Annotated in this window: 51 protein-coding genes (1 of these 51 running past the window's edge); 18 read left to right on the top strand and 33 right to left on the bottom strand. The window is 68.3% G+C overall.

The features are described from left to right. Positions 1 to 1,785 carry the 5' portion of a M13 family metallopeptidase gene (locus B3K53_RS12305; protein WP_292084672.1) on the bottom strand. It extends 354 nt beyond the left edge of the window, so only the first 1,785 of its 2,139 coding nucleotides appear in the window; it begins with the start codon at positions 1,783 to 1,785; its stop codon lies off the left edge, out of view. Between the two features lie 153 nt (positions 1,786 to 1,938). Between B3K53_RS12305 and B3K53_RS12300 the strand changes: the two genes are divergently transcribed. Then, positions 1,939 to 3,801, top strand: coding sequence for a cation:proton antiporter (locus B3K53_RS12300; RefSeq protein WP_292084671.1), 1,863 nt, complete (start codon positions 1,939 to 1,941; stop codon positions 3,799 to 3,801). Positions 3,802 to 4,037: 236 nt separating this feature from the next. After that, positions 4,038 to 4,697, top strand: coding sequence for a TetR/AcrR family transcriptional regulator (locus B3K53_RS12295; protein ID WP_292084670.1), 660 nt, complete (start codon positions 4,038 to 4,040; stop codon positions 4,695 to 4,697). A gap of 113 nt (positions 4,698 to 4,810) precedes the next feature. Here B3K53_RS12295 and B3K53_RS12290 read toward each other — a convergent pair whose 3' ends face one another. Then, a complete protein-coding gene (locus tag B3K53_RS12290) occupies positions 4,811 to 5,926 on the bottom strand; it encodes an aromatic ring-hydroxylating oxygenase subunit alpha (protein ID WP_292084669.1) in 1,116 nt (371 codons plus the stop codon). A 99-nt stretch (positions 5,927 to 6,025) separates the two neighbouring features. Here B3K53_RS12290 and B3K53_RS12285 point away from each other — a divergent pair, with 99 nt between their 5' ends. Next, positions 6,026 to 6,979, top strand: a complete 954-nt coding sequence (locus B3K53_RS12285; RefSeq protein ID WP_292084668.1) for an alpha/beta fold hydrolase — start codon at positions 6,026 to 6,028, stop codon at positions 6,977 to 6,979. 145 nt (positions 6,980 to 7,124) lie between these two features. Beyond that, positions 7,125 to 9,203 (top strand): transglycosylase domain-containing protein, encoded by a 2,079-nt coding sequence (locus B3K53_RS12280; protein WP_292084666.1) that lies wholly within the window; start codon positions 7,125 to 7,127, stop codon positions 9,201 to 9,203. A gap of 163 nt (positions 9,204 to 9,366) precedes the next feature. Here the strand turns inward: B3K53_RS12280 and B3K53_RS12275 are convergent, their stop codons facing one another. The 3 genes from B3K53_RS12275 to B3K53_RS12265 all read right to left on the bottom strand — a co-directional run bounded on the left by B3K53_RS12275 (position 9,367) and on the right by B3K53_RS12265 (position 12,043). Further along, positions 9,367 to 10,080 carry a M48 family metallopeptidase gene (locus tag B3K53_RS12275; protein WP_292084665.1) on the bottom strand — a complete coding sequence of 238 codons (714 nt, stop codon included), beginning with the start codon at positions 10,078 to 10,080 and terminating at the stop codon, positions 9,367 to 9,369. After that, complete coding sequence (locus B3K53_RS12270) at positions 10,046 to 11,326, bottom strand: polyhydroxyalkanoate depolymerase (protein ID WP_292084664.1); 1,281 nt, start codon at positions 11,324 to 11,326, stop codon at positions 10,046 to 10,048. The genes B3K53_RS12275 and B3K53_RS12270 overlap by 35 nt, the downstream gene beginning before the upstream one ends. Positions 11,327 to 11,422: 96 nt before the next feature. Then, entirely contained in the window at positions 11,423 to 12,043 is a 621-nt protein-coding gene (locus tag B3K53_RS12265; RefSeq protein WP_292084663.1) for an SCO family protein, read from the bottom strand. A gap of 56 nt (positions 12,044 to 12,099) precedes the next feature. Here B3K53_RS12265 and B3K53_RS12260 point away from each other — a divergent pair, with 56 nt between their 5' ends. Next, on the top strand, positions 12,100 to 13,617 hold the full coding sequence (locus tag B3K53_RS12260; RefSeq protein ID WP_292084661.1) for an ActS/PrrB/RegB family redox-sensitive histidine kinase: 1,518 nt from the start codon (positions 12,100 to 12,102) through the stop codon (positions 13,615 to 13,617). A gap of 80 nt (positions 13,618 to 13,697) precedes the next feature. After that, positions 13,698 to 14,252, top strand: coding sequence for an ActR/PrrA/RegA family redox response regulator transcription factor (locus B3K53_RS12255; protein ID WP_292084660.1), 555 nt, complete (start codon positions 13,698 to 13,700; stop codon positions 14,250 to 14,252). Positions 14,253 to 14,281: 29 nt separating this feature from the next. On the opposite strand, the gene mmcB is transcribed toward B3K53_RS12255, so the two are convergent. The 4 genes from mmcB to thpR form a co-directional block, all read right to left on the bottom strand. After that, complete coding sequence (gene mmcB, locus B3K53_RS12250; RefSeq protein ID WP_292084659.1) at positions 14,282 to 14,728, bottom strand: DNA repair putative endonuclease MmcB; 447 nt, start codon at positions 14,726 to 14,728, stop codon at positions 14,282 to 14,284. Positions 14,729 to 14,772: 44 nt separating this feature from the next. Then, the gene (locus tag B3K53_RS12245) at positions 14,773 to 15,303 is read right to left on the bottom strand and encodes a lipocalin family protein (protein ID WP_292084658.1); all 531 of its coding nucleotides are present in this window, start codon (positions 15,301 to 15,303) and stop codon (positions 14,773 to 14,775) included. Between the two features lie 66 nt (positions 15,304 to 15,369). Then, positions 15,370 to 15,933: a GNAT family N-acetyltransferase gene (locus tag B3K53_RS12240; protein WP_292084657.1), complete on the bottom strand. Its 564-nt coding sequence runs from the start codon at positions 15,931 to 15,933 to the stop codon at positions 15,370 to 15,372. Beyond that, a complete protein-coding gene (gene thpR, locus B3K53_RS12235; RefSeq protein ID WP_292084656.1) occupies positions 15,930 to 16,469 on the bottom strand; it encodes an RNA 2',3'-cyclic phosphodiesterase in 540 nt (179 codons plus the stop codon). The genes B3K53_RS12240 and thpR overlap by 4 nt, the downstream gene beginning before the upstream one ends. A gap of 125 nt (positions 16,470 to 16,594) precedes the next feature. On the opposite strand from thpR, the gene B3K53_RS12230 reads away from it, so the two are divergent. Further along, positions 16,595 to 17,344, top strand: coding sequence for a Bax inhibitor-1/YccA family protein (locus B3K53_RS12230; protein WP_292084655.1), 750 nt, complete (start codon positions 16,595 to 16,597; stop codon positions 17,342 to 17,344). 220 nt (positions 17,345 to 17,564) lie between these two features. On the opposite strand, the gene B3K53_RS12225 is transcribed toward B3K53_RS12230, so the two are convergent. Then, positions 17,565 to 17,903, bottom strand: coding sequence for a DUF2794 domain-containing protein (locus tag B3K53_RS12225; RefSeq protein WP_292084654.1), 339 nt, complete (start codon positions 17,901 to 17,903; stop codon positions 17,565 to 17,567). A gap of 133 nt (positions 17,904 to 18,036) precedes the next feature. Between B3K53_RS12225 and B3K53_RS12220 the strand changes: the two genes are divergently transcribed. The 3 genes from B3K53_RS12220 (at position 18,037) to B3K53_RS12210 (ending at position 20,363) form a co-directional block, all read left to right on the top strand. Continuing rightward, the gene (locus tag B3K53_RS12220) at positions 18,037 to 18,834 is read left to right on the top strand and encodes an enoyl-ACP reductase FabI (protein WP_292084732.1); all 798 of its coding nucleotides are present in this window, start codon (positions 18,037 to 18,039) and stop codon (positions 18,832 to 18,834) included. Positions 18,835 to 18,927: 93 nt separating this feature from the next. Beyond that, complete coding sequence (locus B3K53_RS12215) at positions 18,928 to 20,100, top strand: benzoate/H(+) symporter BenE family transporter (protein WP_292084652.1); 1,173 nt, start codon at positions 18,928 to 18,930, stop codon at positions 20,098 to 20,100. An 89-nt stretch (positions 20,101 to 20,189) separates the two neighbouring features. Beyond that, positions 20,190 to 20,363: a YegP family protein gene (locus tag B3K53_RS12210; RefSeq protein WP_114817138.1), complete on the top strand. Its 174-nt coding sequence runs from the start codon at positions 20,190 to 20,192 to the stop codon at positions 20,361 to 20,363. 40 nt (positions 20,364 to 20,403) lie between these two features. Here B3K53_RS12210 and B3K53_RS12205 read toward each other — a convergent pair whose 3' ends face one another. The 4 genes from B3K53_RS12205 to ffh all read right to left on the bottom strand — a co-directional run bounded on the left by B3K53_RS12205 (position 20,404) and on the right by ffh (position 23,958). Continuing rightward, positions 20,404 to 21,108 (bottom strand): glutathione binding-like protein, encoded by a 705-nt coding sequence (locus B3K53_RS12205; RefSeq protein ID WP_292084651.1) that lies wholly within the window; start codon positions 21,106 to 21,108, stop codon positions 20,404 to 20,406. 81 nt (positions 21,109 to 21,189) lie between these two features. Further along, positions 21,190 to 21,714 (bottom strand): ribosome maturation factor RimM, encoded by a 525-nt coding sequence (gene rimM, locus B3K53_RS12200; RefSeq protein WP_292084650.1) that lies wholly within the window; start codon positions 21,712 to 21,714, stop codon positions 21,190 to 21,192. A gap of 138 nt (positions 21,715 to 21,852) precedes the next feature. Then, positions 21,853 to 22,386 carry a 30S ribosomal protein S16 gene (rpsP, locus tag B3K53_RS12195; RefSeq protein ID WP_292084649.1) on the bottom strand — a complete coding sequence of 178 codons (534 nt, stop codon included), beginning with the start codon at positions 22,384 to 22,386 and terminating at the stop codon, positions 21,853 to 21,855. Between the two features lie 27 nt (positions 22,387 to 22,413). Further along, positions 22,414 to 23,958: a signal recognition particle protein gene (ffh, locus tag B3K53_RS12190; RefSeq protein ID WP_292084648.1), complete on the bottom strand. Its 1,545-nt coding sequence runs from the start codon at positions 23,956 to 23,958 to the stop codon at positions 22,414 to 22,416. 376 nt (positions 23,959 to 24,334) lie between these two features. Between ffh and ppc the strand changes: the two genes are divergently transcribed. Further along, entirely contained in the window at positions 24,335 to 27,031 is a 2,697-nt protein-coding gene (gene ppc / locus B3K53_RS12185) for a phosphoenolpyruvate carboxylase (protein WP_292084646.1), read from the top strand. Here the strand turns inward: ppc and corA are convergent, their stop codons facing one another. Next, positions 27,032 to 27,997, bottom strand: a complete 966-nt coding sequence (gene corA / locus B3K53_RS12180; RefSeq protein WP_292084645.1) for a magnesium/cobalt transporter CorA — start codon at positions 27,995 to 27,997, stop codon at positions 27,032 to 27,034. It lies immediately after the preceding gene. A 158-nt stretch (positions 27,998 to 28,155) separates the two neighbouring features. After that, complete coding sequence (locus B3K53_RS12175) at positions 28,156 to 30,255, bottom strand: M3 family metallopeptidase (RefSeq protein WP_292084644.1); 2,100 nt, start codon at positions 30,253 to 30,255, stop codon at positions 28,156 to 28,158. 204 nt (positions 30,256 to 30,459) lie between these two features. Between B3K53_RS12175 and B3K53_RS12170 the strand changes: the two genes are divergently transcribed. After that, entirely contained in the window at positions 30,460 to 31,323 is an 864-nt protein-coding gene (locus tag B3K53_RS12170) for a glutamate racemase (protein WP_292084643.1), read from the top strand. Here the strand turns inward: B3K53_RS12170 and B3K53_RS12165 are convergent, their stop codons facing one another. Then, the gene (locus B3K53_RS12165) at positions 31,324 to 31,824 is read right to left on the bottom strand and encodes an S-type pyocin family protein (RefSeq protein ID WP_292084642.1); all 501 of its coding nucleotides are present in this window, start codon (positions 31,822 to 31,824) and stop codon (positions 31,324 to 31,326) included. A gap of 134 nt (positions 31,825 to 31,958) precedes the next feature. Between B3K53_RS12165 and coaBC the strand changes: the two genes are divergently transcribed. Both coaBC and dut read left to right on the top strand, forming a co-directional pair. Further along, complete coding sequence (coaBC, locus tag B3K53_RS12160) at positions 31,959 to 33,182, top strand: bifunctional phosphopantothenoylcysteine decarboxylase/phosphopantothenate--cysteine ligase CoaBC (protein WP_292084641.1); 1,224 nt, start codon at positions 31,959 to 31,961, stop codon at positions 33,180 to 33,182. An 11-nt stretch (positions 33,183 to 33,193) separates the two neighbouring features. Next, positions 33,194 to 33,643 carry a dUTP diphosphatase gene (dut, locus tag B3K53_RS12155; protein ID WP_292084640.1) on the top strand — a complete coding sequence of 150 codons (450 nt, stop codon included), beginning with the start codon at positions 33,194 to 33,196 and terminating at the stop codon, positions 33,641 to 33,643. 8 nt (positions 33,644 to 33,651) lie between these two features. Here dut and B3K53_RS12150 read toward each other — a convergent pair whose 3' ends face one another. From B3K53_RS12150 to dnaK, 4 genes are all read right to left on the bottom strand, one after another. After that, the gene (locus tag B3K53_RS12150; RefSeq protein WP_292084638.1) at positions 33,652 to 34,575 is read right to left on the bottom strand and encodes a DMT family transporter; all 924 of its coding nucleotides are present in this window, start codon (positions 34,573 to 34,575) and stop codon (positions 33,652 to 33,654) included. A gap of 7 nt (positions 34,576 to 34,582) precedes the next feature. Next, entirely contained in the window at positions 34,583 to 35,332 is a 750-nt protein-coding gene (gene dapB / locus B3K53_RS12145) for a 4-hydroxy-tetrahydrodipicolinate reductase (RefSeq protein WP_292084635.1), read from the bottom strand. Further along, positions 35,329 to 36,534, bottom strand: coding sequence for a molecular chaperone DnaJ (dnaJ, locus tag B3K53_RS12140; protein ID WP_292084633.1), 1,206 nt, complete (start codon positions 36,532 to 36,534; stop codon positions 35,329 to 35,331). The genes dapB and dnaJ overlap by 4 nt, the downstream gene beginning before the upstream one ends. A 185-nt stretch (positions 36,535 to 36,719) precedes the next feature. Beyond that, positions 36,720 to 38,630 (bottom strand): molecular chaperone DnaK, encoded by a 1,911-nt coding sequence (gene dnaK / locus B3K53_RS12135; protein WP_292084631.1) that lies wholly within the window; start codon positions 38,628 to 38,630, stop codon positions 36,720 to 36,722. A gap of 464 nt (positions 38,631 to 39,094) precedes the next feature. Between dnaK and B3K53_RS12130 the strand changes: the two genes are divergently transcribed. Further along, positions 39,095 to 39,712, top strand: coding sequence for an alpha-ketoglutarate-dependent dioxygenase AlkB family protein (locus B3K53_RS12130; protein WP_292084629.1), 618 nt, complete (start codon positions 39,095 to 39,097; stop codon positions 39,710 to 39,712). Positions 39,713 to 39,786: 74 nt separating this feature from the next. After that, entirely contained in the window at positions 39,787 to 40,692 is a 906-nt protein-coding gene (locus B3K53_RS12125; RefSeq protein WP_292084628.1) for a dienelactone hydrolase family protein, read from the top strand. 207 nt (positions 40,693 to 40,899) lie between these two features. On the opposite strand, the gene grpE is transcribed toward B3K53_RS12125, so the two are convergent. Both grpE and hrcA read right to left on the bottom strand, forming a co-directional pair. Continuing rightward, positions 40,900 to 41,496, bottom strand: a complete 597-nt coding sequence (gene grpE, locus B3K53_RS12120) for a nucleotide exchange factor GrpE (protein ID WP_409515802.1) — start codon at positions 41,494 to 41,496, stop codon at positions 40,900 to 40,902. A 41-nt stretch (positions 41,497 to 41,537) separates the two neighbouring features. After that, positions 41,538 to 42,641: a heat-inducible transcriptional repressor HrcA gene (gene hrcA / locus B3K53_RS12115; RefSeq protein ID WP_409515803.1), complete on the bottom strand. Its 1,104-nt coding sequence runs from the start codon at positions 42,639 to 42,641 to the stop codon at positions 41,538 to 41,540. A gap of 50 nt (positions 42,642 to 42,691) precedes the next feature. On the opposite strand from hrcA, the gene rph reads away from it, so the two are divergent. Both rph and B3K53_RS12105 read left to right on the top strand, forming a co-directional pair. Continuing rightward, positions 42,692 to 43,408 carry a ribonuclease PH gene (gene rph, locus B3K53_RS12110; RefSeq protein WP_292084625.1) on the top strand — a complete coding sequence of 239 codons (717 nt, stop codon included), beginning with the start codon at positions 42,692 to 42,694 and terminating at the stop codon, positions 43,406 to 43,408. A 68-nt stretch (positions 43,409 to 43,476) separates the two neighbouring features. Beyond that, a complete protein-coding gene (locus B3K53_RS12105; RefSeq protein ID WP_292084624.1) occupies positions 43,477 to 43,920 on the top strand; it encodes a hypothetical protein in 444 nt (147 codons plus the stop codon). 252 nt (positions 43,921 to 44,172) lie between these two features. Here B3K53_RS12105 and pnp read toward each other — a convergent pair whose 3' ends face one another. The 10 genes from pnp to rimP form a co-directional block, all read right to left on the bottom strand. Then, positions 44,173 to 46,401, bottom strand: coding sequence for a polyribonucleotide nucleotidyltransferase (gene pnp, locus B3K53_RS12100; protein ID WP_292084623.1), 2,229 nt, complete (start codon positions 46,399 to 46,401; stop codon positions 44,173 to 44,175). A gap of 298 nt (positions 46,402 to 46,699) precedes the next feature. After that, complete coding sequence (gene rpsO / locus B3K53_RS12095; protein ID WP_292084621.1) at positions 46,700 to 46,969, bottom strand: 30S ribosomal protein S15; 270 nt, start codon at positions 46,967 to 46,969, stop codon at positions 46,700 to 46,702. 47 nt (positions 46,970 to 47,016) lie between these two features. Continuing rightward, positions 47,017 to 47,949, bottom strand: a complete 933-nt coding sequence (gene truB / locus B3K53_RS12090) for a tRNA pseudouridine(55) synthase TruB (protein WP_292084620.1) — start codon at positions 47,947 to 47,949, stop codon at positions 47,017 to 47,019. Between the two features lie 3 nt (positions 47,950 to 47,952). Then, positions 47,953 to 48,405 carry a 30S ribosome-binding factor RbfA gene (gene rbfA, locus B3K53_RS12085; RefSeq protein WP_292084618.1) on the bottom strand — a complete coding sequence of 151 codons (453 nt, stop codon included), beginning with the start codon at positions 48,403 to 48,405 and terminating at the stop codon, positions 47,953 to 47,955. 62 nt (positions 48,406 to 48,467) lie between these two features. Further along, positions 48,468 to 49,178 carry a DUF2459 domain-containing protein gene (locus tag B3K53_RS12080; RefSeq protein WP_292084617.1) on the bottom strand — a complete coding sequence of 237 codons (711 nt, stop codon included), beginning with the start codon at positions 49,176 to 49,178 and terminating at the stop codon, positions 48,468 to 48,470. 7 nt (positions 49,179 to 49,185) lie between these two features. Further along, positions 49,186 to 49,710: a hypothetical protein gene (locus tag B3K53_RS12075; protein ID WP_292084615.1), complete on the bottom strand. Its 525-nt coding sequence runs from the start codon at positions 49,708 to 49,710 to the stop codon at positions 49,186 to 49,188. A gap of 145 nt (positions 49,711 to 49,855) precedes the next feature. Then, positions 49,856 to 52,867 carry a translation initiation factor IF-2 gene (gene infB / locus B3K53_RS12070; RefSeq protein WP_292084613.1) on the bottom strand — a complete coding sequence of 1,004 codons (3,012 nt, stop codon included), beginning with the start codon at positions 52,865 to 52,867 and terminating at the stop codon, positions 49,856 to 49,858. A 79-nt stretch (positions 52,868 to 52,946) separates the two neighbouring features. Further along, complete coding sequence (locus tag B3K53_RS12065; protein ID WP_292084611.1) at positions 52,947 to 53,651, bottom strand: RNA-binding protein; 705 nt, start codon at positions 53,649 to 53,651, stop codon at positions 52,947 to 52,949. An 18-nt stretch (positions 53,652 to 53,669) separates the two neighbouring features. Beyond that, positions 53,670 to 55,394 (bottom strand): transcription termination factor NusA, encoded by a 1,725-nt coding sequence (nusA, locus tag B3K53_RS12060; protein WP_292084609.1) that lies wholly within the window; start codon positions 55,392 to 55,394, stop codon positions 53,670 to 53,672. Continuing rightward, complete coding sequence (gene rimP, locus B3K53_RS12055; RefSeq protein WP_292084608.1) at positions 55,394 to 55,990, bottom strand: ribosome maturation factor RimP; 597 nt, start codon at positions 55,988 to 55,990, stop codon at positions 55,394 to 55,396. Before rimP ends, nusA begins: the two co-directional genes overlap by 1 nt. Between the last annotated feature and the right edge of the window lie 238 nt (positions 55,991 to 56,228).

Genomic DNA, 56,228 nt, shown 5'->3' with positions numbered 1-56,228 from the left:
CTCGAACTGGTCGTACTGGGCCCCCAGACGGGTGGTCAGGGCCTGGAAGTTGGCCTTGTCCTCATCGGTCCACCAGTTGCGCAGCACGCCGTCGCCGTCGGACTTGGAGCCCTGGTCGTCGAAGCCATGGCCGATCTCGTGGCCGATGACGCCGCCGATGCCGCCGTAGTTGACCGCCGGGTCCGCGCTCGGATCGAAGAAGGGCGGCTGCAGGATGGCGGCCGGGAAGACGATCTCGTTATTGGCCGAGTTGTAGTAGGCGTTGACCGTCTGGGGCGTCATGCCCCACTCGGCCTTGTCGACCGGCTGATTCAGACGGTTCAGCTGATAGTTCCACTGGAACTGGCCCAGACGCTGGGTGTTGCCGAACAGGTCGTCGGCGCGGACTTCCAGGGCCGAATAGTCGCGCCACTTGTCCGGATAACCGATCTTGACGGTGAACTTGCGCAGCTTCTCCTGGGCCGCCGCCTTGGTCTCCGTCCCCATCCAGGTCAGGTTGTCGATGCGGTGCGACAGGGCGGTGCGCAGGTTGGCGACCAGCTCTTCCATCTTGGCCTTGGATTCGGCCGGGAAGTATTCGGCGACATACAGGCGACCCGCCGCCTCGCCCAGCGAACCTTCCGCGAAGCTGATGGCGCGCTTTTCACGCGAACGCTGCTCGGGCTGGCCGGACAGGTCGCGCGAACGGAACTCCCACTGGGCGTCCGAGAAACGCTTGGACAGGCTGCCGGCGGCGTCGTCCGTGGTGTGGAAGGCCTGCCAGGCCTGCAGGGTGTCGATCGGCGTCGCGGCGAAGATGGCGGCGATCTTGGGCATGGCCGTGTTCTGGCGCACGATCAGACGATTGACCGAGCCCAGGCCGGCGGCGTTGAAATAGCCGGTCCAGTCAAAGCCGGGCGCCTCGGCGGCCAGGGTCTGGATGGTGTATTCGTTATAGGTCTTGTCGCGGTTGCGGTTCTCGATCGGGGTCCAGTGGGCCTCGGCGATCTTGGTCTCCAGCGCCACGATGGCGGCGGCGTGACCGGCCGGATCGGCCCAGCCCACATTGGTCAGCATCCGCTCGATATAGGCCTGATACTTCTCTTTCTTGTCCGCGAAGCGGGCGTCCAGATAGTAGTCGCGGTTCGGCAGGCCGATGCCCGACTGGCCCGTCGTGACGGCGTAGCGGGTGGGGTTCTTCTGGTCGATGGTGATGCCGGTGCCGAAGAAGGACGAGCCGACGCGGCCCTGGGTCTGACCCATGTAGGCGGCGATCTTCTCATGGGTGTCCGCGGCGCGGATGGCGGCCAGGTAGGGCTGCAGCGGCTGGGCGTCCAGCTGCTCGATGCGCGCCTCGTCGATGTAGCTGCGATAGGCGTCGGCGATCTTGGCCTCGTCCGAGCCCGGCGTCAGGTCGGTGCGCGCGACCAGACCCTGGATCAGGGCCTTCATGCGGTTGTCCGACAGTTCCCGCAGCAGGGGGAAGGAGCCGTAGGAGGTGCGATCCGACGGGATCTGCAGCTTGTCGAAGGCCGTGCCGTTGGCGTAGCGGAAGAAGCTGTCGCCCGGCGAGACCGAGGTGTCGCGGCCCGACAGGTCAAAGCCCCAGGTTCCGTACTTGGGGGCGTCCGTGCCGACCCAGCCGGCCGGCGCAGCGCCGCCTTCGGGCGCCGAGGCGCCGTGGAACAGTTCCACGACCGTGCAGCTCTCGTCCACGCAGGCGTGGTCGTGACCGTCTTGCGCCGCCGCCATGCCGGCGGGCAGGAACAGGGCGCCGACAGCGGCCCCGATCAGCAGTTTCTTCATAAGCAAATCCCTCGACTAACCCATGCTCAGGTTCGGCGCGGACCCTAATCCCGCCTTGAGCGCCCCGGCGTCTTAAAAAAAGTTCATGAAAGACGCGAGCGGTATCGCCAGAACGTGATCGCCTGCATCACAGTGCGACCTTACGGAGGATCCATGGGCCAGGCGCACGGCGGCGAGTATCGGGACCTTGTGGTCTTTCTGGCGGCCGCGGGCGTGGTCGTGCCCCTGTTCAACCGCCTCAAGATCAGTCCGGTTCTGGGCTTTCTGGCCGCGGGCGTCCTGCTGGGCCCCGACGGCCTGGGCCGGTTCGCCCAGACGCACGGCTGGCTCGGCTGGCTGACCATCGGCGATCAGGCCCAGATCCGCCAACTGTCGGAGCTGGGCGTCGCCTTCCTCCTGTTCATGATCGGACTGGAGCTGTCGTGGGAACGGCTCAAGGCCATGCGTCGCATGGTTTTCGGACTCGGCATGCTGCAGATCGCCGTCTGCGCCGTCGCCATCGCCGTCGTATTCATGGTCCTGGGCCAGCCCTTGGCGGGGGCAGCGGTTCTGGGCATGGGCCTGGCCCTTTCCTCGACCGCCGTGGTCATGCCGGTTCTGGCGGCGCAGGGCCGCATCAACAGCGAGACCGGCCGCGCTTCCTTCGCCGTGCTTCTGGCCCAGGACGTGGCGGTGGCGCCCATCCTGATCACCGTCACCGTTCTGGCCACCTTGGCCCAAAGCGCCGCATCCGGCGGCGCCGTAGAGCCCGCCGCCCTGGGACGCGCCCTCTTCACCCTGCTGCCGGCCGCCGGCGGCCTGTTCCTGATGGTCTTGCTAGGCCGGCTGGTGCTGCGCCCCATGTTCCGCTCGGTGGCCCGGGCCCAGCATCGCGGCGAGGGCCGTGAACTGTTCGTCGCCGCCTGCCTTCTGGTCGTTGTCGTCGCCGGGTTGGGGGCCCAGGCGGTCGGCCTGTCGATGAGCCTGGGCGCCCTCGTGGCCGGGGTGCTCCTGGCCGAGACCGAGTTCCGCCGCGAGGTCGAGGTGGCCATAGATCCATTCAAGGGCTTGCTGCTCGGCGTCTTCTTCATCGGCGTCGGCATCGGCCTGGATCTGGACGCCGTGGCCGCCGACCCCTGGACGGTGCTGGGTCTGGCCGGCGGCCTGATCCTGTTGAAGGCCTTGATCATCTTCATTCTGGCGCGCGCTTGGGGCCTGGCGGCGCGTTCGGCTATCGAGACCGCCCTGGTTCTCGGCCCGGCGGGCGAATTCGCCTTCGTCGTCCTGTCGACCGGCCTGGTCGAGGGCCTGGCGGACCCCGACCTGACCCGCAAGGCCATGCTGGCGGCCACCCTCAGCATGTTCGCCGTCCCGCCCCTGGCCGTCCTGGCGCGGGTGTTGACCCAAGGCGCCGCCCTTCCGCTTGAGACCGACGCTGAGGGCTTGTCGCCGAACGGCGCCGTCCTGGCGCCCGACGGCGCCGTCCTGGTGGTCGGCTTCGGTCGGGTGGGCCGACTGGTGGGCGAACTTCTGGCCGAACACGACCAGAGGTTCATCGCCCTCGACGCCGACCCCGCCTCGGTTCGCTCCGGCCGCGCCGAGGGCTTCGAAGTCTATTTCGGCGACGCCGCCCGGCCCGAGATGCTCAACGCCTGCGGCCTGGAATCCGCCCGCGCCCTGATCGTCACCATGGATAGCCCGACCAAGGTCGATGAGGTGGTCAAGGCCGCCCGCGCCCTGCGCCCCGACCTGATCCTCATCGCGCGCGCACGCGACGACCGACACGCCGCCCGTCTTTACGCCCTGGGCGTCACCGACGCCGTGCCGGAAACCACCGAGGCCAGCCTGCAACTGGCCGAAAACACCCTGGTCGACCTCGGCGTGCCCATGGGGCTTGTGCTGGCGTCGATCCATGAACGCCGCGACGGCTTCCGCAGAACCTTCCAGGCGGCCGCGCCCGATGATCGCGGCGCCCGCCCCGCCCGGGCTTTCAGAAGCGTGCGATCCGCTCTCTCGCCACCGACCGGGAATACGTGACTACGTAAAAACCCTTATGTAGATTGACCTTAAGGCCAAGCTTCAGCAAGATTTGAGCGCGGTTCGTGACCCATTTTGGTCAATGTTCGGTGATGAAAGTTCGCCTCCCCCCACGGGACGCCTGTCGTCGTCTTGCCGTGGTCCACGCCGAGGCGGCGTCGGATCTGGTTCGATGCTGCTAACGTCCTTCACGACCGGCGGGCTCTAAGCCCCTCCCGAGCCAGAGTATTTTACTGATGCGTGAGACCACCCTGTCCGCCCCCGAGGCTGCCGAAACCGAAGCCCCGGTCCGGATGAACCGCCGCCAGGCCGCCAAGATCCGCACCCGTCAGAAGGTGCTGGACGCCGCGCGCGCCCTCTTCGCCGAGCGCGGCTACGACGCCGCCACCATTCGCGACATCGCCAAGGGCGCCGGAATGTCGACCGGCGCCGTCTTCGCCAACTTCCAGGACAAGGCCGAACTGTTCGAGTGCGTCTTCGCCGAGGAAATGGCCGGGCTGCTGCAGGACATCCAGACCGCCGCCGGTCATGAAGGCCGCGTCGCGGAGCGTCTGGCCGAGGGCCTGACCGCCGGTTACCATCGCTCGCTGGAGCACCTGCCGCTGATGCAGGCCATGATCGCCCGCTCGTGGTTCCAGCCCGAGGCCGCCGACGCCCGTTCGCGCACCTTCGTCAAGCCCATCATCGAGGCCGTCATCGCCGTGCTGCAAGGCGGCATCCGCGAGGGCGAACTGCGTCAGGACCTGGATCAGCTGGTCATGGCCCGCATGATCTGGGACGTCTTCATCGCCAACTTCCGCTACGCCGCCTACGACAACTGGGGCATCGAGGAGCTGACGCCGCACATCCGCAAGCAACTGGACCTCATCCTGTCCAGCCAGTTGTCGCGCCAGTAATCGGCGGGGCGACGCGCCCCTGACCGCCGAACAAAAAGGCCTCTCCCCATCGCGGGAGAGGCCTTTTTCTTGGCTTCAGACCCGGCGCCGACTGACCGTGGCCAGCCCTCCGCTCAGCTCTTCCAGCGCAGGACAATTTCCTTGATCGGATTGACGAAGGCGCGGCCCTCGGCGCGGCTCTTGGTCCACTCGCGCTTCAGCTGCTGATACCACTTGGCCTGCTTGTCGGCGTCGTCGATCCAGATCAGGGCGGGATCGTACTTCAGCCCCTCGTTCTGCAGGTTCACCATGCCGCCGTCCTGCTTCAGGAAGGCGACCACGCCCATCCGCAGGAAGGGCTTGGCGATGGCGAACACCCAGTGGTCGGACCAGAAGATCTGGGTGATGCGGGTCTTGTTTTCCGTCACCGGCGTCAGGCAGGTCAGGGCCAGCACCTGCTTGGCGCCGACCTGGATATGCTCCCAGCGATAGCCCGGCAGGCGGAAGGTGATCTCGGTCGCCGGCGCCCCGCCCAGAATCTTGTACAGGCGGCTGTTCGACGACGGGGCGTGGCGCACCATGGCCCAGCCATAGTCGCGCGGCGCGAAGGTCTTGGCCTTCTCGTGCATCGAGTGTTCGGAGCGCCACCACCACTGCTGATGCACGAAGGGGCCGTGCGCGGGGTCCATCAGGCCGATGACCGCGTGGTCGATATGGCTGTCGAAGTCCATGGCCTCGACCAGCTTGGCCTCGACCTCGGCGCCGGGGAAGAGCGGCGGCTCGTGGTCCGGCTCGGACGGATTGCGCGCGTCCGAAGCCATCCAGACGAAGACCAGGCCCTGGCTCTCGCGCACCGGATAGGACCGCACCCGGATGCGGTTGGCCTCGAAGGCCTGATCCTCGACCAGGGAGGGAATGGCCGCGCAGACGCCGTCGGGGCGGAAGCGCCAGCCGTGATAGGGGCATTCGATCGTCTCGCCCTCGCCCGGCTTTTCCACCAGACGCCCGGCCGACAGGGGCGCCGCCCGGTGGGGGCAGATGTCGCGCATGGCGTAGACCTCGCCCGCGCGGGTCCGGCCGACCAGAACCGGTTCGTCCATCACCTCATAGCGCTTCAGACTGGCGACCGGCACGTCGCGCGCCAGGGCCACGAAATACCAGGCGTCGCGCACGAAGCCCTTGCCGAAGGCGGTCGGCGGCGCCTTGGCCTCGGGAGCGGTCGCGGGAGAAGAAGCAGCGTCAGCGGTCATGGCCGCTTTCTAGCAGCAGGGACCGCCGCCCGTCCAAAGCCCATTCCCTTCTGCAACCGATGAATTAATCTGGGTCAAAATCTTCGGGGAGAAGACGCCATGATCCGCACCGCCTCCATTCTTGCTTCCGGCGCCGCCGCCCTGCTGCTGGTCGCCGCCCAGCCCGCCCTGGCCCAGGACGGCCACACAAACCATGCCGAGGGCCACGCCGCTCACGGCCACGCCCACGCCGCCTTCGCCTCGGACCGCCTGCACGTCCGCGTCGACGGCCCCGAAGGCGCCCCTGACCTGATCCTCATCCCCGGCCTGTCGTCCTCGCCCGAGATCTGGCAGGGCGTGGTCGATCATCTGGGGGACCGCTACCGCGTCCACCGCATCCATGTTCAGGGCTTCGCCGGCGCCCCGGCCAAGGGCAATGCGACCGGGCCTGTCGCCGCCCCCGTGGCCGAGGAAATCGCCCGCTACATTCGCGAACAGGGTCTGCAAAAGCCCGCCGTCGTCGGCCACTCCATGGGCGGGACCATGGGCATGATGCTGGCCGCACGGCACCCCGACCTCGTCGGCAAGCTGATGGTGGTGGACATGATCCCCTTCATGGGCGCCATGTTCGGCCCGCCCGGAACCACGGCCCAGAGCGTCGTCCCCGTCGCCGATCAGGTCTTCACCGCCCAGTCGACCGCGCCCCGCGACCAGTACCTGACCCAGGCCAAGGCCGCCGTCACCGGCATGATCAAGACCGAGGCCGCCCGCTCCGGCCCGTTGCAGGACACCGAAAACAGCGATCAGCAGGTCTCGGCCGCCGCATTCCGCGAACTGATCGTCACCGATCTGCGCCCGGAACTGGGCAAGATCACCGCCCCGACCGAAGTCCTCTACGTGAAGTTCAACGACCCGCGCATGACCGACGCCATCACCGACGCCATCTATCAGATGTCGTTTTCGACCCTGCCGGGCGCGAAACTGAAGCGCATCGATGACAGCGCCCACTTCATCATGCTGGACCAGCCGACGGCCTTCTACGGCGACCTCGACGCCTTTCTTTCGGCGAAATAGGTCCTCACGCTCCTGTGATTAGAAAAGACGGCGTTTTCTGCGACGGCGCGACCCGGCGTCTTGCTTGGGCGAATATCTGAGTTTGGACGCTGTCGCGTCCCTGCCGATTTCGCTCTAGGGTCACGCCGCTGCAAGAGGGACTTTCATGGCGCGTAAAGACGGCGGACCGGACCGCAACGAGCAGGCTGGCGGCAAGAAGCCGCGTCGGTCCTTCCTCGGCAACCTCTTCTACTGGGGCGCGGTGCTGGCCGTCTGGGGCCTGATCTTCGCGGTCGTCTTCTTCGCCATCTTCGCGCGCGACCTGCCCGACACCTCGACGCTTTATGACGTCGAGCGCCAGCCCTCGATCACCTATCTGGACCGCTCCGGCGCCCTGATCGCGGTGCGCGGCACCCAGATGGCCCCGCCGGTCGATCTGGACTCCCTGCCCGACTATGTCCCCGCCGCCTTCGTGGCCATCGAGGACCGCCGCTTCTACCACCACCCCGGTTTCGACCCCATCGGCATGAGCCGCGCCATGGCGCTGAACCTCAAGGCCGGACGCGTGGTCCAGGGCGGCTCGACCATCACCCAGCAGCTGGCCAAGAATCTGTTCCTGACGCCCGATCAGAACATGAAGCGCAAGGTCCAGGAGCTGATGCTGGCCGTCTGGCTGGAGATGAAGTTCACCAAGAAAGAGATTCTCGCCCTCTATCTGAACCGCGTCTATTTCGGCGCCGGCGCCTATGGCATCGAGGCCGCCTCGCAGCGCTATTTCGACAAGAGCGCGGACAAGCTGACAGTCGGCGAATCCGCCCTGCTGGCCGGCCTGCTGAAGGCCCCGTCGCGCTATTCGCCCGTCTCCGAGAGCGAACGCGCCGCCACCCGAGCCAACGTCGTGCTGAACGAAATGGTCGACGTCGGCGCCATCACCCCGGCCCAGCGCGAAGCCGCCGTGGCCGAGCCGGTCCGCGTCTCGCGCACCCTGGCCAGCCAGCACGCCCAGTATTTCATCGACTGGCTGGACAAGCAGATCCGCGGCCTGGTCGGCGAACCCACCGAGGACATGGTGGTCGAGACCACCCTCGACCTGACCCTGCAGACCGACGCCGAGCGCGCCGTGCGCCGCATCCTCGACCGCGACAAGGGCCGGGGCGTCGAACAGGCGGCCCTGGTCGCCCTGGACGGCGAAGGCCGGGTCCGCGCCATGATCGGCGGCGGCTCCTACGCCGACAGCCAGTTCAACCGCGCGACCGACGCCCGCCGCCAGGCCGGCTCGGCGTGGAAGCCCTTCGTCTATCTGGCGGCGACCGAGGCCGGCTACACGCCCTCGACGCCGGTCGTGGACCAGCCCGTGACCATCGGCGGTTGGTCGCCCAAGAACTATTCCGGCAACTTCTCGGGCCAGATGACCCTGGCCCAGGCCGTGGCCCAGTCGACCAACACCGTGGCCGCCTATGTGGCCGATCAGGTCGGCCGCGACGCCGTGGCTCGCGCGGCCCGCCGCCTGGGCATCACCAGCGAAATCGGCCTGCAGCCGTCCATGGCGCTCGGCGCCGTCGAGGTCAGCCCGCTGGAGATGGCTCAGGCCTATGACGCCTTCGCCAACGGCGGCAAGCGGGTCGAGGCCTATGGCATCAGCCGCATCCGCACCCCTTCGGGCCGCGTCATCTACAGCCACGGCACGGGCGAAAACGGTCAAACCATCAACAACCCGCCGCTCTACTACATGAACCAGATGCTGCGCGGCGTGATCACCTCGGGCAGCGGCCGTTCGGCGGCCATCGGCGGGCGTGACATCGCGGGCAAGACCGGCACCACCTCGGACTACAAGGACGCCTGGTTCGTCGGCTACACCGGCGGCTTCGTCGCCGCCGTCTGGGTCGGCAAGGACGACAACAAGGCCATGCGCGGCGTGACCGGCGGCTCCTCGCCCGCCGCCATCTGGCGCGGCTTCATGGAGGCCGCCCTGCCCAAGCTGGCGGTCCACCCCATCCCCAACGGCCCGCCCCTGCCCGAAGGCTGGGTCGCGCCCGATCCGGTCGGCGACATGATGGGTCAGGTCGAGGATCCCTACGCCCAGCCGGTCGAGGGCGACCCCGGCCCCGCCATCGTCGACGGCCAGCCCGTCCCGGCGCCCGCGCCCCTGCCCAACAACCAGCCGGTCGTTCGCCCCACCTCGCCGCAGCCGTCCCCCAAGGACGCCCCGCGCAGCGAGAAGAAGCCCGAGGCGGTGTTCTTCTAGGGGAGGAAGAACGCATACTTTCTCGCTCGTCCCGGCGAAGGCCGGGACCCAGATTGTAAGGCGCGCCGTCTGCGGAAGTAGTGCGATCCCGCGTGCAGGACCTGCCGTCTCGTCATTTGATCTGGATCCCGGCCTTCGCCGGGATGAGCGGGAGTCTAGGCCTCTACCGCCCCACGGCGTGCAGGGCCGCGCCGTGGTCGCGCAGCCATTGGCGGAACGGGCGATGATCGCCGACCAGCCGGTGCACCACCGCCCAATAGGCGGGGCTGTGGTCGGCATGGACCAGGTGGGCGACCTCATGCGCGGCCAGATAGTCGGCCACTTCCGGCGGGGCCATGATCACCCGCCAGGAATAGCGGATCGAGCGGTTGTGCGGGCTGCACGAACCCCAGCGCGAGCGGGTGTCGACGATCGACACCTTGACCGGCTTCTGGCCCAGCGCCGTCAGATGAACCTCGGTGCGGGCGACCAGAAACGCGCGCGCCGCCCTCTTGAACCAGTTCTCGACCCGGCGCGAGAAGGCCTCGCCCTCGCCGCCCGAGCGGATCACCGGCCCGTCCGGCGTCTCGACCAGACGCGCCGCGCCGGCCCCGCCGACCGCCTCCAGCCGCACGCTGCGTCCCAGCCAGGAGATGGTCGCGCCGGGCTCCAGCGGCGCGCCAGCAACCCGCGCGGCCAGCCGGTCGGCGATCCAGTCTGACCTGGTGCGCGCAAAGGCCACGACCTCGCCCAGACGCCGCTCCGACGGGGCCACGGCCACGGCTTCACCGGCGCGGGCGTCGATACGGATCGACAGCCTTCGTGCGCGCGGGTTCACCGACAGGCGAAGGGCGCCCCCGCCCTCAAGCGGCAGCCGCTGGCCGTTCCGATACTGCACTTAAGGACTCGTTCTGGGCGATGAAGTCGCGCACCCGCGGATAGATCTCGTCGCGGAAGCGGCGGCCGTTGAAGACGCCGTAATGGCCCACGCCCGGCTGGACGTAGAGCAGGCGGCGGTCGTCGGGGATGTTGGGCGTCAGGCCATGCGCAGCCTGGGTCTGACCCACGCCGGAGATGTCGTCCTTCTCGCCCTCGACCGTGGCCAGGCCGATGTCGCTGATCGCCGTCAGATCGACCGTCTGTCCGCGATGCTCCAACAGCCCCCGCGCCAACAGGTGCTGCTGGAAGACGATGTCGATGGTCTGGAGATAGAATTCCTCGGTCAGGTCCAGCACCGACAGGTATTCGTCGTAGAACTGCTCGTGCTTCTCGACCCCGTCGCCGTCGCCGTCGACCAGGCTCTCGAAGTAGCGATGATGGGCGTCGACGTGCTTGTCCTCGTTCATCGACATGAAGCTGTAGAGCTGGACGAAACCCGGATAGACGCGCCGTCCGAACCCCGGATAGGGCCAGGGCACCGTGTGGATCATGTTCGACCTGAACCAGGTGAAGGGCTTTTCCTCGGCCAGCTGGTTGGTCACCGTCGGCGACAGGCGGGCGTCGATGGGCGAGCCCATGAAGGTCATGGAGGCGGGCCGGTTCGGGTCGTTCTCGGCCGCCATGACGGCGCAGGCCGCCAGCACCGGCGGTCCCGGCTGACAGACGCCGACGACGTGGGCGCGCGAGCCGATGGCGCTCAGCATGGCCCGGACGTGGTCGATGTAGTCGTAAAAGTCGAAGCGGCCTTCCAGCACCGGCACCTGTCGGGCGTTGCTCCAGTCGCTGACATAGACATCGTGATCCTGAAGGAAGCCCTCGATCGTGCCGCGCAGCAGGGTGGCGTAATGGCCCGACAGGGGCGCCACGATCAGGACGGCGGGCGCGTCGGACGGCTTGCCCGCCTTCTTCAGATCGCCCGCGTCGCGCTTGAAGCGCACCAGCCTGCACCAGGGCGAGGACCAGACCACCTGCTCGGTCGTGCGCACGGCGTGGCCGTCGATGTCGAGGATCTCCAGCCCCCAGGCGGGCTTACCGTAGCGCCGCGTAAGGCTCTCGAACACCTCGGCCGAGGCGTAGGCGGTGCGGCCGATGGCCGTGTCCGAGGCCGGATTGAAGGGCGATGTCCAGAACTGGCGGGCCATCTGGGCCCCGATCCGGAACGGCGTCGCTGAATGATAGGCGAGCTCGTGAAATGCGTAGAGCATGAAACCCCGACTGCGGCCCCCGCCGATGCGGCAGTGCAGCATATATTAGGTTTCAGCGCAAAACAGACCAAGCTCGCCCCAATCAGGGAAAGGTGATCAGCCGCGCTCCATGGCGTTCTCGATCAGTCTGGCGGTGCGGTCCGGCCCCAGGTCGTGGGCCACGGCGCTGCGGAACTGGCCGTCCGGCCCCATCAGATAGACGGTCAGGCTGTGGTTCATCGTATAGCCCTCGCCCTCGCCGACCTTCTGGTAGAAGGCGCGGTATGCCTTCGCCGCCTGGGCCGTCTGTTCCGGCGTGCCGGTCAGGCCGATGACGCCCTTGGGGAAGCCGTCCGACGACAGATAGTCCTTCAGCAACTGCGGCGTGTCGCGCTCGGGGTCGATGCTGATGAAGACGATCTGCAGATCCTTGGCCTTGTCGCCCATCCGCTCCTGAACGGCGTTGAGCACGCCCAGCGTCGTCGGGCAGTAGTCGGGGCAGTAGGTGAAGCCGAAGAAGACCAGGGTCCACTTGTCCTTCAGGATCGACTGATCGACGACCTGTCCGTCCTGGTTGGTCAGGGTGAAGGGCCCGCCCACCATCGGTTGCCCCGTGCCGGTCTCGGCGACCTGAGCCGACTGCTCGCGTCCCTTGACCACGACCATGGTGATCAGGCCGAGCGCCAGGGCGATGACCGCACAGGCGGACGCGAACAGGATGACAGGACGACGCGGCATCGACTTCTCCTCAAGCGGCGGATGCGGCCGCCGACGTCGCGGTCTATAGAAGAGGCGTGAGCAGCACAGAAGCCCCCTCCCTGTCGCAGGCCGCCCAACGCGTGGGAGCGGGGGTGGCCGCCGTTCCGTCCGGCTCGATGGAGGCCCTGCGCGAGCGGCCCCGACGCGGGCGCGGCCTGTCGCTGCGCACCCTGATCGTGTTGCGCTGGCTGGCGGTCTTCGGCCAGACCTGCGCCATCCTGACCGCCTATTTCGCCCTGCACTTCCCCCTGCCTTTGTGGGAATGTCTGGCGACCATCGGCGCGGGGGTGGTCATGAACCTGGCCACCATGGCGCGGGCGCGGCGCATCGACGGCAGCCTGCCCAACGGCCTTCAGACTGCGACGCAGCTGGGCTTCGACATCCTGCAGCTGGCCACGCTCCTGGCCCTGACCGGCGGGCTGGACAACCCCTTCTGCCTCCTGCTGGTCGCGCCGGTGACCATCGCGGCGGCTTCCTTGCCCTCGCGTCAGGCCCTGGTGCTGGGCGTCATGGCCCTGATCGCTCTGGCCGTTCTCTTCTCCTGGTCCCTGCCCCTGCCCTGGCGCCTGCACGAGCATCTGGTCCTGCCGCCCCTCTATCGGTTCGGCATGGGCCTGGCCCTGGCCACCGGGGTCCTGTTCACCTCGGGCTACGCCTGGAAGGTGGCCGCCGACGCCGAGAAGCTGGAACTGGCCCTGGCCACCACCCAGGACGTGCTCCAGCGCGAACAGAGGCTGGCGGCGCTCGGCGGTCTGGCCGCCGCCGCCGCCCATGAACTGGGCACGCCCCTGGCGACGATCCAGGTCGTGGCCAAGGAGCTGTTGCGCGCCTCCCCGCCCGACAGCCCGACCGCCGAGGACGCCGCCCTGATGCTGCAACAGGCCGAACGCTGCCGCGACATCCTGAAACAGCTGTCGGCCCAGCCCGAGGACGGCGACCCCCTCTACGCCGACGTCGACCTGAAGGCCCTGCTGGAGGAGGTGGTCGAGCCGCACCGCGGCTTTGATCTGGATTTCCAGACGGCGGTGAAGGCCCCGCCGGGCCAGCCCCTGCCGCGGGTCCATCGCCTGCCCGAGGTCGTTCATGGCCTGTCGACCCTGATCGAGAACGCCGCCGACTTCGCCCACAGTCGCGTGCGCGTGACGGCCATAGTCGACGCCGGCTGGATCGAGATCGACATCGTCGACGACGGGCCCGGCTTCGCTTCGGAAATCCTGCCGCGACTGGGCGAGCCCTATGTCACCAGCCGGCCCCAGGCCAAGGCGCGCCGCGCCCTCGCGGCCCAGATCGCCGCCGCCTCGGCCCGCCCGCGCAAGGCGGGCCGCCCCACCGCAGCCCCCCCGCCCATCACCGCCCCCATTGCGCCCAGCCAGGGCGGCATGGGGCTGGGCTTCTTCATCGCCCGCACTCTGCTGGAGCGCAGCGGGGGCAAGGTTTCAGTCGGATCCGGCGGCGGCGAAAAAGGCCAGCCCAAGGGCGCGCGCGTCACCGTCCGCTGGCCGCGCCAGGCGCTCGAAGTCACAGATCCCGCCCTTGAACCAAGCAACGCCTAGGTGGAACCTGATGTCGCAGTCGGGAGCTAAAACCTTGACCATGCCGCGCGGACGCACGACCTGAGCGTCAGGAGAACTAAATGTCCGAACTCGAAGCGCGTATCGCCACCCTCGCCGACAAGACCCTGCTGCTGCTGGACGACGACGCAGCCCTGCGCACGCGCATGGGCCGGGCGCTGGAAGCGCGCGGCTTCACCGTGACCCTGGCCGGCTCCGTGGCTGAGGCCGGCGACGCCCTGCGCGTCTCCGTCCCCGCCTTCGCCGTGCTGGACATGCGGCTGGAGGACGGCAACGGGCTGAAGGTGGTCGAGGCCATTCGCGAGCGCCGTGAAGACGCCCGCATCGTCATGCTGACCGGTTACGGCGCCATCGCCACGGCGGTCGCGGCGGTCAAGGCCGGCGCCGTCGACTATATGCAGAAGCCCGCCGACGCCGACGACGTGGTCAAGGCCCTGCTCTCGGTCGGCGAAGCCCCCGAGCCGCCGGAAAACCCCATGAGCGCCGACCGGGTGCGCTGGGAGCATATCCAGCGCGTCTACGAGCTGTGCGACCACAATGTCTCGGAAACCGCCCGCCGCCTGGGCATGCACCGCCGGACCCTGCAGCGGATTTTGGCGAAGCGGGCGCCGCGCTAACTCCCTTCTCCCCTTGTGGGAGAAGGGCATCACTCACGCATCGTCCTGAGCGCGCCCAGTCGCGCAAAGGCCAGGGTCAGCGCCTTGCGCCGGGCCGGGGCCAGGGGCGTGGCCGGCGCCTCGCGCACCACGGCCCCGCCGAAGCCGTCGGCGACGATCAGGCCCGGCTCGTCCGGCAGAACCCCCTGCGGAAACTCGGGCGCCACGGCGAAGTAGAAGGCGTCGCAGAACGGCCCGTACTCCTGCCATTTGCGGTCGACGCGATAGTCATCGATCCCCGACTTCACCTCGCAGATGATCACGTCGCCCTTGGGGCCCAGGGCCATGACGTCGGCGCGCCGGCCATTGGGCAGACAGACCTCCAGCAGGGGCGCATAGCCCAGGTCGCGCATCAGCCGCGCCGCCCCCCGCGTGACCGACAGGGTGGTCTCGGGACGGCTGAAGACCAGTTCGAGATGCAGGGCGGAGGCGACCATGCAGCCTTTATGTTCCGCCTATGTTCCCACCGCAAGCGGCGCCGTCAGCGGCCGGTGTGAACCGGCTCCCCGCGAAAGCCCAGTTCCCGCGCCCGCGCGATCAACCGGGTCCGGGTCGCCTCCGACGGGCTCTGGCTGCGGTGCCAGATCCACCAGTTCGACTTGTTCGGAAGACCCATGATGGCCCAGCTGTAGTCCGGGGCGTGGTCCCAGACCCAGTAGTTCTGCCCCGCCAGACCGCCGAAGCTGAGCAAGCCGGTCAGGGTGAAGCGGAACTTGGCCCTGGTGGAAGCGTCGGTGACGCGGGCGTTGGCGTGCAAGGTCTCGATCTGTCCGCCCGGGCGCCGGGTGCAGGTCACGACGATGCCGTAACGCCCGGCCCGGTTCTGAGACGTGAAATCGATCTGGGCGCGGCTGCAATCCTTTTGAACATCATTGGGATTGCGCACGATCTCGAACCAGCGCCCGTCGAAGCGGTCCAGGTCCACCGCCTCGGCCTGGGCCAGTGCGGGGCCGGCGAGAAGGCTGAGGCCGACGACCAGCTTCGCCAAGGGGCGCAAGGTGCGGTGTCTCATACGGCGTCCTCCGAAAGTCCCGACGGGGTCCTTACGCTCGACGCCGGGCTTCGGATGACGCGGCGGCTACAGACGCGCGCGGTTGACCCGCCAGGCCTCGCGCGTCTGGCCCCACAGGTTGACGGGGTGATGCTGGAACGGCGGCGGCATGACGCCCGGACCGCGATTGGTCGAGCCGAGACGCAGGGCCACCTTCTCCGACGCCAGATTGTCCGGGTCGATGCAGTGGATCACGTCGGGCCAGTCCAGGACGTCGAAGGCGTAGTCCATGGCGGCGGCGGCGGCCTCGACCGCATAGCCCTTGCCTGTGGCGTCGCGGTGCAGGCTCCAGCCCACCTCGCGGCCCGGCCAGTCATAGGGATGCAGCGGCCCGATGCGGCCCATCCAGTTCCCGGTCGCCTTCTCGATGAGCGAGAACATGCCCTCGCCGTGCAAGGCCCACATGCCGGCGACCGAGGCCATGGCGCGCCAGACCTCGTGCTTTGACTGCACGCCGCCGATGAAGCGGGTCGTCTCAGGGTCGCTCATGAAGTCGGCCCAACGTGGGAAGTCCTCCAGCGTCGGCGGACGCAGGAACAGGCGCTCGGTCTCCAGCGTCGGGCCAAGCGGGGACGTCGGACGTTCGATCACAGCAGATACTCCCGCTCCAGGCTGTAGACGCTGCCGTCGCCGGTCAGGACGCTCGAATAGAGGCCGAACCGGTCCACCCGGATCGGCGGCGAATGCAGCAGGTTGTGTCCAGCGATCCAGGCCCCGATGCGGTCCGGGTTCGCCTGGGGCTTCAGATAGGCCAGGGTCACGTGGGGCCGGTACTCGCGCTTCTCGGGCGGTGCCCCCGCCCGCTCGCCCGCCGAACGGCAGCGTCCGGCCAGGACGTTCAGCGGCTCAGACCTTTCCAGCCCGGCCCACAGGGTGTGGGTGCGGTGGGCGTCGCCGAAGGCCCCGACGCCGTTCAGGGTGATCTCGAAGGCCCCGCCGCCCTCGGCCCGGCTCAGTTCCGAGGCCAGGTCGTCAGCCGTCCGCTCGGACGCCTCGCCATAGAAGGCCAGGGTGACATGCAGGGCGTCCAGCGGCCGCCAGCGGGCGCCCGGCAGGCCGGACTGACGGCGTTGAAGCGTCTCGGCGACGTCCTCGGGAATGGCGATGGCGGTGAAAAGACGCAGCATGCGACCCTTGGTAGCGGGCGGAACGCCCCTTCGGAAGACGGGTTTTCCTTGCAAGGCGGGCCGTCCGTCCCGATATTTCCGGTCAAGGTCGGCGTTTGCCGTCCATTTAGGAGACTTCTTTCGCGATGAGCGACTTCAACAACGGTTATGCGCGCCCGCTTCCGCAGTCGGCGGACATGTCCGTCGACGCCGGTCTGCGCGCCTTCATGCTCGGCGTCTACAACAAGCTGGCCCTCGGCCTCGTGGTCGCCGGCGCCCTGGCCTATGTCACCGGCAACGTGCCGGCGGTGCAACAGCTGCTGTTCGCCCGCGCCGATGACGGCCGCATCGGCCTGACCCTGCTGGGCATGATCATCCAGTTCTCGCCCCTGGTCATGCTGTTCGGCTCCATGTTCTTCATGAAGAACCCGACGGCCAAGGGCGTGAACATGCTCTACTGGGCCGTGGTTTCGACCATCGGCGCCGGTCTGGGCATCCTGTTCCTGCGCTACACCGGCGGTTCGCTGGCTTCGACCTTCTTCGTCACGGCGGCGGCCTTCGCGGGCCTCAGCCTGGTCGGCTACACGACCAAGAAGGACCTGACGGCCATGGGCAGCTTCCTGATCATGGGCGTGATCGGCCTGTTCATCGCCTCGATCGTCAACATCTTCATGCAGTCGGGTACGATGTACCTGATCATCTCGGGCCTGGGCGTACTGATCTTCTCGGGTCTGATCGCCTATGACACCCAGCGCCTGAAGATGACCTACTACGCGCTCGGCGGTAATCAGGAAGCCATGGGCGTGGCCACGGGCTTCGGCGCCCTGAGCCTGTTCATCAACTTCATCAACCTGTTCCAGTTCCTGCTGGCCTTCATGGGCGGCAGCCGGGAATAAAAGCCTCAAGTCGCGCGCAAGCGCGATAGGCCCAAAAGAATGAAAGGCCCCGGCGGAAACGTCGGGGCCTTTTTCATTGCACGGACAGCAACTCTATCCGCTCATCCCCGCGGAGGCGGGGACCCAGTAAGAGCGCCGGGCGGAGCGTTCATCCGTTGATCGAAGTGTCTTGAAGCCAAAGCACTGGGTCCCCGCCTCCGCGGGGATGAGCGGTGGGTGGCTATTCCACCACGGTGAACTTGCGGCTGTCGAACACCCGCAGCACCTGGGCCAGGTCTCGCCCGCGCTTGAGCACATGGCCACCCTCGCCGATCACGGCCCACTGACCCTGTTTCAGGCGCAGGGCCGGGCGTTTCTCGATCCGATAGAGCGGCGCGTCGCCCGAGCGGCGGAAGACGGCGAACTCAGCCACCTCCTTGTGGCCGATCATGGCGTAGTCGCGCCATTCGCCGGCGGCGACCATGCGGCCATAGACCCGCAGCACCAGTCCCAGTTCCTGCCGATCAAAGAAGACCGGACCGGGCTGAAAGGCGTCTGAACTGTGCGGATCAAGGCTCATCGCTTCTCAACTTAAGAGGCTCCGCGCCGAACGCCAGCGGCGCCGCGACTTGTCACCCGCGCCGCACCCGTCCAAAAGGCGGGTCAAGTTCAGATACGGAGACGAACCCATGGCGACGAGCGAAGGCTGGGATATGCCCACCGGCGACCTGATGAAGGGCAAGAAGGGCCTGATCATGGGGGTGGCCAACTCCAGTTCCATCGCCTGGGGCATCGCCTCGCAACTGGCCGCCCAGGGCGCCGAGCTGGCCTTCACCTACCTCGGCGAAGGGCTTGAGCGCCGCGTGCGCCCCCTGGCCGAAAGCGTCGGCGCCAAGCTGCTGATCCAGGCCGACGTCACCGACGACGCCTCGATGGACAAGGCCTTCGAGGAGCTGGAAAAAGAATTCGGCACGATCGACTTCGTCGTCCACTCGGTGGCCTTCGCCAACAAGGACGAGCTGAAGGGCTCCTTCGTCGACAACACCACGCGCGACAGCTTCCTGCTGGCCATGAACATCTCGGCCTTCAGCTTCGTCGACGTGGCCAAGCGTTCGGCCAAGCTGATGCCCAACGGCGGCTCGATGATCACCCTGACCTACCTCGGGTCCGAGCGCGTCATCCCCAACTACAACACCATGGGCGTGGCCAAGGCCGCCCTGGAAGCCGCGACCCGCTACATCGCGCGCGACCTGGGTCCCAAGAACATCCGCGTCAACGCCATCTCGGCGGGCGCGATGCGCACCCTGTCGCTGGCCGGCATCTCGGGCGGCCGCGGCCTGCACTCCAAGTCGGCGCAGTTCTCGCTGATCAAGGAAGAGACCTCGATGGAAGGCGTCGCCGGCGCCGCCCTGTGGCTGTGCTCGGACCTGGGCCGCTCGACCACGGGCGAAGTCGTCCACGTCGACGCCGGCTTCCACGCCGTCGGCCTGCCGGACGACATGGAGGCCTGATCCCCTCCGGGGTCGGAACAAGATCAGGGCCGCCGGATCCACCGGCGGCCCTTTTTGCTTCCCGGGCGCCGCCGCCCGGCCTAGCTTCGCCGCATGAGTTCGTCGCGCCTCCCCCCGCCTTCCAGCTTCTCCGCCGCCGCCGTGGCGACCGTCATCGGCTTCGGCGGCACGGTGGCCTTGATCGTTCAGGCGGGTCAGACGCTGGGGGCCTCGCCCGCGCAGATCATCTCCATGGTCACCGCGCTCTGCCTCGGCATCGGCCTGCCGGGCGCGGTGCTGAGCTGGCGGCTGAAGATGCCGGTCGTCCTGGCCTGGTCGACGCCGGGCGCAGCCCTGCTGGCGGCCTCGACGTTAGGGCAGGGGTGGTCGACCGCCGTCGGCGCCTTTGTCATCGCCGGCCTGCTGATGGTGCTGACCGGCCTGGTCCCGGCTCTGGGCCGGCTGGCCGAGCGCATTCCCGCCGCCATAGCCTCGGCCATGCTGGCGGGCGTCCTTCTGCCCTTCTGTCTGAAGCTGTTTCTCGTCTTCCCGACCGACATGGCGCTGGCGGCGGGCCTGCTGGCCGTCTTCCTGATCATGCGAAGGGTCGCCGCCGCCTGGGCCCTGCCGGCGGTTCTGGTCGCGGCCTTTGCGGTCCTGGCCCTGCGCGGTCAGGTCGGCCTGCCCGCCGGGACCGGCCTGTTCGGCGAGCTGTCGCCGGTCATGCCCGCCTTTGACTGGAAGGCGGCGATCAGCCTGGCCCTGCCCCTCTATCTGGTGACGCTGGCTTCGCAGAACCTGCCCGGTCTGGTGGTGCTGAGGGCCGCCGGATACGCCCCGCCCGCCGGCAAGCTGATCTTCTGGGGCGGGCTAACCAGCACGGTCCTGGCCCCCTTCGGCGCCCACGGCGTCAACCTGGCCGCCATCACCGCCGCGATCTGCACCGGCCCCGAGGCCCACCCCGATCAAAGCCGGCGCTGGACCGTCGGCGTCCTCTACGGCCTGATCTATCTGATAGTCGCCCTCTTCGCCGCGCCGCTGGCGGGCCTGTTCATCGCCATGCCGACAGGGGCGCTGGCGGTCATCACCGGCCTGGCCCTGATCGCGCCGCTGACGGGCTCCCTGACCGGCATGATGAGCCTGCCTGAGGACCGCGAAGCGGCGGTGTTGACCTTTGCCGCCACCGCGTCCGGCGTGGCCCTGTTCGGGGTCGGTTCGGCCTTCTGGGGTCTGGCGGTCGGTTTCCTGGCGCTGGCCGCGCGACGCTGGATCCGCCCCCGACCCTGACCCGGTTTTACATTCACGCCCTTCCGTCCCCAGCGTGACTGTGACAGCCTGACGTCCGGCCGACTGGCGGCCGTCAGAGCGAGGCGATCATGGCGCACAAGTTCGAAGTCTATCAGGACAAGGCGGGCGAGTTCCGCGTCCGGTTCAAGTACAATTCCGAGATCATCTTCTCGACCGAAGGCTACTCGGACAAGTCGGGCGCCAAGCGCGCCATCGAGTCGATCAAGAAGCACGTCGGCGACGCCCCGACCGAAGAAGTCTGAGTTTCGCGGGGGCGCGGCGTCCGCGCCCCCGCTATCTCTCCTACGGCCGCGCCGGGATGTTCAGACCCCGCTGCACCGCCGGGCGCGCCAGACCCCGCTCCAGCCAGGCGGCCACGCGCGGGAAGTCAGAAAAGCCGACCAGATCGCCCGCCTCATAGAAGCCGATCAGGTTGCGCACCCAGCCCAGGATGGCGATGTCGGCGATGGTGTAGTCGTCGCCCATGATCCAGTCCCGGCCCTCTAAACGCCCTTCTAGAACGCCCAGAAGACGCCGCGACTCGGCGACGTAGCGGTCGCGCGGACGCTTGTCCTCGAACTCGCGCCCGGCGAACTTGTGGAAGAAGCCGACCTGACCGAACATCGGGCCGATGGCCGCCATCTGGAAGAAGACCCACTGCAGGGTCTCGTAGCGCGCCGCCGGATCGACGGGCAGGAAGCGCCCCGTCTTTTCGGCCAGATAGACCAGGATGGCCCCGGACTCGAACAGGGGCAGGGGTTTGCCGCCCGGACCCTCCGGATCGATGATGGCCGGGATCTTGCCGTTGGGGTTCAGCGACAGATAGTCGGGCGTCCAGGTCTCGTTCTTGCCGATGTCGACCAGATGCGGCTCGTAGGCCAGACCCAGCTCCTCCAGCAGGATGGAGACCTTGACCCCGTTCGGCGTCGGCAGGGAGTAGAGCTGCAGCCGGTCGGGATGAGCCGGCGGGTACTGGCGGGTGATGGGAAAGGCGGACAGGTCGGCCATGGGGCGCTCCGGGCGGGTTGAGCCTCCCATGTTGGAAGCCGAACCGCCCGACGCAATAGCCACCGCGTCGGTGGCGGTCGGTCAGGCCTCGTCGCGCTCGTCCACCTCGGTCGGGCGCACGATGCGCAGCCATCCCTCAGAGATGCGCAGGTCCGGCGCCGCCTCGCGGGTGAAGGGCAGGTACCAGGTCGGACCGCCTTCCTTCGGGCTGATCTCCAGCATGTCCGAGGCGCCGAAATTCTGCACAGACTTGACCGTGCCGACGACGGCGTCGTCCAGATCACGGGCCTGCAGCCCCACCAGATCGGTCAGGTAGAACTCGTCTTCTTCCGGCTCGGGCAGGCGGTCGCGCGGCACGAACAGCTTCTGGCCGCGCATGGCGTCGGCCTGTTCCTTGCTGGCGATCTCCTTGACCCTGGCCACCACGCCCGCCTTGTCCGGCCGCGCCGACAGCAGGGTCAGGGCGGGCGTTCCGTCCGCCTTCAGCAGGGGCTGATAGGTCAGCAGGGCCATGGGGTCGGCGGTGAAGGCGGTGATCCGCACCTCGCCCTTCACGCCGAAGGCGCCGCCGATCTGGGCGACGAGGATCAGTTTCGGGTCAGACATGGGAGCTCCTCATAAACGTCACCCCGGAATCGCGAAGCGATATCCGGGGCCACGACAGGCTCGACAATGTGGAACTGCAGCGCCCTTGGCGGTCCCGGATACCGCCTGCCGGCGGTTCCGGGATGACGCACGAAAGGCTTAAGCCTGTTCTTCGGTCGCTTCAGCGGCCGGAGCTTCTTCAGCAGCGGCTTCGACCGGGGCTTCTTCAGCAGCCGGAGCGTTCTTGGCGGCTTCGGCGGCAGCGGCGGCTTCTTCCTTGGCGCGGGCGGCGGCTTCGGCAGCCTCGACCTTGGCGGCGGCTTCAGCTTCCAGACGGTCGGCTTCGCGCTGGGCGCGCTCGGCGGCGCGTTCCTGGGCCTTCTTGCCCGGCGTGCCCTTGTTCGGGTTGTTCGACTGGGTCCAGGCGACCTTGCCGACCAGGACTTCGTCTTGCGACTGGCTGATGAAGCGGGCGACGCGATCGGTCGGCTGAGCGCCCTTGGCCAGCCATTCCGAGATGCGGTCGGCCTTCAGGACGACGCGCGGGGTGGCGCTGTCCTTGGGCAGCATCGGGTTGTAGCTGCCGACGCGCTCGATGAACTTGCCGTCGCGCGGAGCGTGCGAGTCAGCCACGACGATGTAGTAGTAGGGGCGCTTCTTGGCGCCGCCGCGGGCCAGACGAATCTTCAGCATTTTCAGTCTCTTTCTAGAAAATCGAAATCAGTTCTTTTTCGGGAAGCCCGGCAGGCCCGGAAGGCCTCCCGGAAGTTGTCCGCCGCCCAGTCCGGCAAGCCGGTCCTGAATGGCTTTCATGTCGTCGGCGCTGGGTTCGGCCATCTTGCCGCCGCCCAGGGCCTTGAGGCGGGCCATGTCGGGACCGCCCATTCCGGGAAGGCCGGGCATGCCGCCGCCGCCGCCGAGACCGCCCATCATGGCGGCCATCTTCTGCAGGTTCTTGCCGCCGCCCTTGGACAGCGACTTGACCATGTCGGCCATCTGCCGGTGCTGTTTCAGCAGGCGATTGATGTCCTGGACCTCGACGCCCGAGCCGGCGGCGACGCGCTTCTTGCGGCTGGCGTTCAGCAGGTCGGGCTTCTTGCGCTCGGCCTTGGTCATCGAGGAGATGATGGCCAGCTGGCGGTCGATCATCTTGTCGTTGACGTTGCTGTCGGCCATCTGGGCCTTCAGCTTGGCCACGCCGGGCAGCATGCCCATGATGCCCTGCAGCCCGCCCATCTTCTTCATCTGGCCCAGCTGGCCGGCCAGATCGTCCAGATCAAACTGGCCCTTGGCCAGCTTGCGGGCCATCTTCTCGGCCTTGGCCTGATCCAGCTCGGTCGCGGCCTTTTCGACCAGGGCGACGATGTCGCCCTGACCCAGGATGCGACCGGCGACGCGGCGGGCGTCGAAGACGTCGAGGGCGTCGACCTTTTCACCGGCGCCCAGATACTTGATCGGCAGGCCGGTGACGGCGCGCATCGACAGCATGGCGCCGCCGCGACCGTCGCCGTCGGCGCGGGTCAGCACCAGGCCGGTCAGCGGCAGACGCTCGTGGAAGGCGGCCGCCGTGCGGACCGCGTCCTGACCCGTCAGGCTGTCGGCGACCAGCAGGGTCTCGACCGGATTGGCGACACGGGCCACCTCGGCCACCTCGGCCATCAGGGCCTCGTCCAGCGTGATGCGGCCGGCGGTGTCGAGGATCAGGACGTCGAAGCCCTGCAGCTTGGCGGATTGCAGGGCGCGCTTGGCGATCTCGACCGCCGACTGGCCCGCCACGATGGGCAGGGTCGCGACCTCGATCTGCTGACCCAGGGTCGCCAGCTGCTCCATGGCCGCCGGACGACGCGTGTCCAGCGAGGCCATCATGACCTTCTTGCGGTCGAACTTGGTCAGACGCAGCGCCAGCTTGGCCGAGGTCGTGGTCTTGCCCGAGCCCTGCAGGCCGGCCATCAGGATCACGGCGGGCGGCGTGGCGTTGGTGTTCAGCGGGACCGGCTCTTCGCCGCCCAGCATCTCGACCAGACCGTCATAGACGATCTTGACCACCTGATCGGCCGGCTTGACCGAACGGATGACCTCTTCGCCGGTCGCCTGTTCCTTGGCGCGGCTGATGAAGTCCTTGACCACCGGCAGGGCGACGTCGGCCTCGAGCAGCGCGACGCGGACTTCGCGCAGCGCTTCCTCGACATCCTTTTCGGACAGGGCGCCGCGGCCGGTGATCCGGTCGAAGACGCCTGTCAGCCGCTCGTTCAGAGCCTCGAACATTCAAAACCTTTCATGCGCGAACCCTGACCTCCATAGAGAAACGGCCTCTGGCGACGATCACGTCGGCAGAGGGTCCTCGCCGGGCTCGTTCTTTCGTCAGGGCTATCGGCCGGTCGGCCTGCCTGAGCCCGAATGGGCTGTGCTCAAGCAGCGCTCAGCGCGGTAGCACGACCAAGGAAAGCTGTCGTACCGGAGGAGGCGCAGGTTCAATTGCGCCGGAAGCGGCGGCTTATGGAGCATCCACAAGCAAATGTCGACTCCCGCCTTTACGCGCCCTCAACCACACAAAGGGTTTCAGCGTTGACCATGGGGACTAGCCCGTTCGGATTCCGCTGATACGGTCCCGCTTCCAGCCTCCCCGCTGAAGGACAATATGATGATCCAGGCCGCCGACGATCGACTGCGCGACGAGGTTCGCCTGCTGGGCGCCCTGCTCGGCGAGGTGATACGCGACGAGGGCGGCCAGGAACTCTACGACCGGATCGAGGCGGTGCGTCAGGCCTCGGTGGCCTATCACCGCGACCCGGCCTCGCATGACGCCTCACGGCTGGAGGCCCTGCTCAAGGATCTGTCGCTGGACCAGGCCATCGGCCTGACCCACGGCTTCGCCGCCTTCTCCCTGCTGGCCAATGTCGCCGAAGACCGGGCGGGCAAGCGCCGCGCACGGGATCAGGCTGCGGCCGGCGAACGGGCCGACACGCCCGAGGGCGCGCTGAAACGGCTGGACGCGGCAGGGGTGGAACGGGCGGCGGTGCGCGATCTGCTGTCGCAAGCCCTGATCTCGCCGGTCCTGACCGCCCACCCGTCCGAGGTTCGCAGGAAGAGCGTCATCGACCGCATCGCCGCCGTTGGCGCCTTGCTGGACGGCTGCGATCGCGACGGGGTCGCCTGTTCGCCCGAAGCGCTGAAGGCGGGGCTGCGGCGACAGATCGTCATCCTGTGGGCCACGCGCCTGACCCGCGCCTCGGGCCTGGTGGTGCAGGACGAGATCAACACCGTCACCGACTGGCTGCAACGCATCTTCCTGCACGTCGCCCCGGCCCAGCTGGCCGAGTGGCGCACCCTGCTGGACGCGCCCGACCTGGCGCCCTTCCTGCGCATCGGCACCTGGGTCGGCGGCGACCGCGACGGTAATCCCAATGTCGACGGCGCGGTTCTGGCCGCCGCCTTCCGCACCCAGTCGCGCGCCGTGCTGCGCTTCTATCTGGAGGAGACGAATGCGCTCGGCGAGGAGCTCAGCCTCTCGGCCGACCTGACCAGCGTCACCCCCGAGCTGGCAGCTCTGGCGCAAAGCTCCGGCGACGCCTCGATCCAGCGCGCGGACGAGCCCTATCGCCGGGCGCTGAGCCGCATCTACGCCCGGCTGTCGACGACTCATCTGACCCTCACTGGCGGCCCCGCCCCCCTGCCCGCCTCGTTCGAGGCCCCGGCCTATGAAGGGCCCGACGCCTTCCGCGCCGATCTGGCGGTGCTGCACGACAGCCTGATCCGCACCCACGGCGCCGTCTTCGCTGACGACCGGCTGGCCCGGCTGATCACGGGCGCCGACGTCTTCGGCTTCCACATGGCGACCTTGGATCTGCGTCAGAATTCCGACGTGCACGAACGCGTCGTCACTGACCTGCTGAAGGTGGCCGACGTCTGTCCCGACTATACGGCGCTCGACGAAAACGCCCGTCTGGCCCTGCTGGCCCGCGAATTGTCCAACCCCCGCCCGTTGTTTTCTCCGTATGCGGATTATGAGCCAGAGACCCTGAAGGAACGCGCCATCCTGCAGGCGGCCGCGCGGGCGCTCGCCGCCTTCGGACCCCAGGCCATCCGCACCCATATCGTGTCCAAGACCGATGCGGCGTCGGACATGCTGGAGGTCTATCTGCTGCTGAAAGAAGTCGGCCTCTACGACCCCGCCGATCCCGCCGCCTGCCCGATCCAGGCCGCCCCCCTGTTCGAGACCATCGAGGACCTGCGCGCCTCGCAGCCGACCCTGGAGCGCGTCCTGGCCGAGCCCTCGGCCCGCGCCGTGGCGACTGCGCGCGGGGTGCAGGAAGTCATGATCGGCTATTCGGACTCGAACAAGGACGGCTCCTACCTGACCTCGGGCTGGGAACTGCACGAAGCCTCTCGCGCCCTGCTGGAGGTGACCCGCGCGGCAGGAGTCCGGCTGCAGCTGTTCCACGGTCGCGGCGGCGCCGTCGGGCGCGGCGGCGGCTCCAGCTTCTCGGCGGTTCTCGGCCAGCCGGCGGGGACGGTCGCGGGCCGCATCCGCGTCACCGAACAGGGCGAGGTCATCGCCAACAAGTACGGCGAACCGGAGGTGGCGCAAAGGAACCTGGACGCCCTGACCTGCGGGACCCTGCTGGCCTCGCTGGGGCCGCAGACCGACGGCGGCTACAGCGCCGAACACGGCGCCACGGCGGCCCGCCTGTCGGCGGCCTCGATGAAGGCCTATCGCGCCCTGGTCTATGAGACGCCCGGCTTCGTCGACTATTTCCGCGCCGCCACCCCCATCGCCGAGATCGCCGACCTGAAGATCGGCTCGCGCCCGGCTTCACGCTCGACCTCGACCGCGATCGAGGACCTGCGCGCCATTCCCTGGGTGTTCAGCTGGTCGCAGTCGCGGGTCATGCTGCCCGGCTGGTTCGGCTTCGGCTCCGCGGTCCAGGGCGAGAACCCGGACGAACTGCGCGACATGGCCCGGGCCTGGCCCTTCTTCCGCACCGTGGTCCAGAACATGGAGATGGTGATGGCCAAGGCCGACATGGCCATCGCCCGCCGCTACGCCGGACTGGTCCCCAACGCGGCCCTGGCCGAGCGCATCTATGGCGCCATCCTCGAGGAGTGGCGGCTCACGAAGGCCGCCGTCCTGTCGATCACAGGCCACGACGACCTGCTGGGCGGCCAGCCCGAGCTGGACCGGCTGATCCGCCAGCGCATGCCCTATGTCGAACCGCTGAACCATGTGCAGATCGAACTGATCCGCCGCCGCCGCGCCGGCGACGACGATCCACGCGTGCGCAACGGCATCCTTCTGGCCATCAACGGCGTGGCGGCGGGCCTGCGAAACAGCGGCTGATTACAGCCACCTGGTCCGCTTGAAGGTGACGTAGAGGCCCAGGCAGATGGCCACGATCAGCCCCATCACCATGGGGTAGCCATAGACCCAGCGCAGCTCCGGCATGTAGTCGAAATTCATGCCGTAGATGCCGGCCACAGCCGTGGGCGTGGCTAGGATGGCGGCCCAGGCGGCCAGCTTGCGGGTGATGACGCCCTGACGTTGCTGCTCCAGCAGGTTGGACACCTCGAAAACCGAAGACAGGATGTCGCGCAACGCCGCCGCCCGACTGGCGACGCGTCGCACATGGTCGGCCACGTCGCGGAAATAGGGACGGACCTCGCGGTCGATGCATGGCAGGTCCAGCGACTGCAGCCGGTTGGCCACCTCCTCCATCGGCCCCAGCACCCGACTGAACTTCAGCAGCTCCCGGCGCAGCTGGAACAGGCGCTTGATGTCCGCGCGCGACAGAAAGCTGTCCAGCGCCCGCTGCTCCATCTCCAGCACGCTGTCCTCGATGTCGTCGACGATCGGCACATAGCCGTCGACGATGAAGTCCAGAACCCCGTGCAGGATGAAGTCGGCGCCGTGCCGCAGTTGCAGCGGCGAGGCCTCCAGCTGGGCGCGCAGCTGGGTGTGGGCGCGGGCCGAGCCGTGGCGAATGGTGATGACGTAGCGGGCGCCGACGAAGACGTGGGTCTCGCCATAGAGGATGGCGTCATCGACCTTCTGGGCCGTGCGGGCGACGATGAAGAGCTCGCCGCCATAGACCTCGATCTTGGGCATCTGATGCGCGCTCAGCGCATCCTCGACCGCCAGCGGGTGCAGGCGGAAACGCCGCACCAGTCCCTCGAACTCCTCGTCGGTCGGTTCATAGAGACCGATCCACAGATACTCGCCCGGCTTGAGCCGCAGCCCCGCCTCGGTCAGCGGCGCCTCGCGAACCCGCTTGCCGTCCTTGTAGACGTAGGAGGCGACGACGCTCATGGGCGCTCCTTCAACTGAACGGCCAAGGCATACGCCACCCCGGCTGGAATAGAAAAGGCCCGGCGGATCGCTCCACCGGGCCCTTTCCAGATTCAGCAGTCAACGGCCTCAAGTAGGCCGAAGGCCGGTAGGCCACTCAAGGACGAGCGGTAGGCCCCTTAGGAAACAGGGAAGCCGCGCACCTTCAGCAGGGCCGCCACGTCGGGGTTGCGGCCGCGGAACTGGCGATAGGCCTCGCCGCGGTCCGTGGTGTTGCCCGGCGCCAGGATGATCGACTTGAAGCGGCCGCCGATGTCCGGATTGAAGACGTCGCCCGACTCCTCGAAGTAGGCCCAGGTGTCGGCGTCCATCACTTCCGACCACAGGTAGGAATAGTAGCCGGCCGAGTAGGCGTCAGAGGTGAAGAGGTGGTTGAACTGCGGCAGGCGGTGCCGCATCACGATCTCCTTGGGCATGCCGAGACGATCCAGCGAGGCCTTCTCGAAGGCGCCGATATCGGTCGGCGGCGTGGCTTGCGTATGCAGGTCCATGTCGACCAGGGCCGAGGACAGGTAGCTGACCGTGGCGTAGCCCTGATTGAAGGTCGAGGAGGCCTCGATCTTGTCCACCAGCGCCTGCGGCATCGGCTGCTTGGTCTCGACGTGCTTCATGTAGCCGTCGAGAATCGGGCGGCTCAGCACCCAGTGCTCGTGCACCTGAGACGGATATTCCACGAAGTCGCGCGGCGTGTTGCCGAACGACGGATAGGTCACCACCGACGAGAAGTAGTGCAGGGCGTGGCCGAACTCGTGGAACAGGGTCTCGGCGTCGTCCAGCGAGATCAGCAGGGGCTGACCGGCCTCGGCCTTGACGAAGTTGTTGTTGTTCGAGGCCAGGATCGGCTTCGACCCCGTCAGCTGCGAGAAGGACCGGTAGGTGGTCATCCAGGCGCCCGAACGCTTGCCCGGACGGGCGAAGTCGTCGGCGTAGTAGAGGCCGATCAGCTTGCCGGTGGCCTTGTCGGTGACCTCATAGGTGGTCACGTCGGGCTCGAAGGTCGAGACAGTCCCCTTGGCCAGCGGCTTGAAGACGAAGCCGTACAGGCGCTCGGCCATGTAGAAGGAGGCCGCGCGGACCGCGTGCAGCTCGAAGTAGGGCTTCAGCTCGTTCTGATCGAGGTCGTACTTGGCCTTGCGGACCTTCTCGGCGAAGTAGAGGTAGTCCCAGGGCTCGATGTCGAAACCGGCGATCGCCTTCATGTCGGCGACCTCCTCGGCGACGCGGGCCTTGGCCGGGGCCCAGACGCGCTGCATCAGCTCCATCGCCGCAGCCGGGGTCTTGGCCATGGTGTCCTGCATGCGCCATTCGGCGTGGTTGCCGAAGCCGAGCAGCCTGGCGCGCTGCTGACGCAGGGCCACGATCTGGGCGATGGTCGACTTGGTGTCGTTGGCGTCGCCGTTGTCGCCGCGCTTGACGAACTTCTTCCACACCTGCTCGCGCAGGGCGCGGTCGTCGGCGAAGGTCAGGAAGGGATCGACGCTGGAGCGGGTGTTGACGATGGCCCAGCCCTGGACATTGCGGGCGCGGGCGGCGGCGGCGGCGGCGGCCTTGTTGGACTCAGGCAGGCCCTTCAGGCCGGCCTCGCTGGTGATGACGGTCCAGGTGTTCTCATCGGCCACCACCTTCTGACCGAAGCCGGTGAAGGCGTTCGACAGGGCGGTGTTGATACGGCCCAGCTCGGCCTTGCCGGCGGCGTCCAGAGCGGCGCCGTTGCGCACGAAGGCGTCGCGGCTGCGCTCGGCCAGACGTTTCTGCTGGGCGTTCAGGCCGGCGGCGTCGGCGCCGTCGGCCACGGCCTTGATGCGCTGGAACAGCTTCTCGTTGAAGGTGATCTCGTCCGAGGCGGCCGACAGGATCGGCGACAGCTCGGTCTCCAGCGCGTCCCAGGCGTCGCCGCCGATGTTCGACGTCATGACGCTGAAGACGTTCATGGCGCGGTCCAGCGGCTCGCCGGCCAGCTCCATGGCCACCAGGGTGTTGGCGAAGGTCGGGGCGTCGGGGTTGTTGGCGACGGCGGCGACGTCGGCGCGTTGCAGCTCGATGCCTTCCAGAATGGCTTCGCGCATCTTGGGCGCCGTCACCTTGTCCCAGGGAGGCACGCCCTCATAGGGGCCGGTCCAGGGCTGCAGCAGCTCGGCGCGCGGGGCGGTCGTCGGCAGGACGGCGCGGGCGATGCGGGCTTCATCAGCGGTCGAAAGGGCCGCGGCCGATCCCGTCATTCCGTTCTCCAGAGCGCCGGCGGAGGCGCAGCCCGAAAGGGCGAAGAGGCTCGCGCCCCCGATGAGAAGATGGCGTCTGTGCATCCAGGTCTCCCAACCATAGCTGTTTTCGACCCGCCCCGACGTGCTCGTCCGGGCAGGCTTATGCCTCGATGTAATCCTAACCATTGGACGACGGAACCCCACGGGTCTAAAGGCCGCTGCATGGCGATAGGCGTTTTTGACTCCGGCGTGGGCGGACTGACGGTCCACCGCGAACTCACGACCCGCTTTCCGACGCGGGACTTCATCTATCTGGGCGACCAGGCCCACGCCCCCTATGGCGGACGCGGCGGCGAGGACATCGTCGAACTGACGCGCGCCGGGTGCGAGCGTCTGTTCGAGGCCGGCGCCTCGGTCGTGGTCCTGGCCTGCAACACGGCCTCGGCCATCGCCTTGCGCCGTCTACAGCAGACCTGGATTCCCGGCATGCGTGAGAAGCTGGGCCGTCCGGTCAACGTCCTGGGCATCATCGTCCCGACGATCGAGGCGGCGACTGGCCTGCCGTGGTCCTATGAGGCCGAGCGCAACGGCCGACTGGAAGGCGAGAAGAAACAGGCGATCGACGTCACCGGCGTCTTCTGCACGGCCGCCACGGCCATGAGCCGCGTCTATGAGATCGAAATCGACAAGCGCCGCGAGGACCTGGCCGTCTTCACCGAGCCCTGCCCCGGCCTGGCCGGCCTGATCGAACTGGGCGCCCCGACCGAGGAGCTGAGGGTAGTGGTCAACGACCACGTCGACGCCCTGCGCCGTCGCATCGGCCGTCACCCCGACAAGGCCATCCTTGGCTGCACCCACTACGAGATCGTCGCCGACCTGTTCGCCGACGCCCTGCCCGCCGGGGTCCAGGTCATCAGCCAGCCGACCGCCGTGGCCGACTCGCTGGAACGTTATTTCGCGCGCCATCCCGAATACGAGCTGGGCGCGTCCGGCCGTCGCGACTTCCTGACCACCGGCACGCCCGGCCCGCAGTCGGAGCTTATCGCCCGCTTCTGGGGCGCGCCCCTGACCTTCGACGCCGCCTGATCACTCCGCCGGGTTTGAGCGGCGCTGGCCGAAGGTCGGCGCCCGCTCCTTCTGCTGCGCCCAGTAGGTCGGGCCGTCGTCCGGCTTGAACATGGTGCGGGGCACGCCGTTGCGGTCCACCACGGCGAAGGTGTTGGTCGAGACCTGATAGTAGAGGGTGTCGCCGTTCGGTCGCTTGACCGTCTCGGTCCCGCGCGGCGTCGCCTCGATGAAGGTCCGCACCTTGTGCAGATAGTCGTCCGCCGACTTGGCCCCGAAGGCCGCGCCGTTACGCTCATACAGACGCTGGACCTTGGCGTCGGCGGTTTCACGCCGGTTGGCCGTGACCGGGGGTTTGGCCTCGGGCGCCGCCGCGACCGTCTCGCTCTCGGGCGCCGCCGCCGAGATCAGGGCGACCGGCTCGGCCGCCGCTCGTTCGCGCGTCTGAACCGCCGAGCCGCCGCTGTCGCAAGCCGCCAGAACCAACGCCGCCACAACGCCCGCCGTCACTTGAATCCGCATGGGTCACCCTCCCTGAAAAACCCGCCGAACACAGTTAGGCATAAACTATTTGTTCTGGCAATGTTCCATAGTCGCCGCGCGTCGATCCACGGCTTTGTCTCGACGGCGTCATGCGGCCCCGCTAGAGATTCCTCATGACCGCATCCTCGCTTTCGGGCCGCAAGGTCCTGCTCATCGTCGGCGGCGGCATCGCCGCCTACAAGGCGCTGGAGCTGACGCGTCTGCTGAAGAAGGCCGGGGCCGAGGTGATGAGCTTGCTGACCAAGGCCGGCGCCGAGTTCGTCACCCCCATGTCCCTGGCGGCCCTGACCGGCCATCCGGTACGCCAGGCCCTGTTCATGCCCGAGGACGAGACGGCCATGGGCCATATCGAGCTGTCGCGCTGGGCCGATCTGGTGGTGGTGGCGCCGGCGACGGCGGGGCTGATCGCCAAGGCCGCGAACGGCATGGCCGACGACCTGGCCTCGACCACGCTTCTGGCCACCGACAAGAAGGTTCTGCTGGCCCCGGCCATGAACGTGCGCATGTGGCTGCACCCGGCGGTTCAGGCCAATGTCGAGCGGCTGAAAAACTTCGACGGCTTCCACGGCGCGGCCGTGGTCGGCCCCGACGACGGCGAGATGGCCTGCGGCGAGTTCGGCCCCGGCCGCATGGCCGAACCCGCCGTCATCCTCGACGCGATCGCCCGCCTGCTGGCTGGCCCTGACGGCCGCCCGCTGACCGGCAAGACCGCCGTGGTCACCGCCGGGCCGACCTTCGAGCCCATCGACCCGGTGCGCGGCCTGACCAATCGCTCCAGCGGCAAGCAGGGCTACGCCGTCGCCGCCGCCCTGGCCGAACTGGGCGCGGAGGTGACCCTGATCTCCGGCCCCGTGGCCCTGGATGCGCCGGTCGGCGTCACCCGCCTCTGGGTCGAGGCCGCCACCGAGATGAAGGCCGCTGTCGAGGCTCATTTGCCCGCCGACATCGCCGTGATGAGCGCCGCCGTCGCCGACTGGCGCGTGGACGGCGTCGCTTCCGGCAAGATCAAGAAGAAGCCGGGCGGTCCGCCCTCCCTGGCCCTGATCGAGAACCCCGACATCCTCGCCGGCGTCTCGGCCCCCGGCCCGAAGCGCCCCAAACTGGTGGTCGGCTTCGCCGCCGAGACCAGCGACCTGGAGGGCAATGCTCGCGCCAAGCTGTCCAGAAAGGGTTGCGACTGGATCGTCGGCAACGACGTCTCGGGCGAGGTCTTCGGCTCGGACGGCAACGCCGTGACCCTGTTCACCCTGAACGGCGCCGAGCCCTGGCCGCGCCAGTCCAAGACCGAGGTGGCGAGGAAGCTTGCCCGCCGCATCGCCGATCACTTCAAGGCCTGAAAGATCCCTTCATGACCACCGTCCGCGTCCAACGTCTGCCCCACGCCGAGGGCCTGGCCCTGCCCGCCTATGAGACGACGGGATCGGCGGGCATGGACCTGCGCGCCGCCCTGCCGGAATTCGAGCCGGTGATCCTCGCTCCCGGCGAGCGCAAGCTGATCCCGACAGGCCTGAAGATCGCGCTGGAGCCCGGCTATGAGGCCCAGGTGCGGCCCCGTTCGGGTCTGGCGCTGAAGCACGGCGTCACCTGCCTGAATTCGCCCGGCACCATCGACAGCGACTATCGCGGCGAGGTCGGGGTCATCCTGATCAACCACGGCCAGCTCGCTTTCGAGATCAACCGCGGCGAACGCATCGCCCAGATGGTCATCGCCCCCTACACCCAGGCCGTCATGGCCGAGGTCGAGGCTCTGGATGAAACGGCGCGCGGCGCCGGCGGTTTCGGCTCGACGGGGAAATAGGCCGGGCGTCAGACCGTCGAACTGGGCGACGGCGGGGTGATCTCGCGCCTCAGCACGCGCTCTCGCCAGGCAGTGTAGAGGCCGCTGCCGGCGATCAGGGCGGCCCCGATCAGGGTCGCCCCCGTCGGCGCGTCGCTCAACAACAGCCAGCCCAGAACCACGGCCCCGACCATCTGCAGATAGTCCAGCGGGGCCAGGACCGAGACCGGGGCGTGCTGCAGCGAACTGGTCATCAGCAACTGGGCCAGCCCGCCCGCCAGCCCGCCCGCCGCCAGTATGGCCAGCACCGGCCAGCTGTGGCTGTGCCCGTCCATCAGGGCCAGGCCCCCGCCCACCACGGCGCAGGCGACGAAGAACCAGAAGACGATGGCGGTCGCCGATTCCGTCTTGCCCAGCTGGCGCAGGGTGACGGTGACCGAAGCCGCGACGAAGGCTCCGCCCAGCGCGAACAGCAGACCGCCCAGCGGCGGCGCGCCCTCGGCGCCGGGCCGCACCAGGACCAGAACCCCGACGAAGCCCAGGATGACCGCCGTCCAGCGATGACGCCCCACCTTCTCCTTCAGGAAGACGATGGACAGCAAGGTGGCGAAGATGGGGGCGGTGAAGCCGATGGTCGTGGCGTCGGCCAGGGGCAGCAACCGCAAGCCCTGGAAGATCAGCAGGATGCCGGTCACCCCCAGGGCGCAGCGCCAGACGTGAACCATGGGCCGCCGGGTCGAGATCGCGGCCAAGCCCCCGCCGCTGTTCAGCACCCAGAACAGCACCACCGGCAGGCCGAAGATCGAACGGTAGAAGACCATCTCGCCCGCCGAGACGGGCTCCATCGTCGCCGCCCACTTCATCAGGGCGTACATCAGGGAGAAGCTGAGGGCGGCCGCCGCCCGCAGCATGATGCCGTAGCTGCTCCCCTGTCTGACGCCCGGCCGGCTCATCCGCCGATCAGGCCTGACGGAAGCCGAGCACGTCCTGCATGTCGTAGAGGCCGGGGCGGCGGTTGCGCACCCAGGCGGCGGCGACCACGGCCCCCTTGGCGAACAGGGAGCGGTCGATGGCCGAATGCGACAGGGTCAGCAGTTCGTCGTCCGAGCCGAACAGCACCGTGTGCTCGCCGATGACGCCGCCGGCGCGCAGGCTGGCGAAGCCGATCTTGCCGGGCTCGCGCGGGCCGGTGATGCCGTCATAGGGAGCAGTCTTGAGGTCTTCCAGATCGCGGCCACGGCCGTTGGCTGCGGCCTCGCCCAGCATCAGGGCGGTGCCCGAGGGCGCGTCCACCTTGCGCCGGTGATGGGTCTCCAGCACCTCGATGTCCCAGTCGCGGCCGTCCAGACGCTGGGCGGCGTGCTCGACCAGACCGATCAGGATGTTGAGGCCCAACGAGAAGTTGCCGCTGCGGACGATGGCGATCTTCTCCGCCGCCGCCTCTAGTTCCGCGTCCTGTTCGGGCGACAGGCCGGTGGAGCCGATGACCAGGGCCGGACCTCCGCGCGCGGCGCAGGCCTTGGCCAACTCTACCGAGGCCTCGGGCGTGGAGAAGTCGATGATGACGTCGCACAGGTTCAGGTCGGGCGTCTCGCCCCGGTCGAAACGGGCGGCGACCACCACGTCCTCGCGGGCGTCGAGGACTTGTGAAACGGCGCGGCCCATGCGGCCCCGGGCGCCGGAGATGCCGGCGTGGAAGATGTCGCTCACGCGGTCTCTTTCGGATTGTCGGCGTCGCCGCCCAGGATGTCGGCCCAGAAGCGCTTGGCCTTGCCGGCGAAGCTGGTGTTGCGCGGGGTCTGGGTCTCGCCCAGCGACGCCGCCAGCTCGGTCAGCAGCTCCTTCTGACGCGGGGTCAGATCGGTCGGGGTCTCGACGAACAGCTCGACCACCAGATCGCCGCGCTGGCGGCCGTTCAGGTGGGGCATGCCCTTGCCCTTGATGCGGACGGTCTTGCCGGTCTGGGCGCCGGCGGGCACCTCGACCGTGGCCCTGCACTTGCCGTCGCAGGCCTCGGACACCAGACAGGGGGCGTCGACGACGCCGCCGAGCGCCGCCACCGTCATCGGCACCGGCACCGTGACCAGCAGGTCCAGGTTGTCGCGCTCGAACAGTTCGTGGTCGTGCACCGACAGGAAGACATAGAGGTCGCCGCGCGGGCCGCCGCGCTGGCCGGCCTCGCCCTCGCCCGACAGGCGGATGCGCGAGCCGTCGTCGACGCCGGCCGGGATCTTGAGGCTGAGCTGACGGTTCTTGCGGACCTGACCGTGGCCGTGACAGGCGTTGCAGGGGTCGGCGATCATCTCGCCCGAGCCGCCGCAGCGGGGGCAGGTGCGCTCGACCTGGAAGAAGCCGTTGGCCTGGCGCACGCGCCCGGCGCCGCCGCAGGTGGAGCAGATGGTCGGCTTGGTGCCGGCCTTGGCGCCCGAACCGTCGCAGACCTCGCAGGTCATGGTGGTGGGGACCGAGATCTCGACCTCGGCGCCCTTGTAGGCCTGCTCCAGGGTGATCTCGAGGTCATAGCGCAGGTCCGAGCCGCGACGCGGACCGCCCTGCTGCTGACGTCCGCCCCGGCCGCCGAACGCATCGCCGAAGGCGTCGCCAAAGACCTGGGAGAAGATGTCGTTGATGTCGTGGAAGCCCTGACCGCCGCCGCGTCCGAACGGGTCGCCGCCGCCGGCGCCGCCGTTCACGCCCGCATGACCGAACCGGTCATAGGCCGCGCGCTTCTGATCGTCCGACAGCACCGCATAGGCCTCGGAGATCTCCTTGAACTTGGCGAGGGATTCCTCCGAGCCGCCGTTGCGGTCGGGATGGTGGGTCATGGCCAGCTTGCGATAGGCCGACTTCAGGCCAGCGGCGTCAATGGTCCGCTCGACCCCCAGAATTTCGTAATAGTCACGCTGCGCCATCAGGCGTTCGTCCTCTTACTTTCCCGTCGCGCCCGCCGTCCCCGTTAAGCCGAGGATCGTACGTTCGCGGATGACCCAACGGCCATGTCTGCTGACATGGGCGCCCGGTCGAATGATGCAAGTTTTATGAAACGGCCCCGCCTGCCGTCTGGCAAGCGGGGCCGGTCGTCATAAGCCGCGTTTCGTTACGCGTTCTTCTTGTCGTCGTCGGCGTCCGAGACTTCCTCGAACTCGGCGTCGACCACGCCGTCGTCAGCCGGAGCTTCCGAGGCGCCGTCTTCACCGGCGCCCTGCTGGGCGGCGTACATGGCCTCGCCCAGCTTCATCGAAGCCTGGGCCAGGGTGTTGGTCTTCTCGCGGATAGCCTCGGGGTCCGTGCCGTCCTTGGCCGACTTCAGGTCGTCCAGGGCCGACTGGATGGTCGCCTTGGTCGCGTCGTCGATCTTGTCGCCGTGTTCCGACAGGGCCTTCTCGGTCGAGTGGATCAGGCTGTCGGCGCCGTTGGCGGCCTCGACCAGATCCTTGCGGGCCTTGTCGGCCGCGGCGTTGGCCTCGGCTTCCTTGACCATCTTGTCGATGTCCGCGTCCGACAGGCCGCCGTTGGCCTGGATGCGGATCGACTGCTCCTTGTTGGTCGCCTTGTCCTTGGCGGTGACGTGGACGATGCCGTTGGCGTCGATGTCGAAGGCGACCTCGATCTGCGGCATGCCGCGCGGCGCCGGCGGAATGCCCATCAGGTCGAACTGACCCAGGACCTTGTTGTCGGCGGCCATCGGGCGCTCGCCCTGGAAGACGCGGATCGTCACGGCCGACTGGTTGTCGTCGGCGGTCGAGAAGACCTGGCTCTTCTTGGTCGGGATGGTGGTGTTGCGCTCGATCAGCGGGGTGAAGACGCCGCCCAAGGTTTCGATGCCCAGGGTCAGCGGGGTCACGTCCAGCAGCAGCACGTCCTTGACGTCGCCTTGCAGAACGCCGGCCTGAACGGCGGCGCCCAGGGCCACGACTTCGTCAGGGTTCACGCCCTTGTGCGGCTCCTTGCCGAAGAAGGCCTTCACGGCTTCCACGACCTTGGGCATGCGGGTCATGCCGCCGACCAGGACGACCTCGTCGATGTCGCCGGCCTTCAGACCGGCGTCGGCCAGGGCCTTCTTGCAGGGCTCGATCGTGCGCTGGATCAGGTCATCGACCAGGGCTTCCAGCTTGGCGCGCGACAGCTTGATGTTCAGGTGCAGCGGGCCCGAGGCGTTCATGGTGATGAAGGGCAGGTTGACCTCGTACTGCGACGTCGAGGACAGTTCCTTCTTGGCCTTCTCGGCCTCTTCCTTCAGGCGCTGCAGGGCCAGCTTGTCGGTCCGCAGATCGACGCCCTGCTCCTTCTTGAACTCGTCGGCCAGGTAGTCGACCAGACGCAGGTCGAAGTCCTCGCCGCCCAGGAAGGTGTCGCCGTTGGTCGACTTCACCTCGAAGACGCCGTCGCCGATCTCCAGGATCGAGACGTCGAAGGTGCCGCCGCCCAGGTCATAGACGGCGATCTTCTGACCGTCGTTCTTCTCCAGGCCATAGGCCAGGGCGGCCGCGGTCGGCTCGTTGATGATGCGCAGGACTTCCAGGCCGGCGATCTTGCCGGCGTCCTTGGTCGCCTGACGCTGGGCGTCGTTGAAGTAGGCCGGAACGGTGATGACGGCCTGGGTCACGGTCTCGCCGAGGTAGGCCTCCGCGGCCTCCTTCATCTTGCCGAGGGTGAAGGCCGAGACCTGTTGCGGCGAATAGTCCTTGCCGTGGGCGCGCACCCAGGCGTCGCCGTTCGGACCCTTGACGATCTCATAGGGCACCATGCCCTTGTCCTTGGCCACCACCGGGTCATCGAAATTGCGGCCGATCAGGCGCTTGATGGCGAAGAAGGTGTTGGTCGGGTTCGTGACCGCCTGGCGACGCGCAGGCTGGCCGACGAGCACTTCGCCGCTGTCCTGGATCGCCACGACCGACGGGGTCGTGCGGTTGCCTTCGGCGTTCTCGATGACCTTGGGGTTCTTGCCGTCCATGACGGCGACGCACGAGTTGGTCGTGCCGAGGTCGATGCCGATGATCTTGGCCATGAGCTTGTCTTTTCACTCCTTGCGGCGGGCGATGCGGCGGCCTTCGAAAAGCGCCGCGCGTGACCGCCCCCAGTTGGGCTGAAAGCCGTTCCGGTCGTCCGGTCAGGCGGGTTGGATGGTTGCGGTCGAAAGCCCCAGCAACTTCGGGGTTTCTTCCAGACTGGCCCGGATATGGGAAAGACCGCAGGGGCCGCAAGGGTTTCGTGCGGTTCAGGACGGATTCGGCGCCGTTTACCGCAATAGACCCTCTCCCGGCGGCTGAGAGCTCGAGCCTCCAAGCGAAGCCTGCACCTCGCCGTCACCCCGGACGGCCCGAAGGGACGATCCGGGGCCCAGTCGCTGGATCCGAGGACGACTCGGCGGAATGTTGGGTCCTGGGTGCCGGGTTCGCTTCGCGCCCCGGAATGACGGCAAGGATGGACGAGACGCTTCTCCCACTGAGGGATGGGTCTTAAACGGGGAATATGTCTCCACCTCGCGAAACCCCGACCGGCTTGCCCGGCTTTCGCCTGTGGCCGGGCGCGCTCGACGGGACGGCGCAAAAGGCCCTGCTGGATCAGGTGCTGGCGGCGGCTGAAACGGCTCCCTTCTATCGCCCCGTCACGCCCGGCGGGCGTCCCTTTTCGGTCGAGATGACGGGCATGGGGCCCCTGGCCTGGGTTTCGGACCGGGCGGGCTATCGCTATCAGCCGACCCACCCGGTCACCGGCCAGGCCTGGCCACCGATGCCGCAGGCCCTGCTCGACCTGTGGGACGCCCTGACCGGCTGGCCCGCCCCGCCCGACGCCTGCCTGGTCAACCTTTATCGCGGGGAGGCGAAGATGGGCCTGCATCAGGATCGCGACGAAGCCGACCTGAGCGCGCCGGTCCTGTCGGTGTCGCTGGGCGATACGGCGGTCTTCCGCATCGGCGCGGCCGAAGGCGGCAAGACCCACAGCCTGAAACTGGCGTCCGGCGACGTCTGCGCCCTGACCGGCCCGGCCCGCCTGGCGCGGCACGGGATCGACCGGTTGCTGGCGGGCTCGTCCAGGCTGGTCCCCGGCGGCGGGCGGATCAATCTGACGCTGAGACGGGCGCGCTGATCGGGACTCGACGGGGACGTCAAAGCCGGGCCACAGTCCCGGCCTCATTTGTGACGCAGCACCGGAGACCCGCGATGACCCTGATCACCCGGCCCGAGGGCCTGAGCGCCGACCAGATCGCCCCCAGCCGCCGCAGCCTGGGGGTCGCGGCCCTCGGCGGCGTGGCCTTCGCCGCCTACGCCCCCGCCGCCCTCAGCCAGACGGCCAGCCCGATCACCACCGACAGCGCCGGCCTGACCGCCCACACCGTCTCCTTTCCGGCTCCCGACGGCTTCGAACTGCCCGCCTATGTCGCGCGGCCCGAGGGCGACGGTCCCTTCCCTGTCGTCATCGTGGTGTCCGAGATCTTCGGCGTGCACGAATACATCCGCGACATCTGCCGCCGCCTGGCCAAGGCCGGTTACGCCGCCGTCGCCCCCGCCTTTTTCGTACGCAAGGAAGACCCGGCCCCGCTCAGCGACATGGCCGCCATCATGACCATCGTCGGGGCCGCCGGATACGAGCAGGTCATGGGCGACGTGGGCGCCACCCTGGAGTGGATCGGCCTGCAAGCCTGGGCCAAGTCCGACAAGGTCGGCATCACCGGCTACTGCTGGGGCGGCAAGGTGGTATGGCAGGCCTGCGCCCGCTTCCCGGCCCTCGACGCCGGAGTGGCCTGGTACGGCCGCCTGGCCCCCGCCGCCAACGCCACCGAGGCCCAGGCGACAGCGGGCCGCCCCTGGCCGGTCGATCTGGCCGCCGAGCTGAAGGCCCCGGTGCTGGGTCTCTACGGCGGACAGGACGGCGGCATCCCGGTCTCCAGCGTCGAGGCCATGCGCGCGGCCCTGACCTCTGCGGGCAAGACCGACAGTCAGATCATCCTCTACGACGACGCCCCACACGGCTTCCACGCCGACTACCGCGCCAGCTACCGCGAGGCGGATGCGCAGGATGGGTGGCGACGGCTGCTGGCGTTTTTCGAGCATCGGCTGAAACACTAAGGCTACCTAACCCGCTCATCCCCGCGGAGGCGGGGACCCAGTGAGAGCGCCAGTCGGAGACCTCACTCGTCAATCGAAGTGCTTGGAAGCCAAAACACTGGGTCCCCGCCTCCGCGGGGATGAGCGGAAATTGGAAGCGAACCGCCCCAAGCAAAAAAGGCCCGGAGCATCCGCCCCGGGCCTTTTTCATTCTCACTCGGCCGAGGCTCACGCCTTGGCGTCGAAATTCCCGCCGGTCGTATTGGCTTCCGAATAGGCGCCGCCCGCCGGGCCCGAGCCCTTGGCGGCGACCGCCACCATGGCGGCGCGCACGGTGCGGCCGAACAGGGCGTAGCCGGGCTGCAGGGTCTGGATCACCGTGCCGCCCGGCACGCTGTCCGAGGGCTGCTCCATCACGGCCTGATGCAGATGGGGGTCGAAGGCCTCGCCCGGCTCGGGCGCGACGCGGGTCAGACCGTTGGATTCAAAGGCCGACAGCAGGGATTTCTGAGTAAGCTCCAGGCCCGTGACCATGGCGGCGGCGGCGCTGTCGGTCTCGGCGCCTTCCAGCACCTTGGGCGCCGACAGCAGGCCGCGTTCCAGGGTGTCGGCCACGCTCAGCAGGTCCTTGGCGAAACGCTGGATGGCGTAGGCGCGGGCGTCGTTAGCCTGGCTCTCGGCGCGGCGCTTGGTGTTTTCGGCATCGGCCACGGCGCGCAGGGCGCGGTCCTTCCACTGGTCGCGCTCGGCGATCAGGGCGTCGACCACGGCCATGTCGCCGTCTTCGGCGGCTTCCTGTGCAGCATCGATGGCGGCCTCTCCCATGTCCTGCTCGAGTTGGTCCCGGGTCTCGTCGTTGATGTCGTTCACGTCTCTTGTCCGTCCAGAATCCGGCCCAGCACCCGGGCGGTATAGTCCACCAACGGGATGACACGGGCATAGTTCAGTCTTGCAGGGCCGATGACGCCGATGGCGCCCAGCATCCGCTGCCGACCCGTCATATAAGGCGCCGCGATCACAGCGGAACCCGAAAGCGAAAACAGGCGCGTTTCGGCGCCGATGAAGATGCGCACGCCCTGGGCCGCGCCGACGCCGTCGAGCAGGCCGATCAGCTGTTCCTTCTGCTCCAGATCGTCGAACAGGACACGCACCCGCTCCAGATCCTCGACCGCTTGCGCGTCCTGCAACAGGTTGGCGCGCCCACGCACGATCAAGGCCCGGTCGCGCTCGCCCCCGCCGGACCAGGCGGCCAGACCGTCCTCGACCAGACGGGCGGCGGCGGCGTCCAGCTCACGCCGGGCGGCGTCCAGTTCGGCGCTCATCTCGGTGCGGGCTTCGGCCAGGGGGCGGCCTTTCAGCCGGGCGTTGAGGAAGTTCGAGGCCTCGGACAGGGTCGAGGGGGTCACCCCCGCCGAGAGCGGCATCAGCCGGTTCTCGACCGTGCCGTCGTCCCCGACCAGAACCGCCAGGGCCTGGTCATGGCCCAGGGCCACGAACTCGACGTGCTTGACGCCTGCGTCGCGCACCGGACTGGCGACAATGCCCGCCCCGCCGGCCAGACCGGACAGGAGGTTGGTGGCGGCGTCCAGCGCCTCTTCGAAGTTGCGGCCCCCATGCTTGCCTGAAGCGGCTGCCAGCCGCGCGTCGATCTCGCGTCGCTCGTCCTGACCGATGTCGCCGACCTCCAGCAGGCCGTCGACGAACAGGCGCAGGCCCGCATGAGTCGGCACCCGCCCCGCCGAGGTGTGGGGCGAGGCCAGCAGGCCAGCCAGGGTCAGATCCTGCATGGTGTTGCGGATCGAGGCGGGCGACAGAGCCAGCCCGCCGCGCGAGATGGTGCGCGACCCGACCGGCTCGCCCGTCTCCAGATAGGTCTCGACGATGCGGCGGAAGATGTCGCGCGCGCGCGCGTCCAGCGTCCCCAGGCCAGCGGGGGCGCTTCCGAACGGCGACGGATGGGGGGCATACAGGCTCACGCTTTCAGGATAAGCACGCCCCACTCAGGTTCCAAGGAAATCCCATGCGCCCGTCTAAACGCACCCCCGAACAACTCCGCGCCGTCACGCTGGAGACCGGCGTCAACCGCTACGCCGAGGGCTCGTGCCTGGTCTCGTTCGGCCACACCAAGGTCCTGTGCACCGCCTCGGTCGAGGAAAAGGTCCCGGGCTGGATGCGCAACACCGGCCAGGGCTGGGTCACGGCCGAATACGGCATGCTGCCCCGCGCCACTCACACGCGTGGTCGTCGTGAAGCCGCCGCCGGCAAGCAGTCGGGCCGCACCCAGGAAATCCAGCGCCTGATCGGCCGCAGCCTGCGCGCCGTGGTCGATCTGAAAGCCCTGGGCGAGCGTCAGGTCCTGATCGACTGCGACGTCATCCAGGCCGACGGCGGCACCCGCACCGCCTCGATCACCGGCGCCTGGGTGGCCATGGCTGTGGCCCTGAACTACCTCAAGGACGAGGGCGTGCTGAAGGCCGATCCCATCATCGATCAGGTCGCCGCCGTGTCTTGCGGCATCTTCAACGACCTGCCGGTGCTGGACCTCGACTATGAGGAAGACTCCACCGCCGAGGCCGACAGCAACTTCGTCCTGACCGGCGCCGGCGGCATCGTCGAGATCCAGGCCACCGGCGAGAAGCGCGGCTTCTCGCGCCCCGAGTTCGACCGCCTGTTCGAACTGGCCGGCATCGGCTGCGCCGAACTGTTCGCCCTGCAACGGGCCGCCCTCGGCCGCTGATTATCGAGGACTAGGCCGCGAGGGCTGATCAAGGCATGGTGCGGTCTTCTGCGAACGGAGACTGCCTCATGCGCCCCGCCCTCGCCGCCTCGCTTCTGGCCCTGACGGCCGCCCTGCTGACCGGATGCGGCCAGCGTCAGTCCGCACCCGCCGAGACTCCGCCGCCCGCGGGCGTCAACACGCCGCTGTCGCAGGAACCGATCGACGCCGTGCCGCTCAAGGACGCGCCCGTTGCGCCGCCCAAACCCAAGACCGAAGCCAAGGTCGAGCCCAAGCCGGAAGCCGAGCCGGAGGCGCCCGCCGTCACGCCCGTCGGCGAACCCGGCTCCTGCCTGGCCGAGATCGGCGAGGCCCGGTCCAAACGTCTGGTCGAGCGCTGCATCGCCGTCAGCCCCGCCACCCGTCCGCCCTGCAACAGCGCCAACCCCTGCGACATGATCCAGGGCGAGATCGACCGATCCTGCGCCATGTACGGCCCGGATGAGACCAAGCCGAAGGAATGCGGGGCGTAACCTTCTCCCTCCCCTTCATGGGGAGGGTGGTCGCGCAGCGACCGGGTGGGGAGGGCCAGGCTGATTATCCGCAGCGTCTGACCTGCCGAAGCGCCCCACCCGTCTGGCGCTTCGCGCCAGCCACCCTCCCCACAAGGGGGAGGGAGAACCGGCGCTCAAACAGCCCGCGACCGCGTCGCGGGCGACGGCGCCCCAAAAAGAAAAAAGGCCCCGCCGTTTCCAGCGGGGCCCTCTCATCTCAAATCGTGAGGCCTAGTCGCGACGGCGACGGCCGCGATCGCCGCCGTTGCGGTCGCCCTTGGGACGGCCGCCGGTGTCTTCCGACAGCGGGGCTTCACCGCGTTCAGCGCGCTCGGCGTTGATCTTGTCGGTGATGTCTTCGCCGGTGGTCTGGTCGACGACCTTCATCGACAGCTTGGTCTTGCCGCGATCGTCGAAGCCCAGGAACTTGACCTTGACCTCCTGGCCTTCCGACAGGACGTCGGCCGGGTTGGCGACGCGTTCCAGAGCGATCTGGGACACGTGGACCAGACCGTCCTTGGCGCCGAAGAAGTTCACGAAGGCGCCGAAGTCGACGACCTTGACCACCTTGCCGGTGTAGATCGCGCCCATTTCCGGCTCGGCGGCGATGGAGTTGATCCAGTTCTTGGCGGCGTCGATCTTCTCCTGGTCGTTGGCGGCGACCTTGATGGTGCCGTCATCGCCGATGTCGATCTTGGCGCCCGTCTTCTCGACGATCTCGCGGATCACCTTGCCGCCCGAACCGATCACTTCACGGATCTTGTCGACCGGGATCTTGATGGTTTCGATCTTCGGAGCGTGCTCGCCCAGTTCGGCGCGCGGAGCGTCCATGGCCTTCGACATTTCGTCGAGGATGTGCAGACGACCGGCCGAAGCCTGGGTCAGGGCCTGCTCCATGATCTCCTTGGTGATGCCGGCGACCTTGATGTCCATCTGAAGGCTGGTGATGCCTTCCGAGGTGCCCGCGACCTTGAAGTCCATGTCGCCCAGGTGGTCTTCGTCACCCAGGATGTCCGACAGGATGGCGAACTCGCCCGACGGCTCCAGGATCAGACCCATGGCGATGCCCGAGACCGGACGAACCAGCGGCACGCCAGCGTCCATCAGGGCCAGCGACGAACCGCAGACCGTGGCCATCGAGGACGAGCCGTTGGACTCGGTGATCTCGGAGACCAGACGGATGGTGTAGGGGAAGTCTTCCTTGGTCGGCAGCATCGGACGGATCGCGCGCCAGGCCAGCTTGCCGTGACCGATTTCGCGACGGCCGGGCGAGCCCATGCGGCCGGCTTCACCCACCGAATAGGGGGGGAAGTTGTAGTGCAGCAGGAAGGACTCCTTGTAGGTGCCCTGCAGGCTGTCGATGTACTGCTCGTCCTCGCCGGTGCCGAGCGTGGCGACGACCAGGGCCTGGGTTTCACCGCGCGTGAACAGCGACGAACCGTGGGTGCGCGGCAGGACGCCGACTTCCGAAACGATGGCGCGGACCTTGTCCAGGGCGCGGCCGTCGACGCGGTGGGCGTTCTCGATGATGTCGCGACGCAGGACGTCGGCTTCGCATTCCTTGAAGGCGGCCGAGAACTTGGAGCTGTCAACGCCCTCGGGGTTCTCGTCGGTCTTCACCAGGGCGGCGGCGGCGGTCTTCTTGGCCGCATCGACGCCCGAACGGCGCTCATACTTGCCCGGGTGGGCGTAGGCGGCCTTGATGTCTTCGCCCACCAGCTTCTTGATCGAGGCGACGACGTCCGAGTGGTCCTCGGCCTGGAAGTCGAACGGCTCCTTGGCGGCGTGTTCGGCCAGGTCGATGATGGCGTCGATGACCGGCTGCATGCCCGCGTGCGCGAACATCAGAGCCTCGAGCATCTTCTCTTCCGACAGCTCCTTGGCTTCGGATTCAACCATCATCAGGGCGTCTTGCGTGCCGGCGACGACCAGGTCCAGAGCGCTTTCGCCCATCTGGTCGATGGCCGGGTTCAGCACCAGCTCGCCGTCGATCATGCCGACGCGGGCGGCGCCGATCGGACCCATGAAGGGCACGCCCGAGATGGTCAGAGCAGCCGAAGCGGCGACCATGCCCAGGACGTCCGGGTCGTTTTCCATGTCGTGCTGCAGCACGGTGATGACGACCTGGGTCTCGTTCTTGAAGCCCTTGACGAACAGGGGACGGATCGGACGGTCGATCAGGCGCGAGACCAGGGTCTCTTTTTCCGACGGACGGCCTTCACGCTTGAAGTAACCGCCCGGGATCTTGCCGGCGGCGAAGGTCTTTTCCTGGTAGTTGACGGTCAGCGGGAAGAAGTCCAGGCCCGGCTTGGGCTGGCGGCCATAGACGACGGTGGCCAGGACCACGGTCTCGCCGTAGGTCGCCAGAACGGCGCCGTCAGCCTGACGGGCGATGCGGCCGGTTTCCAGCGTCAGCGGGCGGCCGGCCCACTCGATCGTCTTGCGTTTGATATCGAACATTTTTCTTCTTTCGTCTCCCGCGGGCGTATTCCCGACGGGGGTGTGTGGAGCCTCGGGCTGTTCAGTCCCTCGGTCCCCGAAAACCCGGTCGCGCCATCGCGTCCGGGCGGATGGAGCAAGGACCGTCCTGGCCCTCGCGTCTGCGCCGTTAAAGACCTGCGGCGCGCAGGAAGCTCACTGGTCGAGCGTTTCTCGAGGCGAACCACTTCCGCTTCGACAAAGGGCTCTTAGGTGCGGAACGAGGCGCGGACGTGTCCGCCCGCGCCTCGAGAAATCTATCCGCTGCCGGTCGGCCGCCTTAGCGACGCAGGCCCAGCTTGGTGATCAGAGCGGTGTAACGCTCGCGATCGACCTTGATCAGGTGGTCAAGAAGACGACGACGCTGCGAGACCATCTTCAGAAGGCCGCGACGCGAGTGGTTGTCTTTCTTGTGGGTCTTGAAGTGCTCGGTCAGGTTGGCGATGCGTTCCGAAAGGATCGCGACCTGGACCTCGGCCGAGCCGGTGTCTGCAGCCGAACGAGCGTTGTCAGCGATGACTTCGCCCTTGCGTTGAGCCGTAATCGACATCGAGAGTCTCCATGTTGGAGCCCTGTCGCGCCGTCCGAAGACGAGCGCTAGGGGAGATTGAAAACACGGTCGGGTTCTAGCCGTCCGGCCCGCAGGGTGCAGAGCGCGACGAGCGTTTCTCCCGCGAAGGCCGACACCGTGCGCGAACCGGCGGAAAGCTGGCTCTTCAAGGTCTCGACCTGACGGGGGAGCAGAACGATCGGCCGTCCCTGCCTCAGCGAGAAGGCGTCCTGTTCCGTGACGGCCAGATCCGGGATGTCGTCCAGAGCGGTCGAAACGGGCAGCAAGCCTTCCAAGGCGGCGCCCTTATGCGCCAGATCGACGAGAAAATCCAGAGTGACGGCGTTCTCGGTCGAGAACGGCCCCACCCGCTCGCGCCGCAGGGCCGAAACATGCCCTTCGGCGCCCAGCATGGCGGCCAGGTCGCGCGCCAGCGAGCGGACATAGACGCCCTTGCCCGTCCGCATCGTGATCTCGACGTGGTCGGCGTCCGGGGCGTCGGTCACCGCCGCCTCATGGATCATGACCTTGCGGGCTTCCAGTTCGAACTCGGCGCCGTCGCGCGCCAGGTCATAGGCGCGCTCGCCGTTGACACGGATAGCCGAGAACTGGGGCGGGACCTGATCGATCTCGCCGACGAAGGCCGGCAGGGCCGCCTTCACCGCCTCGACCGAGGGCCGCACGTCCGAGCGGGCGATGATCTCGCCCTCGCGGTCGATGCTGTCGGTGGAAATGCCCCAGTGGATGGTGAAGCGATAGACCTTCTCGGCGTCCATCATGAAGGGCACGGTCTTGGTCGCCTCACCCAGGGCGATGGGCAGGATGCCCGAGGCCAGGGGATCCAGGGTCCCGGCGTGGCCCGCCTTCTGGGCGTCGAACAGGCGACGGATCTTGGTCACCGCCTCGGTCGAGCCCATCTCATAGGGCTTGTCCAGGCAGACCCAGCCGTTGACGATCTCGCCCTTCTTGCGACGCGCCATGGGTCAGTCTTCGTCCTGGTCTTCGGCGCGCGCCACGTCGGCGCGCACGCGCGGGTCGTCGAACAGACGGTCGATGTGGCTGGCCGCATCGAAGCTTTCGTCATGACGGAAGCGCAGATCCGGGGTGAACTTCATGTCGATGTGGCGGCCCAGCTGGCCGCGCAGGAATTTGGCGTGGGCGTTCAGCGCCTTGATGATCTCGCTCTCGTGGCCCGCGGTCACGGCGGCCTCGACGCCCGCGCCCAGGGGTTCTACGAAACAGGTGGCGTGCTTCAGGTCCGGCGACAGCCGCACCTCGGTCACGGTGATCGACACGCCCAGCAGGGCCTCGTCGTGAATTTCCTGTTCGCGCAGCACGTCGACAAGGGCGTGACGGATCAGTTCGCCGGCGCGCAGCTGGCGCTGCGACGGACCCTGAGGTCCGGTGGCGTTGCGGGTATGTTGCTTGCGGCTCATGGCGCGCCTCCTGGGTCGCTCGCCGGGGATCGGACGCCGGCTGAAAAAGCGAAGGGCGCGGTCTAGTCGCGGACGGGCTCCAAGTCCAGCTTGGCGGCGCCCTGCTCCGCGCGGACCGCCGTCCGCATCACCTCGCCCGAGGTCACGGCGCGGAAAGGCCGAACCGGCAGGCCCCCGGCCGACAGCAGCTCCGCCGTCCAGTGGTTGCACAGGTGGCCGATCCAGAAGGTCTCGCGGCTGACGAAAAAGCGGGCGTCGTCGCCGGGCCGCGCCGCCGCCAGGATCGGACACCCGGCCGCGTCGGTCGCCAGCGACGCCTGGACCCGCGCCCGCAGCGCCGCCATGCCCGCCCGGGACAGCCGCAGCGCCTGTCGATCCTCGGCCCGGAACCGCCGCGTCGGATCGCGCGCCTCGGGGTCCAGCATGACGACCGAGGCGTTGCCCGGCCGGAAGAAGGCCCGCGCCCCGTCGGCCAGTCGCCCCGGGATCGGGCTCTGATCGACATAGAAGGTCGCATCGCCCCAGCCGACCAGCACCCAGTCGCCGGGGGCCAGCCCCGCCGTCGCCTCGGCCAGCGGTCCGCCCCCGTCCATCAGGGCCGCGCGCGGCACGGCCAGGTCGGTGTGAAAGCCGTTGTCGAGCAGATAGACGGTCACGCCCGGCTCGCCCGGCGCCGCAGGGAAAAGAGCCGGATCGCCGGATCGGGTCAGGGTCCACAGGGCGGCGAGCAGGCCGATCAGGGCCGCGATCAGAAACCGCCCGAGCGCCTCCATCCGGGCCTCAGCCCGGACCGTAGGCCACGGGGGCGTCCCGCGCCGGGCTGGCGCCCTGCTGCGTCGCCCATTCGCCGCGATAGTCGTAGTTCAGCTGAACGCAGTGGCGGTACTGGCCGTCGCTCCAACGGCCGACGGCGTGCATGGTCATGGGACGCCCCGCCTTGACCCGGCCCACCACGACCCAGCTCTCGTCGGAGCCGGGGCAGAGGGCGCGCGACAGACCCCGCCCGTCGCCTTCCTGGACGATGGCGTAGACTCCGCTCTCGCTCGCCCCCGCCGGCAGGGCGCGGCGCACGGCGTCGGGCCCGCCCGGCGTGAAACGGGCCGAACCGCGCGAGGTGCTGGAGAAGAGGTTGCGCACCGCCACGGCGCCGAACAGGCCGCGCTCGACTTCCAGGGTCACGCCGCGCGTCAGGGCCTGGGTCGTGCGGTCGCGTGCGTCGAAGGCCAGGAAGCGGGTGTCGGCCATGGCCGGTCCCGCCGCCGCGGAGGCGGTCAGAAGAAGCGAAATCAGGATGTGGCGACGCATGGCGACCCCGTCGATGGACACCCCCCCCGGCGACCGGCGGACCGTAACGGCATCGGCCGCCGCCGTGAACCCTCGGCCCGAAAAGACAAGGGGCGCGGTCCCTTTCGAAACCGCGCCCCTGAGGCCTTCGTCAGTCCGGCGAACCCTAGTCCAGGGTGCGCTTGACCTCTTCGACGGTGAAGCACTCGATGTAGTCGCCTTCCTTGATGTCCTGGAAGCCCTGGAACTGCATGCCGCACTCCTGGCCCGAGGGCACCTCGTTGACCTCGTCCTTGAAGCGCTTGAGCGTGTTGAGCACGCCCAGTTCCAGCACCACCACGTCGTCGCGGATGATGCGGACGCGCGCGCCCTTGCGGACCACGCCTTCCGACACCCGGCAGCCGGCGATCTTGCCGACCTTGGTGATGTCGAAGACCTGCAGCACCTTGGCGTTGCCGAGGAAGGTTTCGCGCTGGAGCGGCGCCAGCATGCCCGAGAGCACGCCCTTCATGTCGTCCAGCAGGTCGTAGATGATCGAGTAGTAGCGGATCTCGACGCCTTCGCGGTCGGCCAGTTCGCGCGCCTGCTTGGACGCACGGACATTGAAGCCGAGGATCGGCGCCCCGGCCGACTTGGCCAGGTTGACGTCGCTCTCGGTGATGCCGCCGGCGCCCGAATAGACGACGCGTGCACGCACCTCGTCGTTGCCCATCTTCTCCAGCGAGGCCGAGATGGCTTCGCCCGAGCCCTGGACGTCGGACTTGATGACGACCGGCAGCTCATTGATCTTCTTCGATCCGAGCTTGGCCATCATGTCGGCCAGCGACAGGCTGCCGCCCGAGACCTGGCTCTTCTCACGCTTCACGCGCTCACGGTATTCCGTCAGCTCGCGGGCGCGGGCCTCGCTCTCCACCACGGCGAAGACGTCGCCCGGCGAGGGCGCTTCCGACAGGCCGAGGATCTCGACCGGGACGGAAGGACCGGCTTCGGTCAGCTGAGCATTGCGTTCGTCCAGCAGGGCGCGGGCCTTGCCCCAGGCGGAGCCGGCCACGACGATGTCGCCGCGCTTCAGCGTGCCGCGCTTGACCAGGACGGTGGCGACCGGGCCGCGGCCCTTGTCCAGCTTGGCCTCGATGACCACGCCTTCGGCCGAACGGTCCGGGTTGGCGCGCAGGTCCATGACCTCGGCCTGCAGCAGGATGGCGTTGATCAGGCCGTCGAGGTTGATGCGGTTCTTGGCCGACACCTCGATGATCTGGGTGTCGCCGCCCAGGCTTTCGGCGATGACTTCGTGCTGCAGCAGCTCGTTGACCACCTTCTGCGAGTTGGCGTCCGGCTTGTCGATCTTGTTGACCGCGACGATCAGGGGCGCGTTGGCGGCCTTGGCGTGACGGATGGCTTCGATCGTCTGCGGCATGACGCCGTCGTCGGCGGCCACGACCAGGACCACGATGTCGGTGACGTTGGCGCCGCGCGCCCGCATCGCCGAGAAGGCGGCGTGGCCCGGGGTGTCCAGGAAGGTGACCCGCTGGCCGTCTTCCAGGCGCACCTGATAGGCGCCGATGTGCTGGGTGATGCCGCCGGCTTCGCCGCCGGCCACGTCGGTCGTGCGCAGAGCGTCCAGCAGCGAGGTCTTGCCGTGGTCGACGTGGCCCATGATGGCCACGACCGGGGCGCGCAGGGTGGTGGCGCCTTCGTCGTCGGCCTCGGCGATGAAGCCTTCCTCGACGTCGGATTCCGACACGCGCTTGACGGCCATGCCGAACTCTTCGGCCACCAGTTCGGCGGTGTCGGAGTCGATCACGTCGTTGATCTTCATCATCATGCCCTGACGCATCAGGAACTTGATGATGTCCACGCCGCGGACGGCCATCCGGTTGGACAGCTCCTGCACGGTGATGACGTCGGGAATGACGACTTCACGCGGCCGGTTCGGCGCATCGGTCGATCCGCCCTTGCGCTTTTCCTTCTCGCGTTCGCGGGCCCGGCGGACCGAGGCCAGCGAGCGCATGCGCTCGGCGGTGTCGCCGTCGCCGGCGACCGACTGGATGGTCAGACGGCCTTCGCGGCGCTTGGGTTCGCCGCGCGTGCGGCTGACGGCCTTGCCGGCGTCCGAGAAGCGCTTGTCGCGGTCGTCCTCGGGACGGACCGGACGGCCGAAGCCGGCGCCGGGCGCGCGGCTGGGACGGGCCACATCGGGCGTCGCCGGCGGCTGGTTCGGGGTCGGGCGGCCGCCGGGGCCGGTGCGGGCCGCGCCGGGTCGGGCGGCGCCGGGCGCCGGTTTCGGGTTAAGGGCTGAATAGCGGACGGTCTGGCTGGCGGCCGGACGGGCGCCCTGCGGACGATCGCCTTGCGGGCGGCCGCCTTGCGGACGGTCCGAGGCCTGCGGACGATCGGACTGCGGGCGATCGCCGTCGCCCATGGCCTGCTCGCGGGCCGAGCGGCCGCCGAAGGCGGGACGCTCGATCGGCGCGCGGCCGGTCGGGATCTTGGGCGCGCGCTGGCCGAAGTTGACCACCGGGCGCGCGGGCGCGGCCGGACGAGCCGGAGCGGCGGGCGCGGCCGGAGCCGGAGCCGGCGCGGGCGTCGGCGCCGGCACGATCGGCTTGGGCAGTTCGATCTTGGGCTTGGCCGGGGCGGCCGGCGGCGCGGCGGCCGTCAGCTTGGCGGCTTCGGCGCGGGCGGCGTCGGCCGCGGCCTTGGCGGCGGCGGCTTCGGCGCGAGCGGCTTCAGCGGCCTTCTCGGCGGCGGCGGCCTGATCGCGCTGGGCGGCTTCGCGGGCGGCCTTTTCAGCCACGGCGGCGCGTTCACGCTCGGCCTGGGCCTGGGTGGCCAGGGCGATGGCGCGGCGACGCGCTTCCTGCTCCTCGACCGACAGGCCTCCGCCGGCCGGACGCGGCGCATTGGCGCGCGGCGATTGCGGCGCACCCTGCTCGGCGCGCGGACGCGACACGTCGAAGCCCTGCGGACGCTGATGTCCGGGCGCGGCGCCGGCGCGGCGCTTCGTCTCGACGACCACGGTCTTGGACCGTCCATGGCTGAAGCTCTGCTTCACGGTGCCGGTCGAGACCGATCCGGCCGTCCGCGGCTTCAGGCTCAGCGGAGCGCGCGGCCCCGTTTGAGAAGGCGCGTTGGCAGGGGTCTTACCGTCTTCGGTCTTGTCGTTTTCGTCGCTCATCCGGTCGCTTTACTCGGGGCGGAGAATTCCGCCATCGTCTCGTCAAACACCCATAGCCGGGCGTGGTCCCGCTTCCTGATCAGGAAACAGGTCCTCGCCCGCCAAAAGCCTCAGGCTCTCGTTCCAGGGTCTCGCCCCGGTCGTCCTCGGCGCCGTCGCCGGGACCGTCCCGGCGCCAGCTCTCTGGACGCAGAGGCCGAAATCCCGCCAGCCGCTCGACCTCAAGGGTCCAACGATCGGCTCGCCCGCCTTGCAGCAGGACGGCGTGTATCGCATTTTCCAGCCCAAGGGCCAAACTCAAATCGTCCGCGCTGAATGCGCCGCAGATTTTGGGCGCCGGGGACGGATGTTTCGCCAGGGCCAGAAGCTTGCCTCGACCGTCAGCGGAACCGTCCGCCGCCTCGATGACCCAAGCCGCTCGCCCGCCGCGAATGGCGGCGGCGCTCTTTTCGAAGCCAGAGATAAGCACGCCTTCGCGCCGGGCAAGACCCAGTTGGTCCAGACAGCGTCGAACCAGCAGCTTTTCGACCAGATCGGCCAGGTCCGGCGCGGGTTTCAGCGGCGCCTTGGCCGACCGCGCGAACAGGTTCTTCTTCACAGCCGTCTCGACCGAAGCCCGCGAGGCTTCGACCCAGAGACCCCGGCCCGGCAGCTTGCGCGCCAGGTCGGGCGCGACCGAGCCGTCCGGCGCCGGCACGAAGCGGATCAGGCGAGATTCATCGAGAACCTGGCGGGTCACCAGGTCCTGACGGTCTCTATCGATCAGCGCCTCGTTCGGGGTCATGGACGGCTGCGGCTCCCATCAGTCTTGCGACGGCTCGAGGTCTTCAGCGATGACCTCCGCATCAGCATCAACGGCTTCAACCTCGTATTCGGCGCCCTCTTCGCCGGCCTCGGCGAAAATTTCTTCCTCATACTCGGGCTCTTCGACCTGCGGCAGCTCCGAGGCGTCGATCCAGCCGGCGGCCACGCGGGCCTGCAGGATCAGCAGCTCGGCGTCCTGTTGCGACAGGTTGAAGCTCTCCAGCACGCCGGCGACCTTCACGCGCTCGCCGTTGCGGACTTCATAACCGCCGCGGATTTCGTCGGTGGCCAGGTCGGCCAGGTCCTCGACCGTCTTCACCCCGCCTTCGCCCAGGGCGACGGCGATGGCGCCGGTCACGCCCGGCACGTCCAGCACGGCATCCTCGACGCCGAGAGCGACGCGCTTGGCGTCCAGCTCAGCAGCCTTGCGGTCCAGGAATTCGCGGGCCCGGGTCTGCAGCTCCTCGGCGGTCTCCTCGTCGAAGCCTTCGATCTCGGCGACTTCGTAGGATTCCACGAAGGCCAGGTCTTCGATGGTGGCGAAGCCTTCGGTGACCAGAAGCTGGGCGATGGTCTCGTCGACGTCCAGGGCTTCCTGGAACAGGGCGGTCCGCTCGGCGAACTCCTTCTGGCGACGCTCGCTGTCCTGCGACTCGGTGATGATGTCGATCTGCCAGCCGGTCAGCTGTGAAGCCAGGCGCACGTTCTGGCCGCGACGGCCGATGGCCAGCGACAGCTGCTCGTCCGGCACCACGACTTCGACGCGGTCAGCCTCTTCATCCATGACCACCTTGGCCACTTCGGCCGGGGCCAGGGCGTTGACGATGAAGGTGGGCTCGTCGTCGTTCCACTGAATGATGTCGATCTTCTCGCCCTGCAGTTCGGCGACGACCGCCTGAACGCGCGAGCCGCGCATGCCGACGCAGGCGCCGACGGGGTCGATCGAGCTGTCGTTCGACAGGACGGCCATCTTGGCGCGCGAACCGGCGTCGCGGGCGGCGGCGCGGATCTCGATCACGCCGTCATAGACTTCCGGCACTTCCTGGGCGAACAGCTTGGCCATGAAGCCGGGGTGGGCGCGCGACAGCATGACCTGCGGCCCCTTGGCCTCGGGACGAACGTCGTAGATGTAGGTGCGGACGCGGTCGCCGACGTTGAACACCTCGCGCGGGATCGACTGGTCGCGGCGCATGATGCCTTCGCCACGGCCCAGGTCGACGATGGTGTTGCCGTATTCGACGCGCTTGACCGTGCCGTTGACGATCTCGCCGACGCGATCCTTGAACTCTTCGTACTGGTTGGCGCGCTCGGCCTCGCGGACCTTGCCGGTCACGACCTGGCGAGCCATCTGGGTCTGGACGCGGCCGAACTCGAACGGCGGCAGGACCTCGACGTATTCCTTGCCGACCTCGGCTTCCGGGTCGCGCTTGGAGGCGTCGCGCAGACGCACCATGGCGCTGTCGTTGAACTCTTCCAGTTCGTCTTCCGGCTGCCAGTCGTCCGGCACGATGGTGACGTGGCGGGTCAGCGACAGTTCGCCGGTCTTGTGGTCGATCTTGGCGCGGATGTCGTGATGGGCGCCGTAGCGCGACTTGGCGCCCTTCTGGATCGCCTCCTCGATCGCCTCGATGACGATTTCCTTGTCGATGTTCTTCTCACGCGCGACGGCGTCGGCGATCGAGAGCAGTTCGAGACGGTTGGCGGAAATACCGGTGACGGCCATCAGGCTTTGTCCTTGGTCGAGGTCGGGGTGGTTTGTTCGTCTTCAGCCGCACCTTCCGGCAGGCCGTCGTCTTCGGGTTCGCCGCGCGCCGCGCGCAGGGCCGCGCCCCGCTTCAGCAGTTCGTCGGTGAGCACCAGCTTGGCGTCCGCAATCCATTCGAAGGGGATCAGGGCCGTGTCCTCCTCGCCGTCCAGATCGATGGCGACGTTGTCGCCCTCGATCCCGGCCAGGATTCCCTTGAAGCGCTTGCGCCCCTCGACCATGCGGTCGGTTTCCAAGCGGGCCTCATAGCCTTCGAACAGGTCGAAATCGATCAGGCGGGTCAGCGGGCGGTCGATGCCGGGCGACGAGACCTCCAGCAGGTACTCGCCCGAGATCGGATCGGCGGCGTCGAACACTTCCGACACGGCGCGCGACAGGCGGGCGCATTCCTCGACCGAGATGTCATTGTCGATCACGCGCTCGGCCATGATCTGCAGACGGCGACGCAGGGTGCCGCCCATCAGGCGCACGCGCACGACGGCCAGCCCCAGGCTCTCGGCCACGGGGTCGATCATCTCCAGCAGGGCGCGGTCTTCAGCGGTCTTGGCGCGCAAGGGTCAGGTCCAAATACAAAAGCGGCGGTCCGTCCGGGCCGCCGCTTGAAACGACGCCGTTGGACGCCGGTCTAACGATGTGAGCGGTCATATAGGCGAAAGCGGGGGCCGTGTCAGCCCCCGCCGTCGTCGCAAAGGTTCAGAACTCCTCCCAGCCGTCTGAGACCACCACCAGAGACGGCTTGCGGGCGCCGCTGCGCAGGGCGGCCACCGTCTGGGCCACCGGCTGCGGAGCGCG

The sequence above is a fragment of the Brevundimonas sp. UBA7506 genome (assembly GCF_002479495.1).
In the GTDB taxonomy this organism is placed as follows: Bacteria; Pseudomonadota; Alphaproteobacteria; order Caulobacterales; family Caulobacteraceae; genus Brevundimonas.
This window is presented reverse-complemented; position numbering and strand designations above follow the sequence as displayed.

Coding starts and splice junctions, on each gene's coding strand:
- B3K53_RS12300 (WP_292084671.1), top strand. CDS start 1,939: ATGGGCCAGGCGCACGGCGGCGAGTATCGGGACCTTGTGGTCTTTCTG.
- B3K53_RS12295 (WP_292084670.1), top strand. CDS start 4,038: ATGCGTGAGACCACCCTGTCCGCCCCCGAGGCTGCCGAAACCGAAGCC.
- B3K53_RS12290 (WP_292084669.1), bottom strand. CDS start 5,926: ATGACCGCTGACGCTGCTTCTTCTCCCGCGACCGCTCCCGAGGCCAAG.
- B3K53_RS12285 (WP_292084668.1), top strand. CDS start 6,026: ATGATCCGCACCGCCTCCATTCTTGCTTCCGGCGCCGCCGCCCTGCTG.
- B3K53_RS12280 (WP_292084666.1), top strand. CDS start 7,125: ATGGCGCGTAAAGACGGCGGACCGGACCGCAACGAGCAGGCTGGCGGC.
- B3K53_RS12270 (WP_292084664.1), bottom strand. CDS start 11,326: ATGCTCTACGCATTTCACGAGCTCGCCTATCATTCAGCGACGCCGTTC.
- B3K53_RS12265 (WP_292084663.1), bottom strand. CDS start 12,043: ATGCCGCGTCGTCCTGTCATCCTGTTCGCGTCCGCCTGTGCGGTCATC.
- B3K53_RS12255 (WP_292084660.1), top strand. CDS start 13,698: ATGTCCGAACTCGAAGCGCGTATCGCCACCCTCGCCGACAAGACCCTG.
- mmcB (WP_292084659.1), bottom strand. CDS start 14,728: ATGGTCGCCTCCGCCCTGCATCTCGAACTGGTCTTCAGCCGTCCCGAG.
- B3K53_RS12245 (WP_292084658.1), bottom strand. CDS start 15,303: ATGAGACACCGCACCTTGCGCCCCTTGGCGAAGCTGGTCGTCGGCCTC.
- thpR (WP_292084656.1), bottom strand. CDS start 16,469: ATGCTGCGTCTTTTCACCGCCATCGCCATTCCCGAGGACGTCGCCGAG.
- B3K53_RS12230 (WP_292084655.1), top strand. CDS start 16,595: ATGAGCGACTTCAACAACGGTTATGCGCGCCCGCTTCCGCAGTCGGCG.
- B3K53_RS12225 (WP_292084654.1), bottom strand. CDS start 17,903: ATGAGCCTTGATCCGCACAGTTCAGACGCCTTTCAGCCCGGTCCGGTC.
- B3K53_RS12220 (WP_292084732.1), top strand. CDS start 18,037: ATGCCCACCGGCGACCTGATGAAGGGCAAGAAGGGCCTGATCATGGGG.
- B3K53_RS12215 (WP_292084652.1), top strand. CDS start 18,928: ATGAGTTCGTCGCGCCTCCCCCCGCCTTCCAGCTTCTCCGCCGCCGCC.
- B3K53_RS12210 (WP_114817138.1), top strand. CDS start 20,190: ATGGCGCACAAGTTCGAAGTCTATCAGGACAAGGCGGGCGAGTTCCGC.
- B3K53_RS12205 (WP_292084651.1), bottom strand. CDS start 21,108: ATGGCCGACCTGTCCGCCTTTCCCATCACCCGCCAGTACCCGCCGGCT.
- rimM (WP_292084650.1), bottom strand. CDS start 21,714: ATGTCTGACCCGAAACTGATCCTCGTCGCCCAGATCGGCGGCGCCTTC.
- rpsP (WP_292084649.1), bottom strand. CDS start 22,386: ATGCTGAAGATTCGTCTGGCCCGCGGCGGCGCCAAGAAGCGCCCCTAC.
- ffh (WP_292084648.1), bottom strand. CDS start 23,958: ATGTTCGAGGCTCTGAACGAGCGGCTGACAGGCGTCTTCGACCGGATC.
- ppc (WP_292084646.1), top strand. CDS start 24,335: ATGATCCAGGCCGCCGACGATCGACTGCGCGACGAGGTTCGCCTGCTG.
- corA (WP_292084645.1), bottom strand. CDS start 27,997: ATGAGCGTCGTCGCCTCCTACGTCTACAAGGACGGCAAGCGGGTTCGC.
- B3K53_RS12175 (WP_292084644.1), bottom strand. CDS start 30,255: ATGACGGGATCGGCCGCGGCCCTTTCGACCGCTGATGAAGCCCGCATC.
- B3K53_RS12170 (WP_292084643.1), top strand. CDS start 30,460: ATGGCGATAGGCGTTTTTGACTCCGGCGTGGGCGGACTGACGGTCCAC.
- B3K53_RS12165 (WP_292084642.1), bottom strand. CDS start 31,824: ATGCGGATTCAAGTGACGGCGGGCGTTGTGGCGGCGTTGGTTCTGGCG.
- coaBC (WP_292084641.1), top strand. CDS start 31,959: ATGACCGCATCCTCGCTTTCGGGCCGCAAGGTCCTGCTCATCGTCGGC.
- dut (WP_292084640.1), top strand. CDS start 33,194: ATGACCACCGTCCGCGTCCAACGTCTGCCCCACGCCGAGGGCCTGGCC.
- B3K53_RS12150 (WP_292084638.1), bottom strand. CDS start 34,575: ATGAGCCGGCCGGGCGTCAGACAGGGGAGCAGCTACGGCATCATGCTG.
- dnaJ (WP_292084633.1), bottom strand. CDS start 36,534: ATGGCGCAGCGTGACTATTACGAAATTCTGGGGGTCGAGCGGACCATT.
- dnaK (WP_292084631.1), bottom strand. CDS start 38,630: ATGGCCAAGATCATCGGCATCGACCTCGGCACGACCAACTCGTGCGTC.
- B3K53_RS12130 (WP_292084629.1), top strand. CDS start 39,095: ATGTCTCCACCTCGCGAAACCCCGACCGGCTTGCCCGGCTTTCGCCTG.
- B3K53_RS12125 (WP_292084628.1), top strand. CDS start 39,787: ATGACCCTGATCACCCGGCCCGAGGGCCTGAGCGCCGACCAGATCGCC.
- grpE (WP_409515802.1), bottom strand. CDS start 41,496: ATGGGAGAGGCCGCCATCGATGCTGCACAGGAAGCCGCCGAAGACGGC.
- rph (WP_292084625.1), top strand. CDS start 42,692: ATGCGCCCGTCTAAACGCACCCCCGAACAACTCCGCGCCGTCACGCTG.
- B3K53_RS12105 (WP_292084624.1), top strand. CDS start 43,477: ATGCGCCCCGCCCTCGCCGCCTCGCTTCTGGCCCTGACGGCCGCCCTG.
- pnp (WP_292084623.1), bottom strand. CDS start 46,401: ATGTTCGATATCAAACGCAAGACGATCGAGTGGGCCGGCCGCCCGCTG.
- rpsO (WP_292084621.1), bottom strand. CDS start 46,969: ATGTCGATTACGGCTCAACGCAAGGGCGAAGTCATCGCTGACAACGCT.
- truB (WP_292084620.1), bottom strand. CDS start 47,949: ATGGCGCGTCGCAAGAAGGGCGAGATCGTCAACGGCTGGGTCTGCCTG.
- rbfA (WP_292084618.1), bottom strand. CDS start 48,405: ATGAGCCGCAAGCAACATACCCGCAACGCCACCGGACCTCAGGGTCCG.
- B3K53_RS12080 (WP_292084617.1), bottom strand. CDS start 49,178: ATGGAGGCGCTCGGGCGGTTTCTGATCGCGGCCCTGATCGGCCTGCTC.
- B3K53_RS12075 (WP_292084615.1), bottom strand. CDS start 49,710: ATGCGTCGCCACATCCTGATTTCGCTTCTTCTGACCGCCTCCGCGGCG.
- infB (WP_292084613.1), bottom strand. CDS start 52,867: ATGAGCGACGAAAACGACAAGACCGAAGACGGTAAGACCCCTGCCAAC.
- B3K53_RS12065 (WP_292084611.1), bottom strand. CDS start 53,651: ATGACCCCGAACGAGGCGCTGATCGATAGAGACCGTCAGGACCTGGTG.
- nusA (WP_292084609.1), bottom strand. CDS start 55,394: ATGGCCGTCACCGGTATTTCCGCCAACCGTCTCGAACTGCTCTCGATC.